The organism is Lactiplantibacillus songbeiensis, assembly GCF_005405125.1.
GTDB lineage: Bacteria > Bacillota > Bacilli > Lactobacillales > Lactobacillaceae > Lactiplantibacillus > Lactiplantibacillus songbeiensis.
Genome location: NZ_BJDL01000019.1, coordinates 57,672 through 105,468, shown reverse-complemented (window position 1 = coordinate 105,468; position 47,797 = coordinate 57,672). Strand labels below are relative to the sequence as shown.

General features: G+C 44.6%; 51 protein-coding genes and 1 pseudogene (1 of these 52 running past the window's edge). 43 read left to right on the top strand and 9 right to left on the bottom strand.

The annotated features are described in order from the left end of the window. Window positions 1–39 precede the first annotated feature (39 nt). A complete protein-coding gene (locus tag FFM77_RS13970) occupies window positions 40–186 on the bottom strand; it encodes a hypothetical protein (protein WP_171001579.1) in 147 nt (48 codons plus the stop codon). 778 nt (window positions 187–964) lie between these two features. Between FFM77_RS13970 and FFM77_RS08130 the strand changes: the two genes are divergently transcribed. The 13 genes from FFM77_RS08130 (at window position 965) to gndA (ending at window position 10,875) form a co-directional block, all read left to right on the top strand. Beyond that, a complete protein-coding gene (locus FFM77_RS08130) occupies window positions 965–1,492 on the top strand; it encodes a YqeG family HAD IIIA-type phosphatase (RefSeq protein WP_137635268.1) in 528 nt (175 codons plus the stop codon). Next, window positions 1,492–2,625, top strand: coding sequence for a ribosome biogenesis GTPase YqeH (gene yqeH / locus FFM77_RS08125; protein WP_137635267.1), 1,134 nt, complete (start codon window positions 1,492–1,494; stop codon window positions 2,623–2,625). The genes FFM77_RS08130 and yqeH overlap by 1 nt, the downstream gene beginning before the upstream one ends. A 9-nt stretch (window positions 2,626–2,634) precedes the next feature. Continuing rightward, window positions 2,635–2,949, top strand: coding sequence for a ribosome assembly RNA-binding protein YhbY (gene yhbY, locus FFM77_RS08120; protein ID WP_137635266.1), 315 nt, complete (start codon window positions 2,635–2,637; stop codon window positions 2,947–2,949). A 13-nt stretch (window positions 2,950–2,962) separates the two neighbouring features. Further along, the gene (locus FFM77_RS08115; RefSeq protein ID WP_137635265.1) at window positions 2,963–3,598 is read left to right on the top strand and encodes a nicotinate-nucleotide adenylyltransferase; all 636 of its coding nucleotides are present in this window, start codon (window positions 2,963–2,965) and stop codon (window positions 3,596–3,598) included. Further along, entirely contained in the window at window positions 3,582–4,199 is a 618-nt protein-coding gene (gene yqeK / locus FFM77_RS08110; protein ID WP_137635264.1) for a bis(5'-nucleosyl)-tetraphosphatase (symmetrical) YqeK, read from the top strand. The genes FFM77_RS08115 and yqeK overlap by 17 nt, the downstream gene beginning before the upstream one ends. Window positions 4,200–4,218: 19 nt before the next feature. After that, window positions 4,219–4,575: a ribosome silencing factor gene (gene rsfS / locus FFM77_RS08105; protein WP_137635263.1), complete on the top strand. Its 357-nt coding sequence runs from the start codon at window positions 4,219–4,221 to the stop codon at window positions 4,573–4,575. Next, on the top strand, window positions 4,572–5,306 hold the full coding sequence (locus FFM77_RS08100) for a class I SAM-dependent DNA methyltransferase (protein ID WP_137635271.1): 735 nt from the start codon (window positions 4,572–4,574) through the stop codon (window positions 5,304–5,306). Before rsfS ends, FFM77_RS08100 begins: the two co-directional genes overlap by 4 nt. A 9-nt stretch (window positions 5,307–5,315) precedes the next feature. Beyond that, window positions 5,316–6,455 (top strand): nucleotidyltransferase, encoded by a 1,140-nt coding sequence (locus tag FFM77_RS08095; RefSeq protein WP_137635262.1) that lies wholly within the window; start codon window positions 5,316–5,318, stop codon window positions 6,453–6,455. A gap of 143 nt (window positions 6,456–6,598) precedes the next feature. After that, a complete protein-coding gene (locus tag FFM77_RS08090; RefSeq protein WP_137635261.1) occupies window positions 6,599–7,150 on the top strand; it encodes a YceD family protein in 552 nt (183 codons plus the stop codon). Between the two features lie 64 nt (window positions 7,151–7,214). Continuing rightward, window positions 7,215–7,394, top strand: a complete 180-nt coding sequence (gene rpmF / locus FFM77_RS08085; RefSeq protein WP_137607429.1) for a 50S ribosomal protein L32 — start codon at window positions 7,215–7,217, stop codon at window positions 7,392–7,394. Window positions 7,395–7,917: 523 nt separating this feature from the next. Beyond that, on the top strand, window positions 7,918–8,514 hold the full coding sequence (locus FFM77_RS08080) for a hypothetical protein (protein WP_137635260.1): 597 nt from the start codon (window positions 7,918–7,920) through the stop codon (window positions 8,512–8,514). A 50-nt stretch (window positions 8,515–8,564) separates the two neighbouring features. Beyond that, window positions 8,565–9,242 carry a hypothetical protein gene (locus tag FFM77_RS08075; protein ID WP_137635259.1) on the top strand — a complete coding sequence of 226 codons (678 nt, stop codon included), beginning with the start codon at window positions 8,565–8,567 and terminating at the stop codon, window positions 9,240–9,242. A 196-nt stretch (window positions 9,243–9,438) separates the two neighbouring features. Next, a complete protein-coding gene (gene gndA, locus FFM77_RS08070; protein WP_137635258.1) occupies window positions 9,439–10,875 on the top strand; it encodes an NADP-dependent phosphogluconate dehydrogenase in 1,437 nt (478 codons plus the stop codon). 82 nt (window positions 10,876–10,957) lie between these two features. On the opposite strand, the gene FFM77_RS08065 is transcribed toward gndA, so the two are convergent. Beyond that, window positions 10,958–11,260, bottom strand: a complete 303-nt coding sequence (locus FFM77_RS08065; RefSeq protein WP_137635257.1) for a bacteriocin immunity protein — start codon at window positions 11,258–11,260, stop codon at window positions 10,958–10,960. Between the two features lie 151 nt (window positions 11,261–11,411). Here FFM77_RS08065 and FFM77_RS14300 point away from each other — a divergent pair. From FFM77_RS14300 to FFM77_RS08040, 5 genes and pseudogenes are all read left to right on the top strand, one after another. Next, window positions 11,412–12,729, top strand: a pseudogene (locus FFM77_RS14300) (replication-associated recombination protein A). A gap of 186 nt (window positions 12,730–12,915) precedes the next feature. Then, on the top strand, window positions 12,916–13,602 hold the full coding sequence (locus tag FFM77_RS08055) for a response regulator transcription factor (RefSeq protein WP_137607436.1): 687 nt from the start codon (window positions 12,916–12,918) through the stop codon (window positions 13,600–13,602). Continuing rightward, entirely contained in the window at window positions 13,602–15,254 is a 1,653-nt protein-coding gene (locus FFM77_RS08050) for a HAMP domain-containing sensor histidine kinase (RefSeq protein WP_137635256.1), read from the top strand. Before FFM77_RS08055 ends, FFM77_RS08050 begins: the two co-directional genes overlap by 1 nt. 448 nt (window positions 15,255–15,702) lie before the next feature. Beyond that, window positions 15,703–16,674: a UbiA family prenyltransferase gene (locus tag FFM77_RS08045; RefSeq protein WP_223876809.1), complete on the top strand. Its 972-nt coding sequence runs from the start codon at window positions 15,703–15,705 to the stop codon at window positions 16,672–16,674. Window positions 16,675–16,780: 106 nt separating this feature from the next. Beyond that, complete coding sequence (locus FFM77_RS08040; RefSeq protein WP_137635270.1) at window positions 16,781–17,719, top strand: 1,4-dihydroxy-2-naphthoate polyprenyltransferase; 939 nt, start codon at window positions 16,781–16,783, stop codon at window positions 17,717–17,719. A 62-nt stretch (window positions 17,720–17,781) separates the two neighbouring features. Here FFM77_RS08040 and yidC read toward each other — a convergent pair whose 3' ends face one another. Both yidC and FFM77_RS08030 read right to left on the bottom strand, forming a co-directional pair. Then, the gene (gene yidC / locus FFM77_RS08035; protein ID WP_137635254.1) at window positions 17,782–18,723 is read right to left on the bottom strand and encodes a membrane protein insertase YidC; all 942 of its coding nucleotides are present in this window, start codon (window positions 18,721–18,723) and stop codon (window positions 17,782–17,784) included. A 64-nt stretch (window positions 18,724–18,787) separates the two neighbouring features. Continuing rightward, window positions 18,788–19,060 carry an acylphosphatase gene (locus tag FFM77_RS08030; protein ID WP_137635253.1) on the bottom strand — a complete coding sequence of 91 codons (273 nt, stop codon included), beginning with the start codon at window positions 19,058–19,060 and terminating at the stop codon, window positions 18,788–18,790. Window positions 19,061–19,209: 149 nt separating this feature from the next. Here FFM77_RS08030 and FFM77_RS08025 point away from each other — a divergent pair, with 149 nt between their 5' ends. The 8 genes from FFM77_RS08025 (at window position 19,210) to greA (ending at window position 27,784) form a co-directional block, all read left to right on the top strand. Further along, entirely contained in the window at window positions 19,210–19,980 is a 771-nt protein-coding gene (locus FFM77_RS08025) for a TrmH family RNA methyltransferase (protein ID WP_137635252.1), read from the top strand. 313 nt (window positions 19,981–20,293) lie between these two features. After that, entirely contained in the window at window positions 20,294–20,800 is a 507-nt protein-coding gene (locus tag FFM77_RS08020; RefSeq protein WP_137635251.1) for an HD domain-containing protein, read from the top strand. A gap of 33 nt (window positions 20,801–20,833) precedes the next feature. Continuing rightward, entirely contained in the window at window positions 20,834–21,199 is a 366-nt protein-coding gene (locus FFM77_RS08015) for a winged helix-turn-helix transcriptional regulator (protein WP_137635250.1), read from the top strand. A 331-nt stretch (window positions 21,200–21,530) separates the two neighbouring features. Continuing rightward, the gene (locus tag FFM77_RS08010) at window positions 21,531–22,577 is read left to right on the top strand and encodes a phenylalanine--tRNA ligase subunit alpha (protein WP_137635249.1); all 1,047 of its coding nucleotides are present in this window, start codon (window positions 21,531–21,533) and stop codon (window positions 22,575–22,577) included. A 9-nt stretch (window positions 22,578–22,586) separates the two neighbouring features. Beyond that, window positions 22,587–25,004: a phenylalanine--tRNA ligase subunit beta gene (gene pheT / locus FFM77_RS08005; RefSeq protein ID WP_137635248.1), complete on the top strand. Its 2,418-nt coding sequence runs from the start codon at window positions 22,587–22,589 to the stop codon at window positions 25,002–25,004. A 342-nt stretch (window positions 25,005–25,346) separates the two neighbouring features. Then, window positions 25,347–26,543: an endolytic transglycosylase MltG gene (gene mltG / locus FFM77_RS08000; protein WP_137635247.1), complete on the top strand. Its 1,197-nt coding sequence runs from the start codon at window positions 25,347–25,349 to the stop codon at window positions 26,541–26,543. Window positions 26,544–26,563: 20 nt separating this feature from the next. Further along, window positions 26,564–27,193, top strand: a complete 630-nt coding sequence (gene udk, locus FFM77_RS07995; protein WP_137635246.1) for a uridine kinase — start codon at window positions 26,564–26,566, stop codon at window positions 27,191–27,193. 108 nt (window positions 27,194–27,301) lie between these two features. Next, window positions 27,302–27,784: a transcription elongation factor GreA gene (gene greA / locus FFM77_RS07990; RefSeq protein ID WP_137635245.1), complete on the top strand. Its 483-nt coding sequence runs from the start codon at window positions 27,302–27,304 to the stop codon at window positions 27,782–27,784. 82 nt (window positions 27,785–27,866) lie between these two features. Here the strand turns inward: greA and FFM77_RS07985 are convergent, their stop codons facing one another. Beyond that, window positions 27,867–28,586, bottom strand: coding sequence for a LiaF transmembrane domain-containing protein (locus tag FFM77_RS07985; protein WP_137635244.1), 720 nt, complete (start codon window positions 28,584–28,586; stop codon window positions 27,867–27,869). Window positions 28,587–28,669: 83 nt separating this feature from the next. After that, entirely contained in the window at window positions 28,670–29,089 is a 420-nt protein-coding gene (gene tnpA, locus FFM77_RS07980) for an IS200/IS605 family transposase (protein WP_137635243.1), read from the bottom strand. 95 nt (window positions 29,090–29,184) lie between these two features. Here tnpA and FFM77_RS07975 point away from each other — a divergent pair, with 95 nt between their 5' ends. Further along, window positions 29,185–30,438, top strand: a complete 1,254-nt coding sequence (locus FFM77_RS07975) for an RNA-guided endonuclease InsQ/TnpB family protein (RefSeq protein WP_137635242.1) — start codon at window positions 29,185–29,187, stop codon at window positions 30,436–30,438. 46 nt (window positions 30,439–30,484) lie between these two features. Here FFM77_RS07975 and FFM77_RS07970 read toward each other — a convergent pair whose 3' ends face one another. Continuing rightward, a complete protein-coding gene (locus tag FFM77_RS07970; RefSeq protein ID WP_223876807.1) occupies window positions 30,485–31,024 on the bottom strand; it encodes a LytTR family DNA-binding domain-containing protein in 540 nt (179 codons plus the stop codon). 174 nt (window positions 31,025–31,198) lie between these two features. Here FFM77_RS07970 and FFM77_RS07965 point away from each other — a divergent pair, with 174 nt between their 5' ends. Then, window positions 31,199–31,504 (top strand): HesB/YadR/YfhF family protein, encoded by a 306-nt coding sequence (locus tag FFM77_RS07965; protein WP_137635240.1) that lies wholly within the window; start codon window positions 31,199–31,201, stop codon window positions 31,502–31,504. Window positions 31,505–32,060: 556 nt separating this feature from the next. Here the strand turns inward: FFM77_RS07965 and FFM77_RS07960 are convergent. Next, the gene (locus FFM77_RS07960) at window positions 32,061–34,709 is read right to left on the bottom strand and encodes a YfhO family protein (RefSeq protein ID WP_137635239.1); all 2,649 of its coding nucleotides are present in this window, start codon (window positions 34,707–34,709) and stop codon (window positions 32,061–32,063) included. A gap of 199 nt (window positions 34,710–34,908) precedes the next feature. Here FFM77_RS07960 and FFM77_RS07955 point away from each other — a divergent pair, with 199 nt between their 5' ends. The 7 genes from FFM77_RS07955 to FFM77_RS07925 all read left to right on the top strand — a co-directional run bounded on the left by FFM77_RS07955 (window position 34,909) and on the right by FFM77_RS07925 (window position 41,119). Continuing rightward, window positions 34,909–36,942: a peptidoglycan D,D-transpeptidase FtsI family protein gene (locus FFM77_RS07955; protein ID WP_137635238.1), complete on the top strand. Its 2,034-nt coding sequence runs from the start codon at window positions 34,909–34,911 to the stop codon at window positions 36,940–36,942. Window positions 36,943–37,067: 125 nt separating this feature from the next. Next, window positions 37,068–37,217: a 50S ribosomal protein L33 gene (gene rpmG, locus FFM77_RS07950; protein ID WP_137607457.1), complete on the top strand. Its 150-nt coding sequence runs from the start codon at window positions 37,068–37,070 to the stop codon at window positions 37,215–37,217. Between the two features lie 149 nt (window positions 37,218–37,366). Next, window positions 37,367–37,933, top strand: a complete 567-nt coding sequence (locus FFM77_RS07945) for a 5-formyltetrahydrofolate cyclo-ligase (protein ID WP_137635237.1) — start codon at window positions 37,367–37,369, stop codon at window positions 37,931–37,933. Continuing rightward, window positions 37,920–38,597, top strand: a complete 678-nt coding sequence (locus FFM77_RS07940; protein WP_137635236.1) for a rhomboid family intramembrane serine protease — start codon at window positions 37,920–37,922, stop codon at window positions 38,595–38,597. The genes FFM77_RS07945 and FFM77_RS07940 overlap by 14 nt, the downstream gene beginning before the upstream one ends. Window positions 38,598–38,624: 27 nt before the next feature. After that, a complete protein-coding gene (locus tag FFM77_RS07935; RefSeq protein WP_137635235.1) occupies window positions 38,625–38,852 on the top strand; it encodes a YqgQ family protein in 228 nt (75 codons plus the stop codon). A gap of 87 nt (window positions 38,853–38,939) precedes the next feature. After that, the gene (locus tag FFM77_RS07930) at window positions 38,940–39,902 is read left to right on the top strand and encodes an ROK family glucokinase (RefSeq protein ID WP_137635234.1); all 963 of its coding nucleotides are present in this window, start codon (window positions 38,940–38,942) and stop codon (window positions 39,900–39,902) included. A gap of 803 nt (window positions 39,903–40,705) precedes the next feature. Further along, window positions 40,706–41,119 carry a rhodanese-like domain-containing protein gene (locus tag FFM77_RS07925; protein ID WP_137635233.1) on the top strand — a complete coding sequence of 138 codons (414 nt, stop codon included), beginning with the start codon at window positions 40,706–40,708 and terminating at the stop codon, window positions 41,117–41,119. A 49-nt stretch (window positions 41,120–41,168) separates the two neighbouring features. On the opposite strand, the gene FFM77_RS07920 is transcribed toward FFM77_RS07925, so the two are convergent. Further along, window positions 41,169–41,345: a DUF3042 family protein gene (locus FFM77_RS07920; protein WP_137635232.1), complete on the bottom strand. Its 177-nt coding sequence runs from the start codon at window positions 41,343–41,345 to the stop codon at window positions 41,169–41,171. Between the two features lie 103 nt (window positions 41,346–41,448). Here FFM77_RS07920 and FFM77_RS07915 point away from each other — a divergent pair, with 103 nt between their 5' ends. From FFM77_RS07915 to FFM77_RS07880, 8 genes are all read left to right on the top strand, one after another. Continuing rightward, entirely contained in the window at window positions 41,449–42,183 is a 735-nt protein-coding gene (locus FFM77_RS07915; RefSeq protein ID WP_137635231.1) for a glycerophosphodiester phosphodiesterase, read from the top strand. 2 nt (window positions 42,184–42,185) lie between these two features. Continuing rightward, window positions 42,186–43,109, top strand: a complete 924-nt coding sequence (gene miaA / locus FFM77_RS07910) for a tRNA (adenosine(37)-N6)-dimethylallyltransferase MiaA (protein ID WP_137635230.1) — start codon at window positions 42,186–42,188, stop codon at window positions 43,107–43,109. Window positions 43,110–43,219: 110 nt separating this feature from the next. Further along, the gene (locus FFM77_RS07905; RefSeq protein WP_137635229.1) at window positions 43,220–43,600 is read left to right on the top strand and encodes a MerR family transcriptional regulator; all 381 of its coding nucleotides are present in this window, start codon (window positions 43,220–43,222) and stop codon (window positions 43,598–43,600) included. Between the two features lie 44 nt (window positions 43,601–43,644). After that, the gene (gene glnA / locus FFM77_RS07900; RefSeq protein WP_137635228.1) at window positions 43,645–44,991 is read left to right on the top strand and encodes a type I glutamate--ammonia ligase; all 1,347 of its coding nucleotides are present in this window, start codon (window positions 43,645–43,647) and stop codon (window positions 44,989–44,991) included. Between the two features lie 203 nt (window positions 44,992–45,194). Beyond that, window positions 45,195–46,088: an exonuclease SbcC gene (locus tag FFM77_RS07895; RefSeq protein WP_137635227.1), complete on the top strand. Its 894-nt coding sequence runs from the start codon at window positions 45,195–45,197 to the stop codon at window positions 46,086–46,088. Then, window positions 46,078–47,028 carry a hypothetical protein gene (locus FFM77_RS07890; RefSeq protein ID WP_137635269.1) on the top strand — a complete coding sequence of 317 codons (951 nt, stop codon included), beginning with the start codon at window positions 46,078–46,080 and terminating at the stop codon, window positions 47,026–47,028. The genes FFM77_RS07895 and FFM77_RS07890 overlap by 11 nt, the downstream gene beginning before the upstream one ends. Before the next feature lie 10 nt (window positions 47,029–47,038). After that, on the top strand, window positions 47,039–47,578 hold the full coding sequence (locus tag FFM77_RS07885; RefSeq protein ID WP_137635226.1) for a dUTPase: 540 nt from the start codon (window positions 47,039–47,041) through the stop codon (window positions 47,576–47,578). Between the two features lie 162 nt (window positions 47,579–47,740). Beyond that, window positions 47,741–47,797: the start of a hypothetical protein gene (locus FFM77_RS07880; protein ID WP_137635225.1), read on the top strand. Its footprint extends 216 nt past the window's final position; only the first 57 of its 273 coding nucleotides appear in the window; the start codon lies at window positions 47,741–47,743; its stop codon lies off the right edge, out of view.

Here is a 47,797-nt window from a genome sequence, read left to right as displayed (position 1 = left end):
GTCACCGAACCAATGCCCTATATTTTTATCATGAATCGTTTATTTAATAACATTCTTATTGACAAGACGTAGAAAAATGGCAACGAGGGTCTGCCAAAGTTTGGTGAACCAGTGGCCTTTGCCGAAAAAATTATCGGTCACGTACGTTTTAACAACTTTCTGCTTATCCATCTTTTGCTTGTCCAAATGAAGTCCTCCTTGACGATTCGTGTAATTTGATTTTAGTTATCATTACGATAATTAATATCATATCATGTTCATAGCGATAAACCAACATATTTTTAATTTTGGTTAAGTAAACGCTGATATAACAGCACTTATAAACTTACAAGATAAGTTTAATTGATGACCATTTTGATAGTTTCGATACTCAATCAGTTAAAACTTAAGTTAGAGGCTAATTATTGTACGATGTGAATTTTACGATGGCTTGCTTCTATATGAAGAAATACTAACCAAACGCTTGGTGCTAGTTGAAATTGTCGTTTGCCGGTTGGTTCCTAAAATGCTGGCACGCCATAGGTCACTTTGAAGCCGAAACTGATCTTCAAAAATGGCCTTGGCTTAAGTCTAATCAAGTACTCGCTAAGACCAACGACACGGCTGAATATTTTAGAAACCAACCTCCCGGCTAATTTTGTGGGTTAAATGATAACGATTCGGTAACTAACGTCGGGCGAACCAGAATTGGTAATTTAATCCAGCTCGCTCGGAGCGGTAATATTATTAGTGTTAACCAACAATAAAAGTTGCACATTCAATCGAAAGCCACTATTATAAAAAGATAACGCAAATTATACGGACGAATAGCGAATTGGTGGCGGTAGTTCTATCCGTGTGACTTCCGAGTATGCTAAAATGAGATAGTGAGTGTCTAGCTGAACTTGCCACTAATAGCGGTCGTCAGTGACATGACTAATGACCTTAACCGTTAAGAATGAAATTAGAAGTGAAGGGGAAAATAATGATTAAGCAATTTAAACCAACTTGGATGATTCCAGCAATCTATAATATTACACCGGCGCAACTGCATGAAAAGGGCATTAAAGCGGTCTTCGCTGATCTTGATAATACCTTGATTGCTTGGGATAATCCGGATGGCACCCCGGAACTAAAAAAATGGCTGCATGGGTTGCAAGATGCTGGGATTCCGCTAATTGTGGTCTCGAATAATTCACATGTGCGGATTGCCAAAGCCTTGCAAGCTTTAGATTTACCCTTTGTTTCGCGGGCCTTAAAGCCGTTACCATTTGGGATTCAACGGGCGCGTCACAACTTAGGGTTGCAACAAAATGAAGTAATCATGGTTGGTGACCAATATATCACCGATATGTGGGCCGCTCATACTGCGGGCGTGGCTAGTGTCTTAGTGCAGCCGTTAGTTCAGACTGATGCGTGGAATACACGAATCAATCGATTCTTTGAACGTTTTATTAAAGCACGGTTGGCCCATCGTTTTCCAGAAATGCATTTTCAGGAGGAACTTAAATAGTGAGTGAAGCACAAGAAACGTTATTTTGTATCGGCTGTGGGGCGGCTATCCAAACAACGGACCCCAAAGCAGCGGGGTATACCCCGGCATCAGCTTTAAAGAAGTCATTGGCTTCAGATGCGCAAGACTTGTATTGTCAGCGCTGTTTCCGGTTACGGCATTATAATGAAATCGTGCCCGTCGACTTGAGCGACGATGATTTTCGGCATCTATTAGCCACGATTCGTGAAGCGGATGCGTTGGTCGTCTATGTCGTTGATATCTTTGATTTGAATGGTAGTATCATTCCCGGGTTACAACGATTTGTTGGTAATAACCCAGTTTTATTAGTTGGGAACAAGGAAGACGTCTTGCCACGACAATTGCGGCGGACGAAATTACGCGAATGGATGAATCAACAAGTGCGGGCCCAAGGCATTAAGCCTGTCGATGTGGCATTGACCAGTGCTAAAAAAGGCCATGCTATCGATGATTTATTAGCCATGATTGAAAAATATCGGCGCGGTCGCGATGTTTACGTCGTTGGGGTAACCAATGTAGGTAAGTCAACTTTGATTAACCGGATTATTGCGAATAACACCGGCTTAAAAGACTTGATTACCACGTCACGGTTCCCTGGGACGACCTTAGATAAGATTGAAATTCCATTGGATGACGGTCATAAGATGGTCGACACCCCTGGGATTATTCATCCCGAACAGATGGCCCATGTCTTGAGTGGCGATGATTTGAAATTAGTTTCACCGCAAAAAGAAATTCGGCCTAAGAACTACCAATTAGGCAACGGTCAGACGTTATTCTTAGGCGGGGTTGCGCGGTTGGATATTGTGGATACCCGCAGACCAGCCGGTGTCGTCTACGCTGACAATAACTTAACGTTACATCGGACGAAGACCGAAAATGCCGAAAACTTCTATACGAAGCATGTCGGTGAGTTAATTACACCGCCAACTGGTGATGCCGTCGCAGACTTTCCACCATTAGTTCGGCATGAATTTAAGACGACCGAAATTAGTGATGTGGTTTTTGAAGGCTTAGGCTGGGTCACGGTTCCCGCGGAGACGCGCGTCGCTGGTTGGGCACCAAAAGGGGTCGATGTTTTAACACGGCCCGCAATGATTAATAAGAATTAGGAGAGTTTAATGGAAAACTTACGTGGTAAACAAAAACGGTATTTACGCAGTCAGGCACAACACTTACGGCCACTCTTTGCAGTTGGGAAGAATGGGTTAACTGACGAATGGTTAGGTCAATTAGTGAGTGCCTTAGACAAGCGCGAATTAATTAAGGTCAATATTTTACAAAATGCGGATGTGACAACTGATGAAGTCCAAGCAGCAGTTGAAGGCAATACCCCAATTACGGTCGTTCAAACGATTGGTCGGGTCTTAGTCTTATACATGCCATCAACTCACGCTGAATCACAACGACTTTCATTAGAAGTCGCCAAGATTTAGGGAGGAATTAAGGTTGCAGACGGTTAATCAAACAGCGACGAAAGTCTTAGCTGAAGTGGTGACCGATATGCCGCATAAGCGGGTCGGTATTTTAGGTGGGACGTTTAATCCCCCGCACTTAGGGCATTTAATCATGGCCGAACAAGTTGGTGATCAATTGGGTCTGGATGAAGTTCGCTTTATGCCAGATGCCCAGCCACCACATGTTGATGAGAAGAAGACGATTGCGGCCATTGACCGCGAGCATATGGTTGAACGAGCGATTGCTGATAATCCGCGCTTTAAGTTGGAAACAACGGAGCTAAAACGTGGCGGTAAAAGCTACACTTATGATACGATGAAAGCTCTCAAGGCCCAGCATCCTGAAGTTCAGTATTACTTTATTATTGGCGGCGATATGGTCGACTATTTGCATACGTGGTATCGGATTGATGATTTAGTCAAATTAGTGACCTTTGTCGGGATCAAACGGACGAAATATCCAACAACTAGCAAGTACCCGGTTATTTGGGTGGATGCGCCGGTGGTTGATATTAGTTCGACCCAGATCCGCCAAAAGATCAGTCACGGGCATTCGGTACGGTATCTCGTACCAGATGCAGTTGCTGATTATATTAAGGAGCATCATTTATATGAACAAAGTCATTGAGTATCAAGAACAATTAGTGCCGTACACCCATGCAGCGTTAATGGCCAAAGTGGCGGCCCAGTTAACTGACAGTCGGTATCAACACTGCTTACGAGTTGAACAAACTTCCCGTGAGTTGGCACAGGCCAATGGGGTTGATCCGGAATTAGCGGCGATTGCTGGGTTATTGCATGACTATGCTAAGCAACGTGCCGATGAGACGTTTATTAACTTGATTAAGACGCGGGGCTTAGACCCAGCACTCTTAAATTATGGTAATGGCGTCTGGCATGGGGTAGTGGGTGCCGAACTGATTAAAACGGAATTACACATTTATAATGAAAATATCTTAAATGCGGTTCGGTTGCATACGGTCGGCGCCCCTTACATGCCTAAGTTAGCGCAAATCGTCTTTATGGCGGATTTCATTGAACCTAACCGGGATTTTCCCGGGGTCGACGAAGCACGGCAAGTGACGGCTAAGTCTTTAGCTGCCGGGGTTCGGTATCAGATTCAACATACGCTCAATTACTTGGTTGAAAAGGGCCAACCGGTGTACCCACAAACGTTAGCCACTTATAACGCTTGGGTCGGCGGCATTGGCACAGTCCCATCAAATTAAACAAATAAAGGAAGATTATATGGATAGCAAAGCATTATTACAATTAACGATCGAAGCCGCGGATGACAAGCGGGCAGAAGACATTGTGGCCTTAGACGTCGCTGAAGTCAGCTTAATGGCAGATTATTTCGTCATCTTATCGGCTGATTCGAAGCGTCAAGTTCAAGCCATCGCTGATAATGTCGTCGACTTTATTCGCAAAGCCGGTTCTGACGTGAAGAGCGTGGAAGGCCGGACTGCCGGTGAATGGATCTTGATCGATTGCGGTGACGTGATCGTGCACGTCTTCCAAAAAGACGCGCGTCAACATTATAACTTGGAAAAGTTATGGTCCGATGCGCCACTAGTTGACGTTGATCAATGGGTAAACGCATGATTTATCAGACGTTTGCCGAATTATACGACGAACTCTTCGATCCAGCCATGTACCAGCAATGGCTGGATTTTGTGCGTCGTCAATTACCGGACCAATCAGGAGAGCTCTTGGAATTGGCCTGTGGAACTGGTCGGCTAGGGGTCTTATTGGCTCAAGCCGGCTACCACGTGACGGGGCTGGACTTATCCGAAAATATGCTGGCTTTGGCGCAACAACATGCCGAAGAAGCTGACGTCACGTTGCCGTTATTAGCGGGTAATATGCTAGATTTATCAGAAATCGGTCAATTTGCTGCGGTGACTTGTTTTGCAGACTCATTTTGTTATTTACCGGATCTCGAGCAAGTTCAGCAGGCATTCACGCAGGTTGCCACGCATTTAACGGCGGATGGCCGGTTCTTATTCGATGTGATTACGCCGCATCAGACTGACGATGTTTATCCAGGGTATATGTATAATTATCGTGATGAAGATCGGGCCTTTATGTGGACGAGTTATGCTGGGGAGACCGGGCATAGTGCGGAACATGATCTAACGTTCTTCATCTGGAATGATGAGAAGCAGGCCTTTGATGAAGTGAGTGAATTGCATCAAGAACGGACGTACGACTTAGCTGACTATCAGCGCGCATTAGCGGCTGCTGGATTTAAGCACGTTAACGTTACGGCTGATTTTGGTCAACAGGAACCCGATGCACAAACGACGCGTTGGTTCTTTGACTGTCAAAAGTAGGTGACCGAGTTGCGGGCAGTGGGATTAATAACTGAATATAATCCGTTGCATAATGGGCATTTGTACCATTTGACGCAAGCTAAACAGCGGACGGGTGCTGATTGTACCGTTGTTGTTATGAGCGGTAACTGGTTGCAACGCGGTGAACCAGCCATTTTAGATAAATGGACACGGACGCAATTGGCATTAGATGCCGGTGCCGACCTGGTGATTGAGTTGCCAGTCTTTTATGCGACACAGCCGGCGCACTTGTTTGCGCGGGGTGGCGTCGAACTGTTAACGGCGTTAGGCTGTGACAGCCTGGTCTTTGGGGCGGAACATCCAGAATTGGATTTCGGTCAATTGATGGCGGCTTTTCCTAATGGTCGTGAAGCGTTCAAACAGTACAATGCGACCTATGCGACCTTGTTTAATGCGGCTTTAAAGACCGCTACCGGGCAGGCACTGACTAAGGCCAATGATATGCTGGGCTTTTGTTACTACGTCGCTAATCAACATTTAGGTGGTCAGCTGAAGTTGGTACCAATCAAACGCCAGGGGGCCGATCATAATGATGATCACTTGACGGCAGACCAGTTTGCTAGTGGCACGGCGATTCGGCAAGCGGCGCGACAACACCAATGGGACGCATTAGCGCCCGTTGTGCCCGCCGCCACTTTGACGCAACTACAGACTCAGCATTTGACACAGTGGGCGGACTTTTGGCCGTACTTACACTATCAATTGCTGACGACGACCGTTGAACGGAGTGGGCAGTATGATCAGATGGCGGAAGGTCTCGAATATCGGTTGCGTGAGATGGCGCAAGGGGCAACTTCATTTACGGCTTTTTTGCAACAGGTTAAGTCCAAACGGTATACGTATACACGCTTGCAGCGGGTCGCCACGGCGATGCTCCTGCAACTAACAGCCACTGAGGTTCAAACGGCGCAAGCCCATAACTATGTCCGGGTACTGGGCTTTAACCAGACCGGTCAGACCTACTTGCATCAAGTCAAAAAAAGCTTAAACTTACCACTATATACGAAGATTAATCAAAAGCTGCGGTTACATGAGATGGCCTTGGATTATCGGGCCGGCCGGGTGTATGAATTAATTAATGGTCAGTCGCAAGATTTATATCGGCGCCCCCTAATTAAATCTAATTAATCGGGATAATATCGGTTGACGATACCGGCTTTTCTTGTTATGGTGGTGAACAGTGACGGGCATTTGCGCCTGTCAAGGAAAAAACATTGACAAAGGATTTTTACACAGGTATAATTTATCACGTTGCATTAGGAGGTTTTTAAATGAAATGGTCGTTAAGTCAGCTCAAAAGCTATCGCGATGAACCACTTCAGTTTGATGAAGCGTTGGATTTAAAACACTCCCTGATGACGCGTTATCCAGAAATCATCGATGTCCAAGCGACCCAAGTTAAGGGGATCTTGTCCTACGATCAGGGTAACGTGCTAATCTCAGCGAAGGTCAAAGCATCGTTAACGTTGCCATCGACCCGCTCGCTGACGCCAGTGGTTGTGCCACTGGTCTTTCAAATGGATGAATATTATGTGCCGCAAGGGACTGATCTGAAACGCTTCGATAAAGAAGATACGGTGATCATGTTGCCTGAGGACGATATTTTGAATTTTGATGTCGCTGTGGAGGATAATATTTTAATTCACATCCCCATGCAGATTCTTTCTGAAGCTGAGCAAAATGGTGAAGCCATGCCTGCCGGTAAAGGGTGGGAAGTTATCTCTGAAGATGACTTAGCCAAGCAAGCTGAAGAACATAAAACTGTTGATCCGCGTTTAGCTAAATTAAAAAACCTGTTCCCTGATCAGGAAGCCAAGGATTAGTTAGCTAGACCTATCATAAACTCACATTAAGTGAAAACTTATTTTTTTAAGGAGGTGTAGGTTGATGGCTGTTCCAAAGAGAAGAACATCAAAGATGCGTAAGCGCAACCGTCGTGGTCATATTAAATTGGCTACACCAAATTTGGCACCATGCCCAAATTGTGGCGAATTACGTGTATCACATCGTGTTTGCCCAAGTTGTGGGTATTACAACGGTAAAGAAGTCGTTAAAGTAAACAACTAATTTGATTTAGTTGCTGAACAGCCGCAGTGCGGCCATGGCGCATGCGACTTTTCATCTGAATACGATTTTAAAAACTCGCTTAGGCGAGTTTTTTTGTACACTTTTTTTGATAAGTGATTAGTATGAGCTTGCCACTCCGGGTGGGCCGCGCGCATGCTGGAACGTGGTGGCCACGTTTATGAGCCGAAGAGCGGTCTCATAAACCGGGCTTTGACTAAGCCTGGGAAAAATCACCCAGACTAAGTCAAACGACACCACTGAGCATGCGCGCGGCCCACCCTACGTTAAATTAGTAGTGATATGAGTTGGCTGATGTTTTACATGTGAGTTGCAAGTTTACTACTTGAGAACGATTAAATACATATTAATTTGAATTTAGAAGTTTCAGTCGAGCCAGAAAATGGTCGATTTATAAAAAAATAAAATTATTTTTCCATTTGTCGCCAAAATGACATATGGTGTCGCGGTGTTATGCTAAGATGACTTCGACATAAAAATATAACTAAAAAAGGAGTTAATCATTATGTTGAAATCGAAAAAATGGCTGACTAGTCTTGCTGTTGGGACCGCTTTAATGGGTGCTGGATTGGCGGTTGGGCTTGTACAAACACAGGTTGCTCAGCCAGTTGCGGTGCAGGCGAAGACTAAGATGAAGACGGTTAAAATTCCAAATCTTATTTATAAGGATGGTAAGACCCGTGCGTTTGTTGCAAAGGTACCATATGGGAAGACGACGGCAGTTAAACAACCGAAATATAAAGGCTATGTTGATATGAATGAAGGCACCATATCGGCAATTAGCGTTTATAAAGACGGTAAAGTTGGCTGGGGTGCAAATCACTTTGTTTTTATGAAAAAGCTTTCTGCTAAGCAACAGAAAATGAATGCTAAATCTAAGCAAGCTGTAACGATTCATGGCAAGTTACCCTATATTGTTAAGGGGTCTACTAAAGAACGGAAGGTTAAATATACAGTTAAAGGCTTAGTAGGTACTAGGGTTAGTATCAAAGCGCCTAAAGTGGCTGGTTATAAGAGTGCAAAAAAGAAAATCTATGTCGGTATCGTGGATAAAAAGACAGGCTTTACCGGGTGGAGTGAGCAAATTTATATTAAAAAATAGTCATTTAATGAGCACTAGAATTTAATCAAATAGTGAGGAGAGCAAATTAAATGAAACGGTTAGTTAGTCTATTAGGCGTCACGACTGCAATAGCGAGTGGCGCCGTGGTATTGGGCCTTGGCATGAACACCCCGGTAACCGCCCAAGCGGCAGTGAAGACCCACAAAATAACGGCATTGCCCAAAACTTTTCGAGGTCATTGGTACACGACTGGTGGCAAAATGTTTAACAAGAAAGTAAGCGGCAAGAAGTTTGGCAGGTCTAAGTACCGCAAAAGTAAGGATAAAAATTCCATGTCAGCGACTAGTGAACAGTATTTTACACCCTATAAGGTCAGTGGTGCTGGTACGCATAAGAATACCATCTATCTGCTAAATGGTGAGGGGATAAATACGATTCGGCGGACAACGATTAAGGGTAAAGCTGTGTTAATTAGCTATAATGAACAACAGCACGGCACTGGCTTTACAATCTATACCAAGTCAAAAAAGTCTAGTTTACAACGAAACATTGGGGGGTCTAACCCGTTTGGCATGGCTGTAACTAGTCGAAAGACGGCCAAGGAAAATCGGACCTTTTATAACAAGATTAATCCAAAGGTAAAGAAATATTTTGGTAAAGCAGTTGTGAAAGAACATGCCAGTGGCGGCAAAACTGGTATGTTTAAAGGGATTAATATCAACTCCTACTCGGCTTATTATTTTTGGGAACGAGTCGTCAACAACTAAATCTATGAAGGAATCGGGGATTAAAGATCCTCGATTTTTTTATTTTAAAGTCGGAATAAGTCACTTGATGAAAAAGAATTTCTTGAAACTTGATATTTTTTGAAACTTTTTTGATAAATCGTGACAATATTCTTTAATTAACATTCTTTTTTTGGTACGATAATGACGTAGTTAAATTTGGGAGGCAAAACATCTTATGAGTAATGAAAAACCACAAATTGGCGTCATTGGTATGGCGGTCATGGGTAAGAACTTGGCTTTGAACATTGAAAGCCGCGGTTACAAAGTTGCGATCTTTAACCGGACCGGTTCTAAGACTGAAAAGGTTGCTAAGGATCATGCGGACAAGCAATTAGTCCCAAGCTATAAGATTGAAGACTTCGTGGCATCCCTTGAAACACCACGTCGGATTATCATGATGGTCAAAGCTGGGAAACCAACTGACGCCGTTATTGATGAATTATTACCATTATTAGATAAGGGCGATGTTTTGATTGATGGTGGGAACACTAACTTCAACGACACGATGGCCCGTAATGCCCGCTTAGACAAGTCTGGCATTAACTTTATTGGTATGGGTGTTTCTGGTGGTGAATTAGGGGCCTTACAAGGACCTTCATTGATGCCAGGTGGTCAAAAAGAAGCGTATGATTTAGTTGAACCAATCTTGAAGAAGATTGCAGCTAAAGCGCCTCAAGACGGCGAACCATGTGTTACTTATATTGGTGAAAATGGTGCCGGTCATTACGTTAAGATGGTCCACAACGGGATCGAATACGGTGATGAAGAATTAATCGACGAAAGCTACAACATTATGCGTAATGTGGCTGGCTTATCCGTTGATGAAATGTCTGACGTCTTCACTGACTGGAACAAGGGTGAACTCAGCAGTTACTTAGTTGAAATCACCGCTGACATCTTGTCACGTAAAGATGATTTAGGCGACGACAAGACGAAGCCAATTGTTGACATGATCTTAGACCGTGGGAACAACAAAGGGACTGGTAAGTGGAGTTCCGAAGATGCCTTGAACGTCCAAGTACCACAATCAGTGATTACGGAAGCCGTTTATGCGCGTTACATCTCAATGATGAAGAACGAACGGGTTGCGGCTTCTAAGAAGCTAGCTGGTCCTAAGAACGATGTGAAATTACCAGCCAAGGAAGAATTGGTTGAAAAGATTCGTCAAGCCCTATACTTCAGTAAGATCATGAGCTATGCTCAAGGCTTTGAACAATTACGTTTCGCCGCTGAACATTACGGCTGGGACTTGAAGTTCGGTGAATTGGCACAGATCTGGCGCGCTGGTTGCATTATCCGGGCCCAATTCTTACAAAACATTACCACTGCATTTGATAAGAAGCCTGACTTAAACAACTTATTGATGGATGATTACTTTGCTGATATCGCTGCTAAGTATCAACAATCAACTCGTGACGTCTTAAGCTTGGCCATCCAAGCTGGCGTTCCCGTACCATCATTTAGTGCCGCTTTGTCATACTACGACTCATTCCGGGCTGAAGTCTTACCTGCTAACTTGTTACAAGCACAACGGGATTACTTTGGTGCCCATACCTACGAACGGACTGACCGTGAAGGCATGTTCCATTACACTTGGTATGAAGAACAATAAAAATCACGATTAATTGAAAACAAGCTTGAAGCGCACCTAATCACTAGGCACGCTTCAAGCTTGTTTTTTCGTTAGGGTTAAATTACCAGAATAGGCCACTTAAAATGGTTGTCGCCGCCACGCCCCAGTAATATTCAGAGGTTCGGGCTGTTTGGTTGTAGAGCGTTGTTACGGCTTGAATCGGGTGATTCATGTGGGCTCGCATGGCGTTGAGGGCAACGGCATTGACCCGTGAAGCGGTTAATAGGACATTTTCGTACTTAGCAAGTTCCATCGCACACCTTAATAAATGGGCGGCTAATTCAGTGTCTTTAGCGACCTCGGGATTATTATAGGCAACGCTAATTTGTTGCAATAGGTGCTCAGCTTTTGGATCTTTTAACATGGTCATCATCCCCCGTCTGACCAGAGTATAGCACCATGATACCCAAATAGGTACTTGGGTGGTCAAGTATTCAAGCTTGAAGTGGTCACTTTTGTATCGAACGTCTGTTTGCGATATAATTAGATTATCATGCTAAACGGAGGTGTTGGCGGTGCGCCAAGAATCATTATTCAAACCAGAACGGGGGACGAGTAGCCCGCTAGCTTATCGAGTCCGACCGACGACCTTAGATGGGTTCAAAGGTCAAGACCATTTACTCGGGCCGGGTAAACTATTGCGGCAACTCATTGCCGAAGACCAAATCCCGTCGCTAATCTTTTGGGGACCGCCGGGGGTTGGTAAGACCACATTGGCCGAAATCATTGCCCAACAGACCAAGTCGCACTTTATTACGTTTAGTGCCGTGACCACTGGCATCAAAGAGATTCGGCAGATTATGGATGAAGCAGAAGCTAATCGGGATTTTGGTGAGCGCACGATCGTGTTCATTGATGAAATTCACCGGTTCAATAAAGCGCAACAAGATGCTTTTTTGCCGTACGTTGAACGTGGCAGCATCACCCTGATCGGGGCGACAACTGAAAATCCGTCGTTTGAGATTAATGCAGCACTATTGTCGCGTTGTAAGGTCTTAGTGTTAAAGGAATTAACCACGGTTGCGCTAGTCGAAATTTTGCAGAGTGCGCTTAAAAATGAAGCTGGGTTTCCTAAGTTAACTGTGCATTTACAACCTGATACCCTGCAATTGATTGCAGAATTTGCCAATGGTGATGCCCGGATGGCGCTGAATACGCTAGAGATGGCGGTCTTAAATGGTGAACGTGACGGCCGCGGGCTTGCATCAATTGATTAACACCAAGTCATTACGCTATGATAAGAATGGTGAAGAGCATTATAATTTGATTTCAGCGCTTCATAAGTCGATGCGCAATAGCGATGTCGATGCCGCTATTTATTGGCTGATGCGGATGCTGAAAGGCGGAGAAGACCCGTTGTATATCGCGCGGCGCCTGATTCGCTTTGCCAGTGAAGACATTGGCTTAGCGGATCGGCAGGCGTTGCCGTTAGCGGTCGCGGTTTATCAAGCTTGTCAGTTAATTGGCATGCCGGAATGTGATGTGAATCTGACTGAGGCGGTGACCTATCTAGCGTTAGCCCCGAAGTCGAATGCCTTATACATGGCGAAAGTAGCCGCTCAAGCAGATGTCCGCGCGAAGGGTAATCTGCCGGTACCCTTACAGATTCGCAATGCGCCAACCAAATTAATGAAAGATTTAGGATACGGCGATGACTATCAATATGCACATGATACCGCGGCTAAATTAACGAACATGACCACGATGCCGCCGGAGTTAGCTGGCCAAACGTACTATGAACCGACCACTCAAGGCCAAGAAAAAGCTTGGCGACAACGACTGTCGGCCATTAAAGCCTGGCATGCCCAACATCCTGATGCCCCGAGCGATTAAATTGCTTTTTAGTCAATAACCGTTAAAATGAGATTTAGATTAAGGTTCCTACAGCTTTCAGTGGTAGGAAAATTAGCGTATTCATGTTAAAATAACATGTTGTACCTGTTGATGGGACGTCGCTCTCATTAAACACCGTGAGTACGCTTGTTAGATAAGTTGAATATTAGGAGTGACTAAAAGTAAATGAGTCGAATATTAATTATTGAGGACGAAAAAAATCTCGCCCGCTTTGTCGAACTGGAATTAAAGCATGAAGGTTACGACATTCAAGTTGAATATAATGGTCGTAAGGGATTGGACGCGGCTTTAGGTGAAGACTTTGACGCGATTCTGTTAGACCTAATGTTGCCCGAATTAAATGGGCTAGAAGTTTGTCGTCGGGTGCGGGAAGTTAAGAACACCCCAATTATTATGATGACAGCCCGTGATTCTGTGATTGACCGGGTTTCTGGGTTGGATCATGGGGCCGATGACTATATCGTTAAGCCATTCGCCATCGAAGAATTATTGGCACGGCTCCGGGCCTTATTGCGTCGCATTGACTTGGAAAGCGAACAACAAAGCACCAAGCAAACGACAGTCACTTATAAAGATTTAACGATTGAAAAGGAAAACTTGGTCGTTAAACGTGGTGATGAAGTCATCAACTTAACGAAGCGTGAATACGAACTTTTATTGACGTTAATGGAAAATATCAATGTCGTGTTGGCTCGAGATGTCTTGTTGAACAAGGTCTGGGGTTACGAATCCGAAGTTGAAACTAACGTGGTCGATGTCTATATCCGGTACTTACGGAATAAGATTGATCGTCCCGGTGAAAAGAGCTATATCCAAACCGTTCGTGGGACAGGTTACGTGATTCGCTCGTAATGTCTGAACCAACTGAAACAACAACGGTGACGACACCGCGACCAAAGAAGCGTTGGTCATTGAAGTGGAAATGGGCGCTGGGGACCGCAATTGGGACCGCGCTCCTTTTTATTTGCTTTTCAATCTTAGTGTATAAGAGCTTCACGAACCTCTTAATGCGCCAAGAACAACGTGACGTGGTTAGTGCCGTAACGACGGTCCAGCAATCATTACGGACTGAATCGACAGGCTTAACGATTAAGTCAGTCGCTGCTAAGCTACAACCAGAAGCAAATATTGAACCTGCTTCTGGGATGGAAGCCCGTAAGCATGGTGCCTTACAGACGAAGATCTTTTCAGACTCAGAATTAACGGCGTTGTCGCGGACCAATTTGGCCGTGACCGTTTATGATCCGAAAGGCGTGACGCTGTATATTTCACGGCAAGATGCGCATGAATTTAAGCAGAGTACCTCGCGCCAGTTGTCGATGATTGGGCATGGGAGTGCTTCCGAGCTCGTTGGACGGGCCCCTATCTATGCCGCCAGTCAGCATAAGCTGATTGGGTATGTCCAGATTACCGATAACTTGGCGGATTATCATAATACCACGCATAATTTGATGTGGATTTTTATCGTGATGACGTTGATTGCCATCTTTGGCTCGACATTGTTAGGCTACTTCTTGGCAGCTTTCTTATTGCGTCCAATGCGTAAAATTACGCAGACGATTAATGCGGTCCAAGACGATCCACAGACTGATTCACGGGTACCAGCCCTTAATCGCAACGATGAGTTGTCTGATTTAGGCACACTCTTCAATGATATGTTGGACCAGATGCAACGCTACATTACTCAGCAGCAACAATTCGTGGAAGACGTCTCCCATGAACTGCGGACGCCAGTTGCGATTATTCAAGGTCATATGGAACTCTTGAATCGTTGGGGAAAGGATGATCCGCAAGTCTTAGCGGAATCATTGACAGCGTCATTATCGGAAACCAAACGGATGCAAAGCCTGGTTCAAGAAATGTTGGATCTCTCGCGGGCTGAACAGTTGGAAATCAACTTTAGCCATGAAACGACTGATGTTCAAAAATTGGTTACTCAGGCGTTCAATGATTTTAAAATGATTCATCCTGATTTCATTTTCACGTTTGATGATGATGTGAAGCAGGCGGTTTATGCGCAGATTTATCGGAATCATTTGGAACAGATTTTGATTATTCTGTTGGATAATGCCGTTAAATATTCCACGAAACGCCAAGAGATTCACCTGTCATTGTCGACGGATATTCGCTACGTCGAAGTGGCGGTTCAAGACTTTGGTGAAGGGATTTCCAAAGATAACTTGGATCGCGTCTTTAATCGCTTCTATCGAGTTGATAAAGCGCGGAGTCGGGATAAAGGCGGTAATGGGCTGGGCTTGTCGATTGCTCAACGGTTAGTTGAAGGTTATCATGGCAAGATTAGTGTTGAATCAGTAGTTGGGCAAGGCTCAATCTTCCGGTTCCAATTGCCAATCTTGAAAGATCCTAAATTGTTAGCCAAGGCAGAAGCCGATACGAATGCGGTTGAAAAGATCGCTAAGTCAGAGTTACCAGCGGGGATTAAACCGGCAAGTCGCGATCTTGATGAGCCACCGTTGGATGATCATGAACATGCAGATAAATAAGGATTAAAAGTAGTAGTCAGGCAGTTTGTCTGGCTGCTTTTTTGGTCATTCTGGGCAGTTGAGCTATCTTCTGTTAATATTAAAGGGGTACGTTTGGTACTAGTTGAAATTGCCGCCTGCCGGTTGGTTCCTAAAATGCTGCAACGCCATGACATGGCTGAGCATTTTAGGAACCAACCTTTCGGCTAAATGACTGCACTGAAAATAATCAACCATTAATTTTTCAATCCCGTTAGTTAACGTCGGGCGGGCCAGAATTGGCTCAGTGGTGTCGTTTATCTTGGTCGGTGATTTTCCGACCTAGATAAAGCCCGGCTTGGAAGACCGCTCTTCGGCTTCCAAACGCGGCCACCACGTTCCAGCCGATTCTGGACCAACCAGAGTGGCAATTTAATCCAACTAGCAGCAAGTGTAAGGGTTGTTAATGACTTCGAGGGGGATGTTTCAATTGAGTGATCAACCAACTTATCAGCCGATGACGCTGAAGTTGTTTTTAGAATTTATTCGCTTACCAACGAAATCGGCGAGTGCGGTGCCGTGGGTGATGGGAGTCTTATTTAGCTGGTATTATTTTCATACCGTTAATTGGCTGAGTGCGGTAATTTATTTAGTGGCGCAAATTTCGGTGGCATTTTTTGTAACGGGCTTCAATAATGTTCAAGACTATCGGCTCGCAGTCGATACCCATTATCGTGACACGTACAATATTATTGGACGCGAACATTTATCGCCACAACATGCGTACCGGTTAATGTGGGGCACGCTGGCCTTGGCTTGTGGATTAGGATTGATTTTAGTTCTACGGACGAATCTATTACTACTCTTCATGGGGGCCATTGCGATTGCTATTAGTATTTTGTATACGGCCGGTCCCGTGCCATTCTCCCGGTTTCCAGTCGGCGAATTTTTATCTGGCTGGGTGGAAGGTTTTGGCGTCTTTTTCCTCACCATCTATATGAGTGTGACGCCGGCGACTTTGATGGGGATCACGATTAGTTGGCCAGCCTTTGCGGTAGTGGGCAATCTCAAGAATATATTGATCTTACTCTTAGTCGGTCTGCCTAACGTGATTCTAGTGGCCAACATTATGTTAGCGAATAATATCGGTGACGTGCCACAAGACATTAAGAACCATCGCTACACTTTGCCGTATTATTTAGGGCATACACGTGCGATGCAACTATATCGGAGCTTAGTCTTTGTTAGTTATGTGCCGGTGGTGATCAGCGTGGGGCTGCATTTATTACCAATCTATCAACTGGTTACACTAGTTGCGATTCCGAAATTAATTAAAAATGTCCGGCTATTCAACCAGACCCAAGTTCGTGAGGAAACGTTTTATACGGCGCCACAAAACCTAATGTTGTTTCAAGGCCTACAAATGTTAGGCCTGATTTTAGGCTTAGTCTTTGGTGGTTAAATCCACATGATAAGGTTTTCACACTAGCGAAAGACTGTTATAGTGGAATAGCAGTAAATTTATTCAGGGGGCGGACCGGTTGTCAAATGAAACCACGTATCGGCCAATGACCGGCAAGATCTTCTTGCAGTTCATTCGGCTGAATGCCAAAGCGGCGAGTGTTGTGCCGTATTTTATTGGTGTTTTATTTTCTATTTATTATTTTCACGCATTTAATTGGGTTAATTCGTTAATTTATTTAATTGCCCAAGTGTCAATCGCTTTATTTGTGACGGGCTTTAACAACGTCCAAGATTACTTTTTAGCGGTCGATCTGCATTACCGCGATACGTATAACATTATTGGTCGCGAACATTTATCACCCAAACGGTCCTTGCATCTCGTACTATGGATGTTAGCGACTGCCATTGTGCTCGGCATTGTGCTCGTTTTCAAAACGAATTTGCTATTATTATTCATGGGTGCGGTTGCCATTGGGGTGGCGGTCTTCTATACTTACGGACCCGTCCCATTTTCCCGTTTTCCATTAGGGGAGCTTTTGTCTGGGACCGTTGAAGGTTTTGGGGTGTTCTTCTTAGCGGTCTATATGAACGTAGCAACCCCAGTTTTGATGGGCTTTACGTTCAGTTGGCCACACTTCGCCGTTGTCGGGAACTTGCAGAATATTTTAGTCATGTTCTTAGTCGGGTTGCCCAACATCTTTCTAGTTTCTAACATCATGTTAGCTGATAACATCTGTGATGTGGATCAAGATGTGCGTAACAAACGTTATACGATGCCATATTATATCGGTAAACCTAAAGCGTTGCGGACTTATGATACGTTGGCCTTGTTAGCTTATGTGCCAGTCTTGATCAGTGTCGCATTACAATTATTGCCACTTTATCAATTATTAGTGCTACTGGTCTTGCCGAAAATGTTGAAAAACATTAAAGCGTTCAATGCGGTTCAGATTAAAGAAACGACCTTTAATACTGCGCCACAAAACTTGATGATGTTTCAAGGGATGCAAATAATTGGATTAATTATTGGGATTATCTTTTAAAATTGGCCATCAAAAAAGACAACTACCGTCATTGGCAGTTGTCTTTTTTAGTCGTGCAAGTATTAATCGTGGTGATGACGTTGCTGTTTACCAGCATTACGGCCTTCACTTGGATGGGCATTGCGATTTGATGATTGATCATCGACGGTTTGTTCCGTTGCTTGGACTGGTTTAGCAGTCGTTGAAGCAGCTGGCGTTGGCGTCTTGATCGGATGTTTCTTTAATTCAGCCTCAACTTCGCGACGAATCCGAGGCCGGAAGAAGTTGATGATCAACGTTTGCAAGCAGGCGAACAACCCACCAACGAAGAAGTACAATCCTAAACCAGCTGGCGCAGACATCGTGACGAACAAGATCATGACTGGACTCAAGACTAACATTGTCCGCATCGTCTTCTTTTGTTCTGGTGGTAACCCGATCATTGACAGGTAACCTTGTGCCAAGTAGGACAAGAACGCTAAGACAGCTAACAAGAAACTTGACTTCCCTAATGGAATGCCGACAAAAGTGGCACTGGAAAGTTCAGGTGAGAACCGAATCGCGTAATACAAGGCGGAGAAGATTGGAAATTGGATTAGTAATGGTAAGCAACCAATCCCACCAGTCATACTAATGCCGTTATCCCGGTAAAGTTGCATCATTTGGTTGCTGACAGCCGTTTTTTCTTCGGGGGTCTTAGCAGCCTTCTGTGCGGCTTGAATTTTCTTTAATTCGGGTTGAACCGCAGACATCTTTTCTTGTTGATACGTCGATTTGCGTTGTTGATTGACCATCATTGGTAATAAGACCAGTCGTACCAATACCGTTAACCCGATAATGGCCCAACCGTAGTTGTTGCCAAAGAGGTGTGCCATCCATTGCATGACCGCTTGACCAGGCCGGGCGAGGTAGTCGTAGATAAAGCCATAAGGTTTACCGGTCTTCGTAGTTTGCACACAGCCGCTTAAGAACAGCGCCAAACTGGACAGCGCCAGGGTAACGGTGAGGCCTTTTTTATTTTTCAATTGCTCATAATCCCCTTTATTTTTAATCATATAAACTAGATGATACTAGAGACCACCCGGGATTTCAATTAGTTATCCGAAAATTATGGTAGTTTTGGGGTTCCGCTTCGTGCACGATTAATTGGGTCACCCGACCGAAGTCAGTTGGTGATTGGCGAATGACGTCGATAAAGACTTGGACACGCTGATCTTCACCTTCTGCTTCAATGAACACGGAGCCGTCCATTAAATTCCGTACGATACCGTTGACGCCGCACTTATCAGCGGCGGCCTTAGTTGCCCAGCGAAAGCCAACGCCTTGAACGCGGCCACTGGCTTGCAGTGTTACTGCTCGCATACTGTCACTTCCTATCTATCAAATGTCTACATTATATAATAGCATGGAAATGGGCGGTTGTGATGGTTAGAAGTAGGGGAATCTAGTGGCAGGCGATATGCTATACTTAACGTTAATGAGATTCGGAAAGAATTGGAGCTAAACTAAACATGGAAAAAATTAATTCATTACAAAATGCCCACGTTAAAATGTGGAAGAAGTTACAGACGAAAAAAGGTCGTAAGCAACAAGCATTGTACTTATTAGATGGGTGGCACTTAGTCAACGAGGCAGTTAAAGCCAAGGTCTCGATTAAAACGTTACTAATTACTGAAAAGCAATTGGCCACTGATCCCGACTTAACCAAGTTCCCAGCTGTGATTGAAATTTCGGAAGAAGTTGCCAGTCACATTAGTGCGACGGTTACGCCACAAGGGGTCTTTGCCTTAGTTAATTTACCTAAAACAGCCGCTGACCCGTTGGCTAACTTGGATTTATCGCGGCCATGGTTATTATTGGATAATGTTCAAGATCCTGGTAATATCGGGACAATGGTTCGTACGGCCGATGCTGCTGGCTTTGCAGGGGTGGCTTTTGGGACCGGGACAGTTGATGTTCATCAGCCGAAAGTTGAACGTGCGATGCAAGGCAGTCAATTCCATTTGCAATTATTGAGTACGGACCTAACCGATTTGGTGGCTCGTTTTCACGCTGAAGATAAGCCGGTGTACGGCTCCGAACTTAATCCAGAGGCAGCCCAATATTTAGATATCAACGCACCGGCTAGTTTCGGTTTAGTGATGGGTAACGAAGGCAACGGGATGAGCGCTGACTTATTGGCAATGACTGATAAAAACTTGTATATTCCAATTAAAGGCCGGGCTGAATCTTTAAATGTCGCCATTGCGGCCGGTATTTTAATGTTTGGGTTGTATCGGTAACCTTAAATTAATGGATGGAAATTAGGCCACGATTGGTCGGTTTATTAACGTCGGGCGGGTCAGCCCTGGCTCAGTGGTGTCGTTTGACCTAGATTGGGTGAATTTCCCCAGTCTTAGTCAAAGCCCGGCTTTTGAGCCCGTTCTTTGGCTCAAAAACGTGGCCACCACGTTCCAGCCAATGCTGGCCCAACCAGAGTGGCAATGAGTCGCTAACCATAAGTTAGTTAATTTACAATCGAAAGTGAACAAAATACTTTCAAATCCACTTACTTTTTAGTAGAATAGCGGTAGTTATTAGTAAAGGGAGCTTTCAATGAAAAACAAGGTATGGCAACAAGATTCCGAATACGTGGCAATCGTGGCTGATTTATTAGCACAACCAGCTGTACAGCACTTGGCTGATTTCACACAACACCACCATTCGAATCGTTTAGATCATTCAATTGCAGTTTCATACGATAGTTACTTATTGGCAAAGAAATGGCACCTCAACACGACCGCGGTTGCTCGCGGCGGGTTATTACATGATTTGTTTTATTATGACTGGCGCGAAACCAAGTTTGATCTGGGGTCGCATGCCTTTATCCATCCACGGGTCGCTTTGCGGAATGCTGAAAAGTTAACCAAACTAACACCAATGGAAAAAGATATCATTTTAAAGCATATGTTTGGGGCGACCTTGGCCTTGCCAAAGTATCGTGAAAGTTTGTTAGTCTCTTTAGTCGATGATTATGAAGCAGAACATGAATTTTTTGGACCATTACGTACGAAGGTGGCCAAACAGTTAGACCGGTTCCGGGGGAATGCCTCCGCTGAATAGCCGGTCAGCAAGACGTTTTTGGAGGTCATGAGAATGTCAGAAATGATGCTAGATACGGTTGCAGACACGACCGCAGAATCCCAATTTGAACTGTGTCCGAAATTTGAAAAGACGTTTTCCATCTTAGGTAAGAAATGGAACGGTTTAATTATCGATGTCTTGCTCGAAGACGGACCGCAGCGGTTTAAGAATTTAGCGCGCCGGGTGCCGAAGTGCAGTGACCGGGTATTAGTCGTGCGCTTAAAAGAATTGGAAGAAAATGGCATCGTTAGCCGTGTGACCCATGCCGATTCGGCGTTGATCGAATACCGGTTGACCGCTAAAGGCGCAGATTTACGGCAGGTTATGAATACCGTGCACAATTGGTCTGATAAATGGTTTAGTCCAGCACAATGTTAATTACACTTGACGCTGGCGTTGGTTTGCCATAAACTGGCATATGTAAACAGAAAAGCATTGACGAGAACTAGTAACTAGTTAGCGGCGTCATAGGGACGAGTGTCATCGATTGTAAGCACTCCGGCGACCAAGATTAGTGAATTCACTCTCCGAGCTGAAATTGGGCGTTTAAAACAAATAATTTTCCGGTCTCCCGGTCGTTATTCGGTGAAAGTGCGTTTGTCTAGGTGAACTAGGCCGACGAACAAGGGTGGTACCGCGATGACCTCGTCCCTTTTAGGATGAGGTCTTTTTTGTGTCTAAACGCGATTATAAAATTTGGAGGAACAGTATGAGCTTACAAGATCGGTTAACCGAACTACGTGACCAAGGCTTGGCAGATATTAAGTCTGCGGACGTCTTGAAAAAAGTCAACCAAGTCAAAGTAGAGTTACTTGGTAAAAAAGGTCCCATTACCGAAGTTTTACGTGGCATGCGGGATTTAACACCAGAAGAACGCCCTAAAGTTGGGGCTTACGCGAATGAGGTTCGTGATAAGTTACAAGCCGCAATTGATCATCGCCGTGATGAATTGGAACAAGCCGCCATTAACAAACAATTGGCTGCGGAAACTTTAGATGTCACCTTGCCTGGTCGTCAAGTGCCCCAAGGCCAACCACATGTGATTACCCAGATTATTACTGAACTCGAAGATTTATTCATCGGGATGGGCTATCAGATTGTGGATGGTGATGAGGTTGAAGAAGATTACTACAACTTCGAACGTTTGAACTTACCAAAAGACCATCCAGCTCGGGATATGCAAGATACGTTCTATATCACGAAGGATGTCTTACTCCGGACCCAAACATCAGCGGATCAACCGCGGTCCTTGGAAAGTCATGATTTTTCAAAAGGCCCATTAAAAGTCTTATCACCAGGGCGAGTTTATCGACGCGATACTGATGATGCAACGCACTCACATCAATTCCATCAAATCGAAGGGTTAGTTGTTGATAAGCATATTACCATGGCTGATTTAAAAGGGACGTTGACGTTAGTCGCTAACGAACTTTTCGGCGATCAATTTGAAGTTCGCTTACGGCCAAGCTACTTCCCATTTACGGAACCTTCCGTTGAGGCCGATGTTACTTGCTTTAACTGTAATGGGAAAGGCTGTGCCATCTGTAAGCAAACGGGCTGGATCGAAGTCTTAGGTGCCGGTATGGTGCATCCCCACGTCTTAGAAATGTCCGGGATTGATCCGGAAGTCTACGGTGGGTTTGCCTTTGGCTTAGGCCCAGATCGATTTGCAATGTTGAAGTATGGCGTTGATGATATCCGGAACTTCTACTTAAACGATGTCCGGTTCTTGTCACAGTTCTATAAGAAAGGTTAGACGTCCAATATGAGAATTTCTTATGCATGGTTACGAGATTATTTAAAGCTGGATTTGCCAGCCGATGAATTAGCAGAAAAGATTGAACGGACCGCAGTTGAAGTTGACGGCGTTATCCGGCCAAGCGCTGGTTTGAAAAAAGTGGTTGTTGGGCATGTCTTAGAATGTGTGCCACATCCTAATTCAGACCATTTACACATTTGCCAAGTCGATGTTGGTGAAGCTGACCCGATTCAAATTGTTTGTGGGGCGCCTAATGTGGCAGCTGGACAAATGGTGATTGTGGCCTTGCCAAACTCTTGGATTGGCGGTCACACGAAGATTAAGCGCAGTAAGATGCGTGGCGAAGTCTCTAACGGGATGTTATGTGCCTTAGATGAACTGGGCTTTGATGAAAAGTTAGTGCCTAAAGAAGTCGCAGATGGGATCTTTATCTTACCAGCCGATGCCACTCCTGGCGAACCGGTCTTCTCTTACTTAGGGATGGACGATGAAATCATCGATATGTCGGTTACACCTAATCGTGGCGACATGTTGAGCATGAACGGTACCGCGCATGAATTGGCTGCCATCTATGATCAAACCCCAACGATGCCTAAAGTTGACTTAACCGAAGATGCAGCTGATTTAGCTGATGATGACTTGAACATCACCGTTCAAGCTGATGAACAAGCCGTGCCACAATACAAGATGCGTTTGATCAAGAACGTCACGATCAAGCCAAGTCCATTATGGCTTCAAATTCGCATTTGGAATGCTGGCATGCGGCCAATCAATAACGTGGTCGATGCCACTAACTACATCTTGATGCAATATGGTCAGCCATTGCATGCCTTTGATTTTGATCAATTGGATGCCGGTCAAGTTAATGTCCGTTTCGCTAAGGCGGGCGAACAATTGACCACTTTGGATGGTGAAGAACGCGACTTATTAGCAACTGATTTGGTCATTTGTAGCAATGATAAGCCAATTTGTTTAGCTGGGACGATGGGTGGTTTAGCGACCGAAGTCACTGATCAAACGACGAGCATCGCCTTAGAAAGTGCCATCTTTGATGCCGTTAAGATTCGTAAGACGGCGCACAACCATAACTTGCATAGTGAAGCATCGATGCGTTACGAACGGGGCATTGATCACGGTGCAACTGAAAAGGCGTTAGATGCCGCCGCAGCCATGATTGCCAAGTTAGGTGATGGGACGGTTACTAGCGGGATTGTAGTGGGTCGCGATGAAGACGTTCAACCTGTTGAAGTGGCGATTACGTTAACACGGATCAACCATGTCTTAGGGACTGACTTATCATTAGACACAGTTAGTGATCTCTTCAAACGGCTTGACTTCCCAACAACCGTCACTGACGATACCTTCAATGTGACTGTCCCTTCACGTCGGTGGGATATTCATATTCCAGCCGACTTGATTGAAGAAGTCGCCCGGCTATATGGTTATGACAACTTACCATCGACATTACCAACTGGGCAACCAACGATTGGTAAGTTGAATGAAACCCAACAAGCGATTCGCGATGCCCGGAAATTAATGGAAAGTGCCGGTTTAACGCAAGCAATCAGTTATTCATTGACCACTGACAGTAAAGCGCGGGCCTTTGCCTTACATGCGAGTGACGTGACGACCTTAGACTTTCCAATGAGCTCTGAACGGACCACGTTACGCTTAAGCTTGATTTCTGGATTGTTGGATGACTTAGCTTATAACAATGCCCGTAAAGAACAAGATGTGGCTTTGTATGAACAAGGACGGGTCTTCTTCAGCCAACCAGAACAAGTTCGCCCTAAAGAAGTTGAACATTTAGCTGGTGCGATTACCGGTTCGATGGTCAAGACGGCTTGGGATACCGAAGCCACACCGGTTGATTTTTACCAAATCAAAGGCATTGTGGCCGGTTATCTGAAGAGCTTGGCCTTGGTTGATCCGATTAGCTATGTGGCTACCACGGCGCATGCTGAGATGCACCCTGGTCGGACCGCTGATATTTATGTCGGTGACCAATTGGTTGGCTTCGTGGGTCAGATTCATCCAACCACGGCCAAAGCTTACAAGATCCGTGAAACGTATGCCTTCGAATTAGATTTGGCAGCCTTGATTGCTTTACCAAAGGCACGGCAACAATATCAACCAATCTCAAAGTTCCCAAGTATCACTCGGGACGTGGCGATGTTGATTGACGATACCGTTACTAATGCTGATATCGTGGCCTTGATTAATGACAAGGGCGGGGCCCATTTACAAGATGTCCACTTGTTTGACTTATATAATGGGAAACATGTGCCAGATGGTAAGAAGTCCTTAGCTTATACCTTGACGTATCAAGATCAAGAAGCCACATTGGTTGATGAAGACGTGACTAAAGCCTTCGACAAAGTTTTGAGTGCGTTAACGGAAGACTTAGGCGCGGAAATTCGTTAATAGGCGCTGATTTTTGCCACTCTGGTTGGGCCATAATTGGCTGGAACGTGGTGGTCACGGTTATGAGCCGAAGTTCGGTCTCATAAGCTGGGCTTTGACTAAGCTGAGAGATTGATGTTTAAACTGTTTAGCGATGGCGTTGATAGCTCCATGTTCTGGCGACCAAGTGGAAATCACCTAGTTTCAAATGAGTTTAAAATAGGTTTTTAAAGCAGCAGCTCGTAACGATGAGGTTACGGGCTGTTTGCTTAGATTACAATAGTGCTAAAAAAAGCTAAAAGTCTTGAAGAGTTCGTGCAATGCACCGGTCGTTTTTGTATAATTGAAAAGATGAATAATTAGATGGAGGGGCGAAACTTGAATAACGACCAGAACAAACCGGATCAATCTGATCCGCAAGACCACGGCACGACCGAACAGGCCAAACGGGTGGTCCAGAAACAACGTAAATCATTTTCCAAGCATGTCATTGGTGGCGTTATTGGAATTTTAGTGATTTTATTAATCATTGTCGGCTTCTTAGGTTACCGATACTTTGATAATGCGACCCAGCCGTATAATCAAAATGATAATCAAGTGGTTCAAGTTGATATTCCTTTTGGGGCTAACAGCAAAAAGATTGCAGAAATTTTGCAATCCAAGAAGATTATCAAGAGTGGCTTTGTTTTTGATTATTGGACGAAAGCCCATAACTTGTCGAATTTCCATGCCGGCTATTACCAATTAAAGCCGTCAATGTCATTGGCTCAAGTGGCGAAAGCCTTGAATAAAGGCGGGTCATCCGAACCAATTCAGAGTTCAACGGGGCGGGTGTTAATCGTTGAAGGTAGTCAGATTAAGACGATTGCGACAACCGTTCAAAAGCAGACCGACTTTACGTCGAAAGAGTTTTTGGCGTTGATGAAGGATCAGGCCTTCATCAAGTCTTTGGCGCAGAAATATCCGAAGTTGTTAGGTTCTGCGATGCAAGCCAAAAATGTTCGATATCGCTTGGAAGGTTACTTATTCCCAGCAACGTATCGTGCTGATAAGAAGACGACGTTAAAGCAACTGGTGACGCAAATGGTTGGCAAAACCGATGCGGAACTGGAACCATATTACAAGCAGATCAAGAAGTCGAAGATGTCCGTTCAAGAGATCATGACGTTAGCTTCATTGGTTGAACGTGAAGGTAGCACGACGAAGGATCGTCAGATTATCGCGGGAGTCTTCTTGAACCGGCTAGATGCAAAGTGGCGACTAGATTCTGATATTTCAGTGTTCTATGCGATTAACTCAACAAAGTCAACGTTGACGAATAAAGATCTCCAATCAACATCGCCTTACAATCTCCGTTTACACTTGGGTTATGGACCCGGACCTTTCAATAGTCCTAGCTTAGTTTCCATTAAAGCTGTTTTAGATCCAGCTAAACGCAGTAAGGATTACATGTACTTTGTGGCTGACTTGAAGACGGGTAAAGTTTACTACGCCAAGGATGCAGCGGGACATGCAGCGAATATTCAAAAAGTTGCCAAGCACAATGAATCTAGTAATTAAAATCGAGGCTAATTAATCAAATGAGTGAAACTAAACATCGCCGGCCCATCGTTATTGGTGTGACCGGGGGCTCTGGTAGTGGGAAAACAACTGTCAGCAAGGCCATCTATAACCAGTTATCAGGTCAGTCGTTACTGATTTTGCAACAAGATTCATACTACAATGATCAAAGTGACATGACGATGGCTGAACGCCGGGCGGTTAACTATGATCATCCGTTGGCATTTGACACTGACTTGATGATTAAACAAATCAAGGCGCTATTACGCTATGAACCAATTGAAAAGCCAGTCTACGATTACGAACAATCTACTCGTAGCAGTGAAACCATTCATCAAGAACCACGTGATGTCATCATTGTCGAAGGGGTCTTGATCTTAGATGATCAACGGTTGCGTGATTTAATGGACATTAAAGTTTTCGTCGATACCGATGATGATATTCGGATTATTCGCCGGATTCAGCGGGATATCAAGGAACGTGGGCGGACGCTGGATTGGGTGATTGAACAATATTTAGCGACCGTTAAACCGATGTATCACCAGTTCGTTGAACCAACGAAACGTTACGCTGACATTATTGTGCCCGAAGGCGGCGAAAACGAAGTGGCGATTGATTTACTGACCACCAAAGTGCGTTCAATTCTATAAAGAAAGTGAACCGTTAGCCGAATTTTCGCTTTTAGAGTTTACAATTAAAATCCGGCATGGTAGGCTGGTCAATGTTAACGACTTAAAGAAATAGAGGAGTGGAAATAAGTGGCTGAAGATAAAACATACCCAATGACCGAAGAAGGGCAAGTCAAGCTTGAACATGAACTTGAAGATTTAAAGATTAACCAACGTCCAGAAATTATTAACCGCATTAAAATTGCGCGGAGTTACGGTGACTTATCCGAAAACTCAGAATATGAATCAGCAAAGAATGAACAAAGTTTGCTTGAAAATCGGATTAAGACGGTTGAGCACATGTTACAATATGCTGAAATCATTGATAGTGATCAGATCGATGCTACTGAAGTCTCAGTTGGTAAAGTTGTCACGTTTAAAGAATTACCAGACGAAGAACCTGAAAGCTACACCATTGTTGGTGCGGCCGAAGCTGATCCGATGGAAGGTAAAATCTCCAACGATTCACCAATCGCTAAGGGCTTAATTGGCCATCATATTGATGAAGAAGTTGATATTAGTATTCCAGCTGGTTCAATGAAGGTTAAAATCTTAAAAGTTGAAAATGCTTAAGTTTAGCTGACAACTTGAATGTTAAAAGCGTTACTCAATTAGCTTTAATAGCTAACTGGGTAACGCTTTTTTGCTGGTTGGTTTAAATGTAGATGATCGCAATACTTCCTAATGAAACCCCACCAGTGAGGTAAATAACTGGGCCAACGGTATCCGTGGCGGGCTTGCCATCATCAAAGGTGGCTAGGCTAACATCGAGATCACTCTTAACTTGCCAATTCTGTGGGATGTAGAGTTCAGCACTACCGAGTGAAACATCGATTTTAATGGTCGCTTGATTATCCTGCAATTGCACATCGTCAAAGTAGATCTTAACGCCGCCCATCGAAACGTTGATATTGGCGGCACTCAAGTTGGCACTGTGCAAGTAGCGAATAGAATTCGTCATGCTGACGTTGATGGACGCGATATCATCATTAATGGTTGCCTGATCAGCATGGTCGTCATGAAATTGACGATGATGATGGTGGTGATAACTGTGACCACGCGTCCAATGTTGCCAACGCCGGGGGAAGAGTAACGTTAAGCCAAAGCTTAATAGTAGTCCCGCGACAATTATTGTCCAAGGGGTTAAGGCTGTAATTCCAAGTGGGCGTGCGTAAATGACAGCTAGAAAGGTTAATGACATGATGATACTGAAAAAGTCTAAGTAGCGGAGCCCTTTAATTAAAAAGCCTGCTAAGACTAAAGTTAAAAATAGGGTGAACAGATTGACATTAATGGCTAGTAAACCTAATTGATTCGTAATGAGCAGCCCGGCACCAATAATTAAAAAACCGCCCCAAAACCATCGTGGTTGCATAAGCGTTACCTCTTTTTCTCTAAAGTTTGTTTTAATATAAATTTGGCAGAATTCCCTTGCTTTCAAACAAGGGATGAATGCCATTATGCTTTTCGCTGATTAGCAATATAGTTTTCTACGGTCGTCTTGCTCATATCACCAAGAGTACTCATGAAGTAACTTGGAGACCAGAGATGTCCGCCCCAAAATTTTTGATTTTTTATCTCTGGATGTCGTTCAAAGAATAGGCGAGCTGAACCGCCCTTGAAGGCTTTGACAACATTGGTTGGGGCATACTTAGGCTTAAAGCTTAGTCGTAAATGAATATGATCCGGCATTACGGCCATCTGCTCAATGGTCACTTCGTTTAGCCGGGCTATCTTCGTTAGAATATCGGCCATCTCAGTGGCTAGCTTAGGCGTTGTAAATGCTGCATGCCGGTATTTAGTGACCCAGACCAAGTGAAAATGAAAGTTGTAAACATAGCCTCGCTCGTGGATTTCTCCGCCATTGTTTTTGCTCATATGTTACCTCCATAAATATTATTATAAGACGCTTCTCTATGAATATAGTATACTCATATGATAGGCTTGTTATCAAGCAAAGGGGGTGGCAGTTTATGACAAAAACGATGGCACAATTACCTTATCATTATGGGGTTAAGGTCCGGGTCTTTCCTTCAACCGAACAGAAGCGGCTAATTAAGCGTAACAGTGATGCTAGTCGCTTCATTTATAACGAAATGAACGGGATGAACAAGGACCTATTCTGGTTAAAGCAAGTGAAAATTCCAATTACAATTGTCTTGAATCGAATCGCTGATTTGACTGAACGGCTGAAGCAGCCATCAACTGCTATTTCCAATAGCCATGGTTGGCTCAATCATCCGGATTTTGACAGTCTGATGAAGGCGAATGCTATCAAGAATTACAAGACCGCCTGGAAACTATTCCACCAGGTTCATCAGGCGGGGACGCCTAAGTTTCATAAGCGCGGTTATACTCAGACTTATCAAACGTCCTGCCTCTATGGGGCCAAGGTATTGGAGCCAGCTATGAGTAATGGAAGCGTCAGATTAACTGATACCCACCACCTGTGGTTACCCAAGTTGGGACGTCTCCGATTCAAGGGGCTTCCACCAAAGATTTTAGAGCGAGCTAATGACATCAGAATTGGAACAACAACGGTTTCAATGGACGCTGTGGGTCATTATTTTGTATCCCTGCAGATTGGGTCGGAACATCCATTTGTTGCTAAGCAACACGCGATTGAATCTAAAGTCGGCATCGATTTGAATCTTGATAATTTTCTGACAGATTCCAATGAACAAGTCATTGAGAATCCCCGTTACTATCGAATGATTAAAGGAAAGCTAGCTAAAGCCCAACGGAAATTGTCACGGCGAGCCAGACGAGCTAAGAAGGCCCAACGACGCTTATCAGAATCAAAGAATTATCAAAAGCAACGGCTACAAGTAGCCAAGCTACAGCTTAAAGTTGCCAACCAACGTAAAAACTTCCTGCACCACGTCTCTACGGCCTTAATCAAAAATCACGATTTAGTCGTAGCTGAAGAACTGCGAAGTGAAAATATGTTGCGAAATCACGCCTTGGCAATGAGCATCTCGGATGTCGGTTGGCGAACGTTACTGGGCATGCTGGCTTATAAAGCTGACCTTTACGGCCGAAAATTTTTGACGATTGATCCCCGAAATACGACGCAAACTTGTAGTCACTGTGGACATGTCATGACTGGCAAGAGTAAGTTGACGTTAGCTGACCGCAAGTGGACGTGTCCTAGTTGTGGCACGCTTCATGTGCGTGATCATAATGCAGCTAAGAACATTTTAGCCAAAGGTTTAGCAACCTTGTAAGAAGCAAGTCCGTCTGGCAACCTGCGGACCTAAAAGGCTTTGGTAATTAGCGGATAAGTCCTATTCGTAGGCTAACGCTGTATCTAAGCAAATTGTGGTCGCCATGCCAGGGGGTGTGGTTCTCACAAGCGTCCGGTTTTAAACGGGCGTGGTTGATTTGTTTGTAGTAGCGTCGTGACGCATAAAGTTGTTTCGGTGAATCTTGAAGCCTAATCAGATTTCCCGTTAACGACTTCGTCAACGCGGAGATTGCGGTCGTGTTGACAATCGCTGATTTAGAAACTCGCAAAAATGCTGCCGGTAACGCTTCGGCGAGTTGGTAGAGGCGTGTGGTCGTAGTATAAACGGCGGTTGTCGTATGTACCCGAACCACGTGTCCATCAGCTTCAAAAAATAAAATGGTTGTTAGTGGTAATTGGATGGTCTGTCCGCGCTGTGAAACGGTTAACGTAGCTGGGGGTTGCCCAATCTTTTTAAGGGCTTCGACCAGTTCAACGGATGCCGCTTCGGCGTTAGGAACGTGCAACGTCAGTGTCGGTTCCGTTACTTGCGGGTCGACCTGAATGTGCAATTGCAAGCGTCCCACCTCCTTGGTGTTATTAGTACACCATAGTTTGAGTAGCCTGTAAATATTTTTGGCCTGAGTGGTCATTAACGGTGCATAAGTGGTCACTAGCTTTGTGCAGTAATCGGCAAAGTTGCTTTTTAGCCTTGAATAGGTGACAATACCTGTAAACGATTACACTGATGGGGTGACAACATGCAAATAACAATTACGAATGCAGCTAGCAAATGGTTTCATGATGACATGGGCGTGACTACGGGTAATGGGGTCCGCTTTTATGGCAAAACTTATGGGAAGACCGCAGTCCATAGCGGCTTTTCAATTGGTGTCATGCGCGATGACGACCCGCACAAGCCAATCACCACGACGGTTAAAGATGGTGTGACGTATTATGTCAATGACCGAGATGAATGGTTCTTTAAAGGTTATGATCTAACGGTTGATTACGATGCGGATAACGATGGGCCTAAATATGAATATCTTGCAAATCATGAAGGCTAAATTGGAATTAGTTGACCGTCTCCGTTGACCAGCGGGTTCGCGGTGGGGCAGACCTGCAGCCATAGGGCGGTCTGCAGGGCGCTTTTAAGCCGTAGCCCGCGTCTTAAAAGTCGGCCCAGCCCCTAACCTGGGGAAATCACCCAGCTAAGGGTCTCGACACGGCGAACCCGCTGGTCACTACGACTAAAATTGGGTTTCAGAACTAGTTAATTGGTGGGTTTTCAAAACTATCGTTGGTTTTGATTTTGAAAAGGTTTGTACTAAGGTCAACAACGTGACTGAATATTTTAGCCAGTTTTGCTGGTCAAAGTGAACAATCATCAAGACTGGTCGTTTAATGTCGGGCGGTCCAGAATTGGCTCAGTGGTGTCGTTTGACTTAGTCGAGTGTTCTGCTCGGCTTAGTCAAAGCCCGGCTTGTGAGACCGCACTGTGGCTCGCAAACGTGGCCACCACGTTCCAGCCGATTCTGGACCAACCAGAGTGGCAAATTTAGAAATATAAAAAGTACGATACAAAATCATCATTGATTTTGTATCGTACTTTTTTAATCGCTATTAATCAGTTTTACGACGGCGTTTAATACCAAACCAAGCAAGGGTACCAACAATCCCAATCCCACTGGCGATTAAGCCAGGAACTAGTAAAGGTGGCCGATACGTCAAGGTCACACTGTGCTTGCCTTGACTTAACGGTACCGCCACAAAGGTATTGATGACTTTCTTAGTTGAAACCGTCTTGCCATCGACTTTGGCATGCCAGCCAGCGGAGTAGGGAATCGTCGTCATTAAGACTTGGTGCTTTTGCTTAATGTTGATGGTCCCCGTTAATTTGCTGCTGGAATGTTTGGTGATCGTCCATGGCGACTGTTGTAGCTTCCGTGCAGACTTAACGAATTGTGGATTATCAAGTTTGTAGAGCGTGAAGTTTTGCAACCACAAGGATGTTTTCTTCATTTGAATCCCAAAGGTCACCGTCTTCCCCTTACTATTCGTCGCCACATTGACCGCAATCGTATGGCGGTAAGTTGGGTATTGCTTGAGTTCTTTGCCATTCAGATAGAAGCTGGCATTTGACGGTGTCAAATTCTGCCCCAGGGTAATGTAGTAAGAATCATTCGTCTGTGGCGTGAATTTAAAGTAAATCGAGCCGGTCTTTGCCAAGTTTTGCTTATTAACGACTGATCCAGTTAATGTGACGACTTTCTTCACGTTTTGGAAGACGACTTGGTCGAAGTTCTCGGCTGAAATCAAGGCGGATGGTGACCGGTTGGCTAACGTTTGATAGAGCAGTTCTTGACGGGCTACAGGATCCCCGGTCGTTTTGGAAACTTTGAGCTTGAGAATCTTATCAGCGGCACCAAAGCCTAGGCCCAGTGCATAGGGATTCTTGTAGACGGTAGCCTGACTGTTACTCAAGCTGGGTTGCTTCGTATAATGTTGCAAGTCCGGCTTAGTACTCGTGACGGGAATATAACTATTGTAGTTATTATTATCTGCTTGGGCACTCGGGACGGTCTTATCCATAAAGTAGTGCATATCGAGTAATGAGTCGGTAATCAAAGTGCCGTTAGAATAAGTGACGACCCCATCACCATCCGGTTGGCCAATCGAGCCAAAGAAGTTCGGGATGATACTTTCAAAAGTAGAACTAAAGTGATCCGCACCGTTATAAGCGGCTTGCAAGGGATCATCCTTGGTCCGGGTAAACGTTTTGCCGATGCGATAAAAGTCACTGTCCTGTTTTTGAATGCCGCTGACAGTCGTGTCTAATGCCTGCGTGTATTGGCCAAATTCGGCTTGTGACACGTAAGAGATATTATTTAGCGATGCCACCGCATTAATCGTCATATCGGTCGCAACCAATAATAATGCAACAACTTGATAGAGCCATAGTCGCCGTTCTTTTGGCAACACGAGTAGGACTAATGAGATGGCGGCTAAACCAACCGTAATCATGAGATTGGCTGCATCGACATAAGTCACGTGTTTTAGGTTTAACGCAACGGTGATGAAGGCGGCTGCGATTAAGCCTAAAGCGACGACCGCCTGCCATAATTTGATCGTTAATTTCTCAGTCAACGTTTGGGCGGCGATCCAGACGACCCAGAAGCTAAAGACAAAGGAGAAACGGTACGGATACCAGACTGGAAATTGATCAGCATGCCAGAACAAGTCCAATGGTCCGTAACAAAATGACAAGAGTAAAAACGCGGTGATGCCACCGACGCTGAGTTTTAATTGCCAGTTGAATTGGCGACTTAAGAAAAAGACGATAAAGCCAATAATGGCTAACCAGGCAATATAAACGTTGGGTTGCCCAGACGGCATCTGGTCGAAGTTAAAGCTGCCAATGACGTACTTGGCAAGCATCTTCCACGGCTGATATTCGAATTTCCAACTGATCTTAGTGACATTATATTGCGCTTTACTTTGTAGTAGTGCGTACAGCGTTGGTAGCAATAACCAGGCCGATAGCAGGACTGAAAGTAGCCCGCCCCAAGCGAATTTACCCGCTTGAATCAACATCGTTTTAAAGTTTTGCCAATATTTAGTGGCGGCGTAAAGCCAGTAAAGGCAACTAAAGAGGATGACCATGTATCCCATATAGTAGTTGTCAATCAGCATGACGGTTAACCACCCGGCAAACCAACGAATCTTGCCGGTTTTAAATAAACGCTCAAGTCCGAGAATAACTAGTGGTAAAATAGCAGTAGTGTCGAGCCAGATTAAGTTTAACTGGTTGGCAATCATCCAGCCCATCATCGCATATGCGGTACTAAAAATTGGCACGAGCCAACCGCGTTGTGTGTGGGTCTTAGTTAGGAGCCAGCCGAACGCTAAACCGGCACAACCATACTTTAAGATCGTAATGATGAAGATCCCAACGGTAATCGATTGACCTGGGAAGACCAGTAAGATTAAATTAAAGGGACTCATTAAGTAGTAGGCCCAGACGCCCATCATGTCGCCCCCGATGGTCTTCGAGAATGAATAGAAGAACGCACTCGGGTCGTGCAAGAGGGTGTGTCGGAAGTAGGAGAAGAGATCAACGTATTGTTGTCCCATATCGACAGTCAGCAAGCTGCTGGAACCAAAGGGCGCCATGTGTCGATAAATAAAATAGCCGGTCATTAATATTAATGGCAGCCAAAAGCTTAGCCAAAGCGGCCAAGTACGCTTGTCAAAAATACGACGGATTTTCAAAATGCCACCTCAATCTTTTTAAAATATTCAGCCAATTATTTAGAAAAATCAAAAAAACATTAAAATCTAGAATAACGGCTGAAATTTTTATGCCTATCGTATAGAATAGCATAAGTAGCGCAATTATTTAGGATTGCTAGGGGCATCTGACGAAATTTTGTTAAATGTTTACTAAAGTTTAAGAACGGGAGCTTGAGAATTGAAACTGTTTAAAAAGATTTCTGCAAACCGTGACCCTAATAAGTCACATATTCCTTTTCGATTGAATTTTTTATTTTTCATCGTCTTTCTGTTGTTTGCAGCCTTGATTGGTCAGTTAGCCTATCTACAAGTTGATTATGGTCAGAAGTTTGCGACCGAAGTTAACTCCGCTAACAACACGACCGCCACGGCGAGTGTGCAACGGGGATCGGTCTATGATTCAACCGGCCGGGTCTTAGTTGGGAATAAATCGCATCAAGCGATTCAATATACCAAAGGCTTGAATGTGGCTTCCGATAAGATGTATACGATTGCCACTAAGCTAGGCCAATACCTGACGATTTCGACGTCGAGCTTGACGGACCGTAATCGGGCGGATTATTACTTAGCTAACAAAACCAACTTAAAGGCGGTGGCGAAGCACGTTAAGACATCGACTGATTCTGATGTCTTGTATGATCGCGAAGTAAAATATACGGAGCAAAACCTCATTAAGTCGATGACGTCGAGTGAAAAGAATGCGGCGGCTATTTACGCGAAGATGAGCGGCGCCTATTCCTTATCGACTGTCAATCTGAAGTCAACCGGGGTCTCAAATACTGAATTGGCCGAGATTGGGGAACATCAATCCGAAATGCCCGGGGTCAAGGTTGGGACGAGTTGGACGCGGAGTTATCCGAACGGGACCAGCTTGAGTAGTGTGCTTGGGTCAGTTACGACTGAAAAGCAAGGGTTGCCAAGTGATGATGTCAAGACCTTATTGGCAGAAGGCTATTCGCGGGATGATTCCGTGGGCCAGAGTCAATTGGAAAAGCAATATGAAAACGTCTTAAAGGGGACTAAATCTCAAACTGAGGTGAAGACCCAAGATGGTGTGATTCAAAAAGAAATTAAGAAATATGGTGGTCAAAAGGGTGATAACCTGAGCTTGACCATCAACTCGAAGTTCCAAAAAGCCGTTCAAAGTATTATGATGTCACAAACTAAGTCCGTTGGTGGTAGTAATCCATATCTACCCGGAGCTTACGCAGTCGTCTTGAACCCACAGACTGGGGCGATTTATGCCTTGGCGGGGGCCAGTCGCGATCTGTCGACGGGTAAAGTTACTGAAAATGCCTTAGGGACGATTAACCAGACCTTCGTTATGGGATCCGTTGTTAAGGGTGCCACAGTTATGGGCGCGCTACAGTCTGGTGTCATCACGCCAACTAGCAGTACGATGACGGATACCCCGATTAAGTTGGCCGGAACTGCGACGAAGAGTTCTTGGTTCAATAAGTCCGGGAGTGCCAGCATTCCATTGACCGCTTCAGAAGCGATGGAAGTTTCTTCTAACTCGTATATGATGCAGTTGGCCATGAAGGAAGGTAACTTTAATTATGCTTCTGGTAAAGGCTTGACGATGTCCACGTCAGTCTTCTCAAAATTGCGGGGTTACTTCAATGAATTTGGCCTTGGTGTGAAGACCGGGGTTGATTTACCAGGTGAAGCCACTGGATTCCAAGGGGATTCTAGTCGTAAGAGCATTGGTAAAGCGTTAGACTTGTCCTTTGGGAACTACGATGCGTATACCACGATTCAAGTGGCCCAATATATTGCCACGATGGCTAACGGTGGCCGACGTATTGCGCCACATATCGTGTCATCGATTACTGGGACTAACGCGGATGGCTCGCAAGGTAAAGTGCAAACCAACGTGACGCCGCGCGTTTTAAATACCGTCGATGTCCCGTCATCATACTTTGATGTGGTTCAAAAAGGGTACTATTTAGTTGTTCATGGGACGAGTGCTTATAAGACGGGGTCTGATTTAGCTAGCTTGTCACCACAAGTTGCCGCTAAGTCTGGGACGGCCGAAACGTTCCATGGATCGACTTCAACGGAAACCTTGAGTTTGGCGACTTATGCACCATACAACAATCCTAAAGTTGCTATGGCGATTGTCTTCCCAGGGATTTCTAGTGGCGGGGTTGCTAACACCACGACAGCTAAGTTAATCTACAAAGAGTTTTGGAAGTATTATTCTAAATAAAAAATCATTGTTTTTAATGCCAGTATCTTAATTGATACTGGCATTTTTTAACCATTAATGGTATAGTAATTCAAGTTAAGGGTTCCGGCCCTGTATTATGCGAATGAGTTTGGAGGGTCAACAACATGCGGGTACACATTACACTTGAATGTACAGAATGCCATGAACGTAACTACTTATCTTCAAAGAACCGTCGGAACAATCCGGATCGGGTTGAATTTAAGAAGTATTGTCCACGGGATCATAAAGTAACATTACATCGTGAAACGAAATAACAGCAGGGTAACCTGTTGTTTTTTCTGCGACATTGTCATCTGGCAATGTGACGCTCATTTGTTGGCAAATGCGGGTTGGTCTTCCAATCCGCCTGTTGATGAATGAGTTTTTTTAGTTTTAACCTAAATAACATTGGGGGACTTGGCAGATGGAGAAGAAAGCCTTTCGACAACAACAGATTCAACGATTAAGTCAGCTTACTGACGCTGATCGTGACCAGCAAAACGCCTCTTTGCAACGACAATTGTTTGCAACGACTGCTTGGCAACAAGCACAAACGGTCGCAATCACGATCAGTAGCGCCATTGAGGTGGCGACGCAGCCATTGATTGAAGCGGCCTGGCAAGCTGGTAAGCAAGTCGTGATTCCCAAGACCTTGCCACAGCGACAGATGGCCTTTATCCCGTATACGGCGACCAGTCAGTTAGCGCGGACTAAGTTTGGCATTTTAGAACCGACCACGGGTGACGCCGTGCCTAAGACCGCGATTGACCTGATTTTAGTACCAGGATTAGGGTATAGTCGGTCGGATCATGCTCGGATCGGGTTTGGTGGCGGGTACTATGACCGCTACCTGGCAGATTATCCGGGTACTAAACTAACATTGGCTTACCGTGAGATGGCATTTGCGCATGCCGAGTGGCCAGTCGATGCGTATGATATTTTATTAGATGACTTATTAGTAGCAGAGGATGGTGTTAATGACAGAGATTAAACGATGGTGGCAAACTCAGCCAGCGGTGACCCATATCTTATTAGGCTTAACCATTGCTGTCTTTTTAGTCGAATGGCTATTAGGCGGTAGTACGGTTTCTTACGTCCTATATATGTTGGGCGCCAAAAATGATCAGGCGATTATTGCTGGTCAATGGTGGCGCCTGTTCACGCCGATTTTCTTACATATGGGCTTGATGCATATTGCAGTCAATGGCGTGGTGATTTACTTTATGGGGATGCAGATTGAAGCGTTATTTGGCCATTGGCGGATGCTGTTACTGTATCTGCTTGGTGGCGTGAGCGGGAACGTGATGAGCTTTGCATTGTCACCGAACCAATCAGTTGGTGCTAGTACCGCCATTTTTGCCCTGTTTGGGGCGTTCTTAATGGTCGGGGAGTCCTTCTGGGAGAATCCAGTGATTCGCCAGTTAACGCGGCAATTCCTACTCCTGACAGTTATGAATTTGGTCTTTGATATTTTCTCAACGGGGATCGATATTTGGGGCCATGTCGGCGGATTAGCTGGCGGTTTCTTATTGGCCTATGTTGTCGGTGTGCCACGGATTGGTCAGATTCCACGGATGAAACGAATTCTAGCGGGAATTACCTTAGTGATCGCATGGATTGCACTAGTAAAATTAGGTTTTACAAACTGGCAATAAACTGTATAATTAATCGAGGATATGCACATGAAGACACTTTACGATGTCCAACAATTACTGAAGAAATTCGGTGTTTATGTCTACGTGGGCAAGCGGATTTGGGATATTGAGTTAATGGCCATCGAGATTGATCATTTGTATCAAGCTGGGGTCATTGACGCCAAGTTGTACGCTCGCGTAAAAGTCGTCTTGAATCATGAGCACCGGATAGAAGCAGCACGTGAGCAATCAGCTGACGGTGATGAGCACCGTTAACTAGGGCTTTGAGTAAGTTGATATTCGGCAATAACCAACACGACTGGTTGATTCAGTCGCATCACTTAGATGGAGGGATTTTGTAACATGGATCGCAAATTAATCGGGGTCGACCTTGGTGGGACGACCACTAAATTCGCTATTTTAACTGAAAATGGTGACATTCAACAAAAATGGAGCATCGAAACAACGATTTTAGATGAAGGCGCACATATCGTGCCAAACATCATCGACTCTATTAACCATCACATCGACTTATACAAGATGAATAAGTCAGACTTTGTCGGTATTGGGATGGGGACTCCTGGGACAGTTGATTTAGACGCTGGGACCGTTATCGGCGCTTACAACTTGAACTGGAAGACCTTACAACCCGTTAAAAAGCAGATTGAAGCTGGCACCGGGATTCAATTTACTTTGGATAACGATGCCAACGTCGCTGCTTTAGGCGAACGCTGGAAGGGTGCTGGCGAAAATGGTAACGATGTGGTCTTTGTAACTCTTGGGACTGGTGTCGGTGGCGGTGTCATCGCTGGCGGTCACTTATTACACGGGGCAGCTGGCGCAGCTGGTGAAATTGGTCATGTGACCGTTAAGCCAGATGGCTATATGTGTACTTGTGGCAAGCGCGGTTGTTTGGAACAATATGCATCCGCAACCGGGGTGGTCCATGTGGCTCGTGATATGGCTGAAGAATTCTCTGGCGTCTCAAAATTAAAGCAACTCTTAGATAACGGTGAAGAAATCAGTTCTAAGATTACTTTTGACTTAGCTAAAGAAGGCGACATCTTAGCACAAAGTGTCGTTGACCGGGTTAGCTTCTACTTAGGCTTAGCTTTAGCCAACGTTGGTAACACGATGAACCCATCATCTATCATTATCGGTGGCGGGGTTTCCGCAGCCGGCGACTTCTTATTACGTCAAGTCGACCATTACTTCAAACAAAACACATTCCCAACCGTTCGTAACACGACTGAATTGAAGTTAGCTGTGTTAGGTAACGATGCTGGGGTTATCGGTGCGGCTTCATTAGCGCAACGGTTTATTTAAAACAAATATTGATTAAGTCTGGAGATTGAGTTCTTCAGGCTTTTTTCGTGTTTAGGATTAAAGGTTAAGGGACTAAAAACGGTCTTGCTAAAGTTGCTCGTCTGCGTTGACCAGGGTATTCGCGGTGGGGCAGACCTGCAGCCATAGAGCGGTCTGCAGGGCGCTTTTGAGCCGCAACCCACGTCTCAAAAGTCGGCCCAGCCACTAAGGTTGGAAAGCCCGTCGATCTAAGTGGCTCGACACGGCGAATGACCTGGTCACTCCGACTGTTGATGGTGATTGAAAATAGATATGATGCTTGAAATGATTTCTAACACTTGTTACTTAGGTTTCGGGAGTTAGTACTCTTACAATAGGCCTGACTTGCAGTTTAAAAGTGGAGTTAAGAAGTTACCTCGTTATCAAAAAGTCTAAGTTGATTGATGGACTCAATGAGTTTAACAATATGAACATGTTTCACGAATTATCTAATTATTTAGAAAACAGGTTTTGATCGTAACCAACAAAATAATCAGCCATCACTTTAGCGCAGGGCGGGCTGGATGATGCTCAGTGGTGAAATTTCACTTGATCGGGTGGGTTTCCCGGTCTAGTGAAAGCCCGGCTTGTGAGACCGTACTGTGGCTCACAAACGTGGCCACCACGTTCCAGCATCAATCCAGACCAACCGGAGCGGCACTATCAGCAAGTTTATCCACTGTCTTGAATTGTTCAAGCGTAATTAATGTCAGGGTTTACAAACCGCGGTTTACAGGGCTGCAAGATATGTGTAAAATATAGAAGTAGAAATTAGGAGGGATACTGTGGTTTTAGGTGCGATTAGTGGTTTGACTTATGTCAACATCGTTTTGCTGGTCTTAATTGCGGCTTATTTTATTTGGTCATTATACAATTATATTCGGCGGCGGCAAGTGTCGCAGATGTTAGAAGAAGATGAGTTCCAAGCAGGGATGCGTAAGGCTCAAGTGATTGACTTGCGTGAAAAGAAAGATTTTGACGCGGGTCACATCTTAGGTGCTCGGAATATTCCATTCACGTCTTTAAAAATGCGAATGAATGAATTACGGGCAGATATGCCAATCTATCTTTACGATCAGACTCATAGTTTGAGTACCCGGGCCGTGGTTTTGTTAGCTAAAAAAGGCTACAAAGAGTTATATATCTTGAAGCCCGGCTATGCAAAGTGGGAAGGTAAGACGAAAAAAGCGAAGTATTAAAAAAATGGCGGCCAGAACAATGCTCTTGTTCATGCCACCATTTTTTAGTTTAACCGTTATGAGCACTACGACTTTTGCGTAACGCGCGTTTGCGGTTTTCTTCGAATTTGTTTTCTTGGTCTTCAATTGGATCAACGACCTGCTTCTTGAACGATAGTACGGAACCGATAACGGCGCCGGCAGTTGCGACAACGCCGAATAAGAAACCGCGTGTAAATGATTTCATAGTTAGACCCTCCTAGTAAGTTCTTAGTTTCATTATGATTGTTTTGCGATTAGATATCAATATTAAAAGCTTGAAATATTTTGGGGTAAGTAGAGGTGGTCACATGTTAACACAGATTATTGCCCATCGCGGCAGCAAAGGAACTCGACCAGAGAATACCTTGCCATCCTTTGCGGCGGCGCTAGCGGATGGGGCCGATGGGATTGAAACCGATGTCCATTTATCAAAAGACGGTCATCTGATCATCATGCATGACGAACGCGTTGATCGAACGACTGACGGTGAAGGCCGGATTGTTGATTTGACGTTGGCACAACTTAAACAGCTTGATGCCGGGATAAAGTTTGATGCCAGTTATGCCGGAACACGGGTGCCAACTTTGGATGAGGTCGTGCAGTTACTGATTGATAAAAAGTTCACGGGTATTTTTAATTTAGAATTAAAGACGAATAAGATTCATTATGACGGGATTGAAGCCATGGTCGCTGATTATTTTAATCATCATCATGTCCCGTTCAAATTGGTCTATTCGAGCTTTTATGGCAAATCAATTGAACGCTTGCATGCCTTACAACCTGAAGCCGAATTTGATAGCTTATTTCAGACGAAATTCAAAACGGCCAAACGGTTGCATGCTGAACAAGTGATTATCGGCTACCACCCAGATATTCGCTGGGTGCGGCGTCACTGGCTGTTGTTGCCCAAGGTACAGTTACGGCCTTGGACGGTAAATACTGAGCGTGATATGAAGTTTTGTTATCGGCATCACTTTGCTGGTTTAATTACCGATTATCCCGGCTTGGCGTATCGGTTGCGGCTTAAGATGCAGGGAGGTTAATCATGAATCAAAAAGTGTTATTAATCGCCGGCCCCACCGCCGTTGGCAAAACGGCGCTTTCATTAACGTTAGCGCGGCAATTTAATGGGGAGATCATCTCAGGGGATTCGATGCAAGTTTACCGCCATCTCGATATTGGCACGGCCAAGGTCTTACCAGCAGAACGGGTGGGCATTCCGCATTATTTAATTGATATTAAGGCCGTTAATCAGCGTTTTACGGTCGCAGAGTTTGTGACACGGGCCACGGATCTGATTAATCAGATTCAAGCCCGTGGCAAGTTGCCGATTATTGTTGGGGGAACTGGCTTTTACCTACAGTCATTGTTAGCTGGTTATCAATTTGGGCCAACTAAGGCGGCGCCAGATATGGCGTATCGGCAACAATTATTTGATTTAGCGGCTGCGCAGGGTTCGGACGCTGTGTGGCAGCAGCTACAAACGATTGATCCAGCGGCGGCAGCGGCGATTGAACCGCAGAATACCGTCCGCGTTGTGCGCGCGTTAGAATATCAACACACGAGTGACCAGCTATTCTCCGCTCAGGCCGATACACCAACAACCGCGTTAGATGCGCTGACGCTTTGTCTGACGGCCAATCGCCAGCTCGTCTATGACCGCATTAATCAGCGGGTTGATCAGATGATGACGGCAGGGCTAGTTGACGAGGCGAAATGGCTCTATGATCAAGGAGGGCGCGAACTGCCAGCTGGCAAAGGCATCGGCTACCATGAACTATTTCCGTATTTTGAAGGTCAGACGGACTTGGCCGCCGCAGTTGAACTGATCAAGCAAGATTCGCGTCACTATGCGAAGCGCCAGCTGACCTGGTTTCGCAATAAGATGAGTGTGGACTGGTTCAACTTATTGGAACACCCCGACCAGCAACAAGATATCCAAGCCCAGTTAGCTAGTTGGTTGAACTAAAAATAAATTGGTATACCCGATATAAATGATGTGATATTTTCTTACATGTATGATTGACATTCTGGTATGACATTGCTAATATTAAGCATGTATTAAAGAGGAGGGTCGTCATGAAGGAAAAGGAATTGCGTCGTTCGTTAGCTGTCCTACCAATTGGTACAGTTATGAAGTTGGCTAATTTGACCGCCCGGCAGATTCGCTATTATGAAGAACAAGGGTTGAGTCATCCGGAACGCAACGCCGGTAATCGGCGGATGTTCTCATTAAACGATGTTGATCGCTTGTTAGAGATCAAGGATTATTTAGCTGCTGGGATTAATATTGCTGGGATTAAAGAAATTTATGCTCAGCAACAGCAAAAAGCCAAACAACAGGCCGCTGATTTAGCGCGGCCGCTGACTGACAACGATGTACGCCAGATCCTACATGACGAGTTTCTGAATATCGGGGGCTTTAAGTCCAAACATGGTCCAGAATTTCCGACTCATTAATTCGTCTGCATCCATATAGTCAATCAATTTAAGGAGCGATTTGCATGGCAAAACAGCAATATACAAAGGACGACATTCGTAAGATTGTTAAAGAAGAGAACGTTAACTTTTTACGTTTAATGTTCACTGATTTATTTGGGACCATCAAAAATGTTGAAGTACCGGTTTCTCAACTGGACAAGTTATTAGATAATAAATTAATGTTTGATGGCTCTTCAATCGACGGTTTCGTTCGCATCGAAGAAAGTGACATGTATTTATATCCAGACTTATCGACTTGGTTAATCATGCCTTGGAATACTGAACATGGGAAGATTGCTCGGATCATCTGTGAAGTTTACACGTCCGACCGCCAACCATTCGAAGGCGATCCTCGTAACAACTTGATCCGGGTCTTAAGCGACATGCGTGATGCCGGCTACACGGCCTTTAATATCGGGACTGAACCTGAATTCTTCTTATTCAAGATGAATGATAAAGGCGAACCAACGACCGAACTTAACGATAAAGGGAGCTACTTTGATTTAGCCCCAATGGACTTAGGTGAAAACTGTCGGCGTGATATCGCGTTGGAACTCGAACGCTTAGGCTTTAATGTCGAAGCCAGTCACCATGAAGTTGCTCCTGGCCAACATGAAATTGACTTTAAGTATGCGGACGCTTTAACTGCCGCTGACCATATCCAAACGTTCAAATTAGTCGTCAAGACGATTGCGCGCAAGTACAATTTATGGGCAACCTTCATGCCAAAACCATTAAATGGTGTCAATGGCTCTGGGATGCACGTGAATATGTCCTTGTTCCATGATCAAGGCAATGCGTTCTACGACAAGAGCGAACAAGATGAATTACAATTATCAACCGATGCCTATCATTTCTTAGGCGGCTTGATGAAGCATGCCCGTAGTTATACGGCGGTAACCAACCCAACCGTTAACTCATACAAACGTTTAGTGCCTGGCTACGAAGCCCCAGTTTATGTGGCTTGGTCTGGGTCTAACCGCTCACCAATGATTCGAATTCCAAGTGCCCGTGGCTTGTCCACCCGTTTGGAATTACGGAGTGTTGATGCCTCAGCTAACCCTTACTTAGCCTTTGCAGCCGTTTTGGAAGCTGGTCTGGATGGGGTTAAGAACAACATCGAACCACCGAAGAGTATTGACCGTAACATCTACGTCATGAACGAAGACGAACGGCAAGCGGCTGGAATTGAAGACTTACCATCAACGTTGCACAATGCGTTGAAGGAATTCCAGACTGACCCAACCATGAAGAAGGCGTTAGGACCACATATCTATCAAAGCTTCTTGGAAGCGAAACGCTTAGAATGGGCGTCATATCGTCAACAAGTTAGTGAATGGGAACGCGAACAATACATGGAATTGTATTAAACTGATACTTGATTAAAAAGAAGTCCTGTTGGGGCTTCTTTTTTTCGGATTGGTTAAATGGCAATCGAAATCGACGTAACTTGTTATAAAATTGAAAAATTACCAGCACAAACCTTTATTATTGGCTGGTTTTTCGGTAACATGAGTATTAGAAACGCAATTCAGCAATTTGCCAATTATCAATTGATTGCAAGGAGATTATCATGGAAAAACAAAGTCAGCCTGATCTTGAACAAAACGAACAAGATCAACCTACGCGCGAGCTAACGGATAGCTTACAGCAAAAACTGGACTATTTATCAACGCTGCGCCAAGCAATTTCGGCTGGTGATGATCGATTGATCTACGAATTGATCGATGGTGACCATTATCACCAAGCCTTATTAAATGAAGAACCAAATCCCGCCCGCAATACGCAGGTCAATTTAATTACGGATGTGCATCCAGCAATCAGCCATTATTTAAGTACTAAGCTCATTGATTATTTGGCCCATGAATACCCATTCTTTTATTATGAAGAGACCCAGCTCGGCGAATTCCAGATTTACTTTGGAAATTGGTGGGATCGTCGGCGGTTTGGTAAGCTCAATGCCTTAAAAGTCGCCTTTGAGTTCAGCCAAGAAGAATTCAATAAGTTACAAAAAACATTTGAATTGGCGGCTAGCCATAAACGGTTCAATACGGATGGCATTCAACGGATTTCGGCAGCTAATGATCAATTACAAGCCTTGATTGATGCTCAAGGCGACCGTGATCAACAAAAAGATAAGTTACGGCAACAACTAAAAGAAAATGGCCAACGGAACTCATTGTTTGATTCTGGCCGGATTAAAGATGAACGTCAACAAATCATTGATCAGTTAACTAAGCTTGCTGAACAAGATGAACAAGCTAACAATGCCCATGCCACCATGAAGGATAACGAAGCCAAGATTTTGACCCTTTCTAAGGAGGACACGATTTTGGCTTATGAAAAGCAAGCCATTGAGAAATCCTTTAAGAGTTTTGAAAACTTTAATGAGCGTAATCGTAGTCTCTACGTCGACTACTTGACCACGCTGATTGGAAAGGCACAGGTCAATGCTGATGACGAATGATGCGAAAAAGATTGACTCGGCAACGCTCAGTACCCATGGAAAGTTGTCGATGTTTAACGAGGGTCTTAAAAGCGGCTTAGCGAACGGTCAAAAGTTCACCAAGTTAATGGATCAATTGATTGATACAAACGATGGTGAGACCTTATTAACTGCGGCTAAGGAATTGTCTGACTTTAAGCTGGACTCCGCTTATGTGACATTCCCACATCAATACCAGAATGCAGACTATTATCTGATCTTTATGAGTCGGCTCTTAGGAATGCATGATGATGAACATGCGATCTTAAATACCCGAGCGCACAGCGAATCGTTGTACCATGTCTTCAATGAGTTATCTGATGACTATACATTCTTGTACCAAGTCGTCGATAATGATAATGGTGGGGCTTACTATCATGAACAAACGACTGGTGAAAACTTGTTCTATATTCACTTGGAACGCCGGTTGCTGCGATTTAATAGTACCGCTTTCACAAATTTATTTATTAATAAATTATTGTTAAAAGGTGTTGGCGTTGACCAAATTAATACCGTGCTTGCCACGTTAATTAACTTTGGTCATTATTTACAAGATGACTTCGGCTTTAACGTCGACTTCAATATCTTGGATGTGGCTAATGCAGCGAAGTACGAATTACATGAGGCTGATTTGAGTGGAGAAGTCGTTGATAAGTTGTTTGTGACGGCTGCTAAGAATGACTACATGTTGCAGAATTCACCCCATGGTCATGGCGCGCAGATTCAATTACCAGGAGACTTGTTGATTGATATCTTTGATGCTGGGTCGGCTGGGACTGCTAAGTGGGTCATCACCGTCCATGATGATGAGCAACGGGTGTCGTGGTTTGACGTTTTATTGCACTTTGATTTCATGCGTGATTGGTACTTAGAAAATATTGAGTCGCTGGCGATTAAAGCCGACCCATTAGTTTTTGCGTAGAGGTGTGTTGATGTTAGATTTAACGAAATTACAACAACAATCGATTCGATTAGACCAAGACATTACGGCCAAACAAGCGATTCACTGGCGGCCAGCCGAACGGTTACAGAATGCGATGGTGTCGTTAGACGTTGAGCTGGCTGAAATGGCCAACACGTCCGAATGGTTCAAAGTTTGGAAGATTCATAAGGGCAAGGCCGATGCGGGTAAGACGCATCGTGAGACCCTTTTAAATGAATACGTCGATGCGATGGATTTCTTCTTCTTAGTTGCGGCGATTCAGCAGTGGACGCATTTGATGCCGATGACCGCCGATGCCTTGGCTGAGCTGGGTGAGAAAAAGGCGACTGATTTAAATAAGCAGTATTTGGCGATTAAACATTTGTTGTATGATGCTTATTTTGATCATCGTCAAGTGAGTTATCAGCATGCTTGGCATGTCTTTTTGAAGATTGGATTGGTTGATTTCGGCTTTAAGCAGGATGAGATTCAGGCGGCCTTTGAAGCTAAGAATCAAGTGAATGAAGAACGACAAGAAAATAATTATTAAAGGGGAGTGCGACTGGCTGGGGCTGGTGGCACTTTTTTAGAGTGATGAAAAAGACCGACGATTCAACTTTAAATGGCCATTACCTTGGTTAACAAGATGGTAAGAGTGAAGCAGACCTCATGCAGTTTAAGGCAACCCACAGCATCCAAGGAGGAAAAACTAATGTTTACATTTATTATCACATCAAGTGAGTATCGGCTATTGAAGGGGCTTGACGCA

Excerpts from the sequence above, each read along its gene's own strand:
- FFM77_RS08130 (WP_137635268.1), top strand. The coding sequence starts at position 965 with ATGATTAAGCAATTTAAACCAACTTGGATGATTCCAGCAATCTATAAT.
- yhbY (WP_137635266.1), top strand. The coding sequence starts at position 2,635 with ATGGAAAACTTACGTGGTAAACAAAAACGGTATTTACGCAGTCAGGCA.
- yqeK (WP_137635264.1), top strand. The coding sequence starts at position 3,582 with ATGAACAAAGTCATTGAGTATCAAGAACAATTAGTGCCGTACACCCAT.
- rsfS (WP_137635263.1), top strand. The coding sequence starts at position 4,219 with ATGGATAGCAAAGCATTATTACAATTAACGATCGAAGCCGCGGATGAC.
- FFM77_RS08100 (WP_137635271.1), top strand. The coding sequence starts at position 4,572 with ATGATTTATCAGACGTTTGCCGAATTATACGACGAACTCTTCGATCCA.
- FFM77_RS08090 (WP_137635261.1), top strand. The coding sequence starts at position 6,599 with ATGAAATGGTCGTTAAGTCAGCTCAAAAGCTATCGCGATGAACCACTT.
- rpmF (WP_137607429.1), top strand. The coding sequence starts at position 7,215 with ATGGCTGTTCCAAAGAGAAGAACATCAAAGATGCGTAAGCGCAACCGT.
- FFM77_RS08080 (WP_137635260.1), top strand. The coding sequence starts at position 7,918 with ATGTTGAAATCGAAAAAATGGCTGACTAGTCTTGCTGTTGGGACCGCT.
- FFM77_RS08075 (WP_137635259.1), top strand. The coding sequence starts at position 8,565 with ATGAAACGGTTAGTTAGTCTATTAGGCGTCACGACTGCAATAGCGAGT.
- gndA (WP_137635258.1), top strand. The coding sequence starts at position 9,439 with ATGAGTAATGAAAAACCACAAATTGGCGTCATTGGTATGGCGGTCATG.
- FFM77_RS08065 (WP_137635257.1), bottom strand. The coding sequence starts at position 11,260 with ATGTTAAAAGATCCAAAAGCTGAGCACCTATTGCAACAAATTAGCGTT.
- FFM77_RS08055 (WP_137607436.1), top strand. The coding sequence starts at position 12,916 with ATGAGTCGAATATTAATTATTGAGGACGAAAAAAATCTCGCCCGCTTT.
- FFM77_RS08050 (WP_137635256.1), top strand. The coding sequence starts at position 13,602 with ATGTCTGAACCAACTGAAACAACAACGGTGACGACACCGCGACCAAAG.
- FFM77_RS08040 (WP_137635270.1), top strand. The coding sequence starts at position 16,781 with ATGACCGGCAAGATCTTCTTGCAGTTCATTCGGCTGAATGCCAAAGCG.
- FFM77_RS08030 (WP_137635253.1), bottom strand. The coding sequence starts at position 19,060 with ATGCGAGCAGTAACACTGCAAGCCAGTGGCCGCGTTCAAGGCGTTGGC.
- FFM77_RS08025 (WP_137635252.1), top strand. The coding sequence starts at position 19,210 with ATGGAAAAAATTAATTCATTACAAAATGCCCACGTTAAAATGTGGAAG.
- FFM77_RS08020 (WP_137635251.1), top strand. The coding sequence starts at position 20,294 with ATGAAAAACAAGGTATGGCAACAAGATTCCGAATACGTGGCAATCGTG.
- FFM77_RS08015 (WP_137635250.1), top strand. The coding sequence starts at position 20,834 with ATGTCAGAAATGATGCTAGATACGGTTGCAGACACGACCGCAGAATCC.
- FFM77_RS08010 (WP_137635249.1), top strand. The coding sequence starts at position 21,531 with ATGAGCTTACAAGATCGGTTAACCGAACTACGTGACCAAGGCTTGGCA.
- pheT (WP_137635248.1), top strand. The coding sequence starts at position 22,587 with ATGAGAATTTCTTATGCATGGTTACGAGATTATTTAAAGCTGGATTTG.
- mltG (WP_137635247.1), top strand. The coding sequence starts at position 25,347 with ATGGAGGGGCGAAACTTGAATAACGACCAGAACAAACCGGATCAATCT.
- udk (WP_137635246.1), top strand. The coding sequence starts at position 26,564 with ATGAGTGAAACTAAACATCGCCGGCCCATCGTTATTGGTGTGACCGGG.
- FFM77_RS07985 (WP_137635244.1), bottom strand. The coding sequence starts at position 28,586 with ATGCAACCACGATGGTTTTGGGGCGGTTTTTTAATTATTGGTGCCGGG.
- tnpA (WP_137635243.1), bottom strand. The coding sequence starts at position 29,089 with ATGAGCAAAAACAATGGCGGAGAAATCCACGAGCGAGGCTATGTTTAC.
- FFM77_RS07975 (WP_137635242.1), top strand. The coding sequence starts at position 29,185 with ATGACAAAAACGATGGCACAATTACCTTATCATTATGGGGTTAAGGTC.
- FFM77_RS07965 (WP_137635240.1), top strand. The coding sequence starts at position 31,199 with ATGCAAATAACAATTACGAATGCAGCTAGCAAATGGTTTCATGATGAC.
- rpmG (WP_137607457.1), top strand. The coding sequence starts at position 37,068 with ATGCGGGTACACATTACACTTGAATGTACAGAATGCCATGAACGTAAC.
- FFM77_RS07945 (WP_137635237.1), top strand. The coding sequence starts at position 37,367 with ATGGAGAAGAAAGCCTTTCGACAACAACAGATTCAACGATTAAGTCAG.
- FFM77_RS07940 (WP_137635236.1), top strand. The coding sequence starts at position 37,920 with ATGACAGAGATTAAACGATGGTGGCAAACTCAGCCAGCGGTGACCCAT.
- FFM77_RS07935 (WP_137635235.1), top strand. The coding sequence starts at position 38,625 with ATGAAGACACTTTACGATGTCCAACAATTACTGAAGAAATTCGGTGTT.
- FFM77_RS07930 (WP_137635234.1), top strand. The coding sequence starts at position 38,940 with ATGGATCGCAAATTAATCGGGGTCGACCTTGGTGGGACGACCACTAAA.
- FFM77_RS07920 (WP_137635232.1), bottom strand. The coding sequence starts at position 41,345 with ATGAAATCATTTACACGCGGTTTCTTATTCGGCGTTGTCGCAACTGCC.
- FFM77_RS07915 (WP_137635231.1), top strand. The coding sequence starts at position 41,449 with ATGTTAACACAGATTATTGCCCATCGCGGCAGCAAAGGAACTCGACCA.
- miaA (WP_137635230.1), top strand. The coding sequence starts at position 42,186 with ATGAATCAAAAAGTGTTATTAATCGCCGGCCCCACCGCCGTTGGCAAA.
- FFM77_RS07905 (WP_137635229.1), top strand. The coding sequence starts at position 43,220 with ATGAAGGAAAAGGAATTGCGTCGTTCGTTAGCTGTCCTACCAATTGGT.
- glnA (WP_137635228.1), top strand. The coding sequence starts at position 43,645 with ATGGCAAAACAGCAATATACAAAGGACGACATTCGTAAGATTGTTAAA.
- FFM77_RS07895 (WP_137635227.1), top strand. The coding sequence starts at position 45,195 with ATGGAAAAACAAAGTCAGCCTGATCTTGAACAAAACGAACAAGATCAA.
- FFM77_RS07890 (WP_137635269.1), top strand. The coding sequence starts at position 46,078 with ATGACGAATGATGCGAAAAAGATTGACTCGGCAACGCTCAGTACCCAT.
- FFM77_RS07885 (WP_137635226.1), top strand. The coding sequence starts at position 47,039 with ATGTTAGATTTAACGAAATTACAACAACAATCGATTCGATTAGACCAA.